The sequence below is a fragment of the Massilia sp. MS-15 genome (genome assembly GCF_020176695.1).
Lineage (GTDB): Bacteria > Pseudomonadota > Gammaproteobacteria > Burkholderiales > Burkholderiaceae_D > Telluria > Telluria hydrophila.
In genome coordinates this window covers 1-49,634 of the sequence record NZ_JAIWIA010000019.1, presented here as the reverse complement: position 1 = coordinate 49,634, position 49,634 = coordinate 1, and the positions used below count along the sequence as shown (strand labels likewise).

The following is a 49,634-nucleotide window of genomic DNA, read 5'->3' as shown; positions in this document are numbered from 1 at the left end:
TGGCTACGCAGCACGTCCTTGGCCGTCATCTCGATCACTATCCCATCCTCCCCTGGAACGCATCCTAGGGGACATCTCTACTTAGCGGAGAGGGGACATTACTACTTAGCGCTAACATCCCCAGGGATTGATATTGATGAATCTCAATAGTTCGGGCATAATATGCGCACCCGGGAGGTTAGCTCAGGGGTAGAGCACTGCATTCACACTGCAGGGGTCGCAAGTTCGAAACTTGCACTTCCCACCAGAACAGGAAAAGCCCGCAGCGCAAACCGCTGCGGGCTTTTTGCATGGCGCCTACAGGCCGTTCATGCGGACGCCCTGGCCGCCTGGCCTTCTCCCGCGCGCAGCCAGCCGAACAGCACCGCCATCATGAAGGGGCCCACGAACAGTCCGATCACGCCCAGGGTCGATACCCCGCCCAGCAGGCCGAACAGCACTGCGAGGAAGGGCAGGTTGACCCGGTGCCCGATCAGCTTCGGACGGATGAACTTGTCCACCATGAACAGTTCCACTGCGCCCCAGGTGAACAGGCCGAGCGCGGCGCCCGGATTGCCCTGGCCGAGCAGCAGCAGCGAGACCATGGTGAACGACAGAGGGGCGCCGCCCGGGATCAGGGCCAGGTAGCCGGTGAGCACGCCCAGCAGGGCGGGCGCCGGCGCGCCCGCGATGTAGTAGGCCACGCCCAGCACCACGCCCTCGAGCAGTGCGACCGAGCACAGGCCGAGTGCGGTGCCGCGCACCGACAGGGGCAGGATGTTGCGCAGTTTGCCGTAGTGGTCCGGCAGCACCCGGCTGCCGGCCCCGTCCACGTAGCGCACCACGGCCGGGCCGTGCAGGTACAGTACGAACAGGGTCAGCAGGGTCAGGAACAGGTACAGGGCATTGGCCAGGATCGCCGAGCCCCAGAAGCGCGCGGCACCACCCAGTTTCGGCGCGACGTCGCCCAGCGTGGTCTGGATCAGGGCATTCAGGCCGCCGGGCACGGCCAGGTGCGTGTTCCACCAGGCGATGGCGCGCTCCGCCACCACCGGCAGACGCCCCAGCCATTCGGGGGCGGGCAGGCCAACTTCATTGAGTTCGGCGAGCAGGCGCTGCAGGCCGACCAGTTCATTGCTGAGCGCCTTCACCAGCAGCAGCGACGGGCCGAAGAAGCCGATCACCAGCACCGCCAGCAGCAGGCTGGCGCTTGCCAGGCGCGGCAGGCCGCGCGCCTGCAGGCGCTGGTGCAGCGGCCAGGTGATGACCGCCAGCAGGCCGGCCCAGGCCAGCGATCCGAGGAAATGCTGCAGCAGGAGCAGCAGCGCGATGGCGAACAGTACTGGTAAAACGAGGGAGGTATAGCGCATCCTGGTCCGATCCTTGCGTGCTCAGGCGTCGCGGAGGGCGTCGTTGCGCGTCTCGCAAGGAACAGGGTTGCCGGACGGCGGCAGGATGGCAGCAGGGGTGCCCGGGAGGCGGGCCGCTTCGGTCGCGCCGAGGAGAAGGATGCGTGTCATGGTTCCGGTATGCCTTGGTCGATGGCCGCGGCGCGGCCAGCGGGCCGCGTCTGCGCGGGTAACAGGATAAGGCATCCGATGCACGTCGGAAAAGCGCAGAAATCAGAAACATTACTTCCTTAAAATGGAAGTGATGCCAAGGCCGCCCGGACCGGACCGTTCCGGACAGGGCATGCCGGGTGTTCAGCCGTGCAGGTCCTCGTCGTTGAGGCGGCCGTTTACGTACAGGCGCAGCAGGATCGCCACCGGCGGCGGGATCATGACGCCGGTCTCGAAGCGGCTGCCACTGGACTGGGTCACGCCGAAGCGGCTCCAGAATTTTTCCTGGCTCTCGCGCTTGCGGATGCGCAGGCGGCGCAGCTCGTGCGGCGCGGCCGGCCACGGGGCGTTCTGCGGCAGTGACTCCGCACCCAACTGCATACCCACGCTGTCGATACCGAATTCCTCATCCATCATTTTGCCAGCCATCGCTTGTTCCTTCCGTTCGCCCATGTCATTGCCCGCTTGCCGTCCGCCGGACTGCACCAAAGACTTGATCGTATCGGAAAGAATTGCGCCAAGGCTCACGAAAAATCACGGCAACACATTTTCTGACAATAGGTCCTATGAGATAGGACACGACAAAAGATGGCAGGCCCGGATCGCCATCCGGGCCGCAAACTCGGGTATCATTCGACCGTTTCTTTTCTACATCATCTTCCCTTCCTGGACTACTCCCGCCTGCGATGACCATTGCCACCGATCCCGGCTGCGCGCTCAGCGCGCGCGCCCTGCACCTCGTCGGCTGCGGCCTGGTCGTCCTCGACGCGGCGCATGAAATCGTGCTCTGGAACGGCTGGATGGTGCCGCGCTCCGGCCATGCCTTTGCGCGCGTGCGCGGCCGCTCGCTGTTCGAGGTGTTTCCGGAACTGCGCGGCACGAAAGTGGAGGCGGCGGTACTGGCGGTGCTGTCCGGCGGAGCGCCGGTCGCGATCGCGGCGGCGGCCGGCCGTGCCCCCTTCCCCTTGCGCCAGGCCGGCAGTTTCGACGGGGCGCGCCTCGAGCAGGCGGTGAACGTGACGCCGTTTTGCGAAGGGGGAGAGCGCTTCTGCCTGGTCGAGATCCGTGATGTCAGTAGTAACATGGACCGCGAGCGGCGCCTGCTCGACCATGCCGAATCGCTGCGCGCCCGGTCGTATGTCGACGGCCTGACCGGCATTGCCAACCGGCGCCACTTCGATGTCACGCTAGAGCGCGAGCTGCGGCGCGCCCGGCGCGGCGGCACGTCCTTGTCGCTGTTGCTGATGGACATCGATTCCTTCAAGGCCTACAACGACCACTTCGGGCACCAGGAAGGCGATGCCTGCCTGGGGGCGGTGGCCAGGGCCCTGGACGCAATGTGCAAGCGTCCCGCCGACCTGGCGGCGCGCTACGGCGGCGAGGAGTTCGCGGCGATCCTGCCCGACACCACGCTGGAGCAGGCCTGCGCCCACGCCGAGGCGATCCGTTGCCACGTGGCGGGGCTTCGGCTGCCGCATGCACCCGGCGCCGCGCATCCCCACGTCACCCTCAGCATCGGCGTCGCCGCCTGCGTGCAGGGGTGGACGGACACGCCGGCGTCCCTGCTGGAAGCGGCCGACCGGGCGCTGTACGCTGCCAAGCGCGGCGGCCGCGACCGGGTGGTCGCCTGTGCCGACCCTGTGGCGGGATAAGCCGCGGCTGCGTTGGCTATCCTCCAGTAAAATTCCATCAAAGAATCGACGATGGCTCCGGGGCGGGGACGGTGTCCGGCTTCCCGAGCCGCCTCGTGTACACTCGAAGCACCACGGCAGCGGCTACTGGCGCGCCGCGGAGATGGAGGACTTCCAGGACCATGCTGATCGGCCATCATGAACCCACGCTGGTGCTGCTCTCGATCCTGGCGGCGATCTTCGCGTCGTACACGGCGCTGAGCCTGGCGGTCCGGGTCAAGGAGTCGTCCGGCCATGCGCCGCACGCGTGGACCGCCGGCGGCGCCTTTGCCATGGGCAGCGGCATCTGGGCCATGCACTTCATCGGCATGCTGGCGTTCCGGCTGCCGATGCCGCTTGCCTACGATCCCTGGATTACCCTGGTGTCCTGGCTGCTGCCGGTCATCGTGTCCGGCCTGGCCCTGTGGCAGCTGCGCCACCGCCAGCTGACCGGGCGCCACCTGGCCTGGGGCGCCTGCCTGATGGGCTTGGGGATCAACGCGATGCACTACACCGGCATGGCCGGCATGCGCATGGACCCGGCCATCCGCTACGATCCGTGGCTGTTCCTGGCATCGGTGGCGATCGCCATCGGCGCCTCGGCCGGTGCGCTGTGGATCGGCTTCCGGCTGCATGACGGGATCCGCCATCCGCGCCTGCTGAAGCTGGGCGCGGCGGTGGTGATGGGCGGGGCGATCGCCGGCATGCACTACACCGGCATGGCAGCCGCCCGGTTCGATGCCGCCAGCGTGTGCCGCGCGGCCGACGGCGGCGTCAACCAGGACCACCTGGCGCTGCTGGTGGCGGTGGCGGCGTTCGCGGTGCTCAGCATCGCGCTGCTGGCGGCGGTGTTCGACACGCGGCTGGCGGCACGCAACCGGACCCTGGCCGCCTCGCTCGAGACGGCGGCCGAGCGCCAGCAGCTGTTCCTGCGCGAGCAGCGTGCGCGGGTCGAGGCCGAACAGCTGAGCCAGGCCAAGGACGAATTCCTGGCTACCCTGTCGCACGAATTGCGCACGCCCCTGAATGCGATGCTCGGCTGGTCGCAGTTGCTGCTGCAGGGTGCGCGCGACGAAGCGATGCTGCGGCGCGGCCTGGAGACCATCGAGCGCAATGCGCGCGCCCAGTCGCAACTGATTGAAGACATGCTCGACATGAGCCGCCTGATCGCCGGCAAGGTCCGGATCGAGGCCAGGCCGGTGTCTCCCGCCGAATTCGTCAATGCCGCGCTCGAGACGGCGCGTCCGGCCGCGCTTGCCAAGCAGATCGAACTGGTAGCCGAGGTCGACTATGATGCCAGCCCGGTGCGCGGCGACCCGGCCCGCATGCAGCAAGTGATCAGCAACCTGCTGTCGAACGCGATCAAGTTCACCGACCCGGGCGGGCGGGTGGCGGTCAGCCTGCGCCGCGAAGGCGAGGGCGTGGTGATCGACGTCGCCGACACCGGGGGCGGCATCGACGCCGCTTTCCTTCCGCATGTATTCGACCGCTTCCGCCAGGCCGATTCCTCGTCCGCGCGCCGCCACGGCGGCCTCGGACTGGGACTGGCGATCGCGCGCCAGCTGGTCGAGCTGCAGGGTGGGACCATCACGGTGGCCAGTCCCGGTCCCGGGCGCGGCGCCACCTTTACCCTGCACCTGCCGGTGGCGCGCGGCGCCGGCGAGCGCGCGCCGGCGACAGGCACGCCAGGTGCCGGGCCAGCGGCCGGGCAGGCACCTCCGACCGCCTGCGCCAGCCTGGCCGGCCGCTGCGTACTGGTGGTGGATGACGAGCCGGATTCGCTGGAACTGGTGCAGCTGGTGCTGGCCGGAACCGGGGCGCGGCTGGTGACGGCGACCAGCGCGCCCGAGGCGCTGCGCATGCTCGAACTGCACCGGCCCGATCTCCTGGTCAGCGACATCGGCATGCCGCTGATGGACGGCTTCGAACTGATCGGCCGCGTGCGCGGCTTGCCCGACCAGGCGCTGGCGAAGCTGCCTGCGATCGCATTGAGCGCGTTCTCGCGCCGTGAAGACCAGCTACGTGCGCTGGAGGCGGGTTTCGACGAATACATGGCCAAGCCGCTGCACCCGGCCCTGCTGCTGGAGGCCGTGCTGGCAATGGCGGCGCGCGCCGCGCCGGAGACTGCCCGTGCCTGACAGGGGGAGCGGCCCTGGCGACGGGTGAGGGCGTGCCTGCCGCTTACCGGGCCGGCTGCCAGTGCATGTCGGGCAGCACCAGTTGCAGCCGGAGCTCGCGCTCGCCAGCGGCGCCGCAGGAAGCGTCGGCCTGCGGGCCTTCGAGGCCTTCGACGATGAAGCCGCGGTTGCGGCCCGCTTCCTTGCCCTTGTAGAGGGCGCGGTCGGCCAGCGCGATCGCCTGTTCCCAGCCGAAGGCCGGGCCCGCGCCGAACGGCAGCGAGACCGCGCCGGCGGTGGCGCTCACGGCCAGCGCGGTACCGTCCTCCAGGACCACCGGGGCGGCCGCGATCGCGTTCAGGATGCGCTGCACCAGCAGCGGACGCTGGGCCTGGTTCACACCCTGCGAGTACACCAGGAATTCCTCCCCGCCCCAGCGCAGCACCATGTCCGAGCCGCGCACCACGTCGTTCAGGCGGCGGCCGACCTCGACCAGCACGGTGTCGCCGGCCGCATGGCCGTAGCGGTCGTTGATGCGTTTGAAGTGGTCGATGTCGAGCAGGGTGAAACAGTCGGCCGCGACGCCAGCCACGCCAGCGGCGCCGGCCGCCGGCTGCTCGCGCATCCGCTCGACGAACGAGCGGCGGTTGAACAGCCCGGTGAGCGGATCGTGGGCCGAGCGGTGCGCCAGTTCGGCGTTCAGTTCGGCGAGGCGGCGTCCGGTGGCCTGCGACTTCCGGTACAGCATGTAGACGAAGCCGCACAGCACCAGCGCCAGCAGCGCCCCGAGCGAGGCCAGGGCGGTGCGCAGGTTACGGTTGCGCAGCTCGGCATCCTTGACCGCGTTTTCCTGGCGCAGGCGCTCGATCTGGGCGCCGCGCTGCTTGGCGTTGAACTGTTCCTGCAGCGCGGCGAAGGCCTTGTTGCGGCGTTCGACCGACAGTGTTTCCTGGATCTTCTCGCGCTCGCGCACCGTCTGCAGTGCCTGGCGGTGCAGGCCGGCGCGTTCCAGCGCCTCGCTCTTCTCGGCCAGGATGTTCGATACCGCCAGCATGGCACCGGCCTTGCGCAGTTCTTCGGTGGTGCGGTCGATGTATACCGTGCCCTCGGCCATGCGGCCCTGGCCGAACAGCGCGAAACCGAGATTCGCGTTCACCATCTGGATGATGCTCTGGTCCTTGACTTCCTCGGATGGGGCGAGGGCGGCGCGGGCGGCCCGCTCCGCCTCGACAAAGCGCTGCGCCCTGAGCCAGGCATCGGACACGTTGCCCAGCACGTTCGCCTCGATCCAGCGCAGCTCGTGGCGGCGCGCCAGGGCCAGCGCGCGGTTGAACGCGGCGTGCGCCTGCGCCAGCTGGTTCAGGGACACGTAGGCGCGTCCGTCCATGAAATGCATGAGCGCCTCGACCCTTGGCGGGATCGCATTCTGTCCCGCGCGCGCCTCGCGGTAGGTGCGCGTGGTCTCGAGCGCCTTGGCCGAGTTGTCGCTGTTGACATACAGGCGCGCAAGCGCCAGCCGCACGTCCGCTTCGCGCGGACTCCACAGCGCCGCATTGCGCTGGACCAGTTCGAGCGCGCGCAGGTAGTGCCCCAGTGCCCGGTCGTGCTGGCCGGTGGTGTTGTAGATCGCGCCGTAGGCGACTTCCGCATTGGCCTCGAATTCCGGCTTGCCCAGCTCGCGGTATTGGCTATTGAGCGACTCCAGCAGGGCCATGGCCGCGGCCGGGTCGTTGTCGTTGAGGCGCTTGTGCACCCGGCCGAGACTGGCCAGCGCCACCTGCAGCGGGTCGCGCGCGGCGCTGGCCAGCTTGATCAGGCGCTCGTCGACCGCATACGCCTCGCCGAGCTGGCCGGCATCGCTGTGGATGCGGCGCAGCAGGCGCAGGAACTGCAGCTGCACGGCATAGGGCGCACTGCCGGTAAAACGCGGCGCCTCCTGCAGCAGCAGGGCGCGCGCTTGCGGGTTGCTGCGCTCTGCGAGGCGAGTCAGCTCGCGCAGTCGCAGGTCGGCTCCCAGCACGGCGTCGCCGGCACCGACCGCGCACGGCGCCATGCCCGCGCAGACCAGCGCCAGCAGCATGGCCGGCAGAGGCGAGCGCGCGCCGCGCCTGGCCTGTCGGGACAACAGTATGCTCGTCATCGTGCTCGGTCTGCCGCAAGGGATCGGGTGCGCGGCGAGAGGCCGGGCGGCTCGCTGCCGCTGGATGCGGCAACCAGAGGATTATGTTCTGTTGATTTGTGGAAATCAAGCGCTGCTTGTGACCAAAAGTGTTTACACAACGCTTGTCTTTTTATTGTTGAAATACGGGGAATGGACCGAGATTCATCATTTGCTTTGATTCAGACAACAATCTAGTGATAATGTCGTGCCTGCAATAGAACGCCGGGTCGGCATACGGCCTTGTGGCAGCATGTCCATGCTCCCTGGTGGCACCAAGCCGCGCCCCAAGACGCGGAACACAACTAATTATCGATTGGAGAACACGTAGTGAGTCTTTTCAGAACCAAGAATCTCGACATGATGGTGGCGTCGGCCCAAAAGCCGGGCGGCCTGAAGAAAGTGCTCGGTCCATTCGACCTTGTGCTGATGGGCATCGGTGCCATTGTCGGCACCGGCATCTTCGTCCTGACCGGTACCGGCGCCGTCACCGCGGGACCTGCCCTCACGCTCTCCTTCATCATCGCCGCCGTCGCCTGCGGCTTCGCCGCGCTGTGCTACGCCGAATTCGCCTCGAGCGTGCCGGTGGCCGGCTCGATCTACACGTACAGCTACTTCACCCTCGGGGAACTGGTGGCCTGGATGATCGGCTGGGACCTGCTGCTCGAATACGGCCTGGCTACCTCGGCGGTCGCGGTGGGCTGGTCGGGATATTTCCAGTCCCTGCTCAAGGGCATCGGGGTCGTCCTGCCGGAAGCGCTGCGCGCGGCGCCCGGTGCGCAGCCGGGCGTGGATACCCTGTTCAACCTCCCGGCCTTCCTGATCATGATGTGCCTGACCTTCCTGCTGTCGCTCGGCGTGCGCGAATCGGCGCGCCTGAACAACATCATGGTGATCATCAAGACCGGCGTCGTGATCCTGTTCATCGTCGTCGGCGTCAACTACGTCAAGCCCGACAACTGGCAGCCCTTCATGCCCTTCGGTGCCGGCAGCGTCCTGAGCGCCGCCGCGCTGGTGTTCTTCGCCTTCATCGGTTTCGACGCCGTGACCTCGGCGGCCGAGGAAGTCAAGAATCCGGCGCGTGATCTGCCGATCGGCATCATCGGTTCGCTGGCGGTGTGCACCGTGCTGTACGTGGCCGTCGCGGCGATCATGACCGGCATCGTGCCCTTCATGCAGTTCGAAGGCGTCGACCATCCGGTCTCGCTGGCACTGCAGGTGGCGGGCCAGGACTGGGTCGCCGGCTTCGTCGACCTGGCCGCGATCCTGGGCATGAGCACGGTGATCCTGGTGATGGCCTACGGCCAGACCCGCATCCTGTTCGCGATGTCGCGCGACGGCCTGCTGCCCGCGAGGCTGTCGGTCGTGCACCCGAAATACGGCACCCCGTACTTCGCCACCTGGCTGGTCGGCATCATCTTCGGCCTGATCGCCGCCGTCGTGCCGCTCGGCGTGCTCGCCGAACTGGTCAACATCGGTACCCTGGCCGCGTTCTCGCTGGTGTCGGTGGCCGTGATCATCCTGCGCAAGAAGCGTCCGGACCTGCCCCGTGCCTTCCGCTGCCCCGGCGTGCCGGTGGTGCCGGGCCTGGCCATCGTCTTCTGCCTGGTCCTGATGTCCTTCCTGAGTTGGCATACCTGGGTCGCCTTCGGTATCTGGATCGTGATTGGACTTGCCGTGTACTTCCTGTACGCGCGCCAGCGTTCGCTGCTGAACACGCAGTAAGCGGCCGCGCCGCGCCAGGCCGAACGCCCGGCCACCGCAAGGTGGGCGGGCGTTTTCATTTGGCGCTGTCTCCGTTACCTGTTGATGGCTCCGATCGCGATCCGCAGCCATTGTTCGGCAGTCGTGATGCGTTCGCAATCGAGCGCCCAGCGCCAGCCCAGGTAGTTGGGCAGGTAGCGCGAGGCCACGCCGCGGAAGTGGCTGAGCCACTGCCGCAGGCGCGCGTGATAGGCGTTGACGTTCTGGACGTGGATGGCGCCGGCAGCCCGGCGACGGACCCGTATGCCGGCCTGCAGGTTGACCGCCTCATGTGCAATGCGGTGCTTGCGGGCGAACTCGCGATAGGCGGCGTGGGAATCGCTCACCAGCAGCACCTGGCGGTCGAGCCTGGGCAGCAGATGGCGCTCCAGCTGCCCGGCTGTTAAGGATCCACGGCCTACGACCGCATCGATCGTCTGTCCGCTACGGTCGCGCGCCACCAGGATGCAGTCGAGCTCGCCTGAAATCCCGCGCTTGCGGGACCGGCCACCGCGCTTGCGTGCCGGTCTGTCCAGCTTGCGCGAACCCTTTTGCGATTCGAGTATGAACATCTCGTCCGCTTCGGCGATGCCGCTCAAGGTCTTGGGACGATCGTGCCTGGCCTGGTCGAGAAAGCGGTGGCGCCACCGGAAGGCCGTGTTGCGGTGTACGCCGACCTCCCCGGCTGCCTTGCGCACCGACTTCGATGCGAGCATCGTGTCCAGGTAATCGAGCCACTTTTCCCGTAGCCGCAGGTGCGCCAGGGGTGTGCCGCTCAGGTCGTTATAGGTGCGGCCGCACGCACGGCAGCGGTAGCGTTGCAGACCGTTGGCCTGGCCATGCCGGTAGTAGCGTTCGCAAGCGCAGGCAGGACAGCGGCGCTTGCCTTCCTTGACCTGGGCAATGAGGGCGATGATGCGGTCGAGTCCGGCAGCCGGGTGCAGGGCCGAGAGCGTTTGTAGGCGCTGCGGCATGTTCAGCGCGGGCAGCTGGGCGAACCACTTCCTGAAGCGGGGAGCGCGCATGATCGGTTCCTGTCGAGGGAGACAGGTGTTCGACCGTCGAACTGCTCGGCAGTTCGGTCCTCATCCATAGGTCCGGTGGACTGCGCCTTTCATTTGGTCCCGTCTCCGCCGCTGCCTGGCGCAAGGTCCCTCCGGCACGCCGTGTTAAGCTTGGGCACGCGCGCCACCCATTCCGGGCAGCGGCTTCGAGGAGACTTTCCATGAGCGCCATCGTGCTCGGCAAGGGCGACGCCCTCCTGATCGTGGACCTGCAGAACGACTTCCTTCCCGGCGGCGCGCTGGCGGTGCCGCATGGGGACCGGGTGCTGGCACCGGTCAACGCGCTGGTCGCGCTGTACCATGGACGCGGCCTGCCGATCTACGCCTCGCGCGACTGGCATCCGGAAAACCACTGTTCGTTCTCGGCCCAGGGCGGTCCCTGGCCGCCGCACTGCGTGGCGGCCACCGAAGGCGCGCTGTTCAGCGAGGCGCTGCAGCTGCCGGAGGAGGCGATCGTCGTTTCCAAGGCGCTCAGCGCGCAAGAGGATGCCTACTCGGCCTTCAACGGCACTGGCCTGGCGCGCAGCATGCTGGCCGATGGCGTGACCAGGCTGGCGGTGTGCGGCCTGGCCACCGACTACTGCGTGCTGAACACGGTGCTGGACGCGATCGAGGCCGGGTTCGAGGTGCTGCTGGCGCTCGAGGGCATGCGCGCGGTCGAGGTCCATCCGGGCGACGGCGAGCGCGCCCTGGTGCGCATGCTGGGCAAGGGTGCGGTGCCGGTGGTCCTGTCGAATGGCCAGCTGGTGGCCGATCCGGCACTCGGCGCGCGCCTGTAGGCAGGGGCGGCGCCCAGCCTGCCTGGACGGACAGCCGGATATTGACCATCCGGCAAGATTTTTGCCGCGCTGCTTTTGTAATTTTGTAATCCCTTTCTTACACACTCACAGCGCACCTACCGATTCTCCCGGGAAGCTCCGGTCAGGATAATCTCGATATTGTCCTAGCAGACCAACACGACTACCCGAGACCGATGAATTCGATGCTGTTAGCAGAGGACGCCACACTCGCCGCGAGCGCGGCGGCACGCGCACCCGCACAACCGTTCCGCGCACGATCCCTGTATTTCGCACTGTACGAGAACGCAGCTGCCCACGCGGACGAAGCCCAGGCCTACATCAGCGCCCAGATCGCCCGGGTCGCGGCCTTGCCCGCCGACCTGCCGCCCACGCTGGCCGAGCTGCCCGACTGGGTCCAGCAGCGCACCGACGCCGTCGGCGCCCAGTACCGCGACTACCTGGCGGCGCGCAAGGCCGGCGCCCCGCGCCGCTATTTTTCCTGCCGCGCGCATGCCCTGTATTTCATCAAGGCCGTGGCCCCGACCAAGCTGGTCGACGGCGCCTGGCTGTACGGGCTGCTGAAGCACTGGGACAACCCGGCCTATCACGCGCTGATCAAGACCTATCTCGAAGAGCTGGGCGAAGGCGTGCCGGACAAGAACCACGTCACCATCTACGGCAAGCTGCTTGCGACCCACGGCTGCGAGGGATGGGAAGCACTGGACGACGAGCATTTCGTACAGGGTGCGATCCAGCTCGCGCTCGGCCACAACACCGAACGCTTCCTTCCCGAGGTCATCGGCTACAACCTGGGCTACGAGCAGCTGCCGCTGCACCTCTTGATCACCTCCTACGAGTTGAACGAGTTCGGGATCGATCCTTATTACTTCACGCTCCACGTCACGGTCGATAACGCCGCCAGCGGGCATGCGCGCAAGGCGGTGCAGGCCCTGGCCGGCCTGATGCCGCGCGTGGGCGACCGTGACGCCTTCTACCGCCGCGTGCTGGACGGCTACCGCCTGAACGACATCGGGGCCAGCACCACCTCGTGCATCGCCGAGTTCGACCTGCAGGACGAACTGGTGCGCATCCTTGCCACCAAGAGCGTGGTCGGCAAGAACATGCACTCGGATTACTGCCGGGTGGCGGGACGCTCGGTGAACGACTGGCTGGCCGATCCGGCCCGCATCCCGGACTTCCCGGCGGCGCTGGAACAGGCCGGCTGGATCAAGCGCGGCGAAGCGGTGGAGCACAGCCGCTTCTGGCGCCTGGTGCATGGCGAGAAGGCCGAGATGTTCGGCGTGTTCAGCGCCTACGAGCTTCAGGTGCTGCGCGACTGGATCACGGCCGCGCCGGACGGCAGCCGCGCCGAGGGGCCGCGCATGCTGACCTGGCGCGCGCGCCAGCGCACCCTGGACAACCTGGGCGAGCAGCAGGACCGCGGCGCCCAGTTCCCGGAGCGCGGCCTGATCCGCCGCCATCCGCGCCTGGAAGCGCCGGACAACGAGTTGCGACTACTGGAGGAACAGGTGGCCGCCGCGCCGGGCAAGCAGCAGGCCATGGCGCTGCTGGGTGAGCTGATGTCGCCCGCGGCGCACCACGGTGCGGCCGGCCTGATGGCCACCCGGATGTACACGCGCCTGTTCGACGCCTGAGCATCGCCTGGCAAGATCGTTATTCCGCATGCCGGGCTCGTGCCCGGCATGCCCACAACCACGACAAGGATCTATTCGTGCAAATCCTGGAACAACGCTTCCTGCGCGGACCGAATGTCCACGCCGATTCCCCCTGCCTGCTGAGCGTGGTCGACCTGCAGGACCTGTACGGCATCTCCTCGAAAGACATCCCTGGCTTCAATGACGCGCTGCTGGCCGCCCTGCCGACGCTGGCCGGCGGCCCGCCGACCGGCCAGCGTGGCGGCTTCGCGCAGCGCCTGCGCGAAGGCACCTATCTCGGCCGCGTGATCGAACAGGTCACGCTCGACCTCCAGACCCAGGCCGCATCCGGCGCCACGGCGCCCCCCGTCTACGGGCGCACGCGCCCGGTCGTCGGCCAACCCGGCCGGTTCCGCATCGTCTGCGCCTACCAGGTCGAAAAGCTGGTGCAGCCGGCGTTCGAACTGGCGCTCGACCTGGTCACGGCCCTCGGCCGCGGCGAAGGCTTTGACCTGGCACCACGCCTGGACGAACTGCGCCGCATCGCGGTCCGCCACGCGATCGGCACCAGCACCGCGGCGGTGCTCGCGGCCGCGCACGAGCGCGGCATCCCGACCATCCGGATCACCGAGGACGCCAACCTGTTCCTGCTGGGCTGGGGCGCGAAGCAGAAGCGCCTGCAGGCCACCACCACCGGCGACACCAGCTTCATCGCGGTCAAGATCGCCAGCGACAAGCAGCTCACCAAGACCCTGCTCAGGGAAGCGGGGGTCCCGGTGCCCGAAGGCGCGGTGGTGAGCACGGTGGACGAAGCCCAGCGCGTGGCGGCGCGCATGAAGGCGCCGGTCACCCTCAAGCCGCTCGACGGCAACCAGGGCAAGGGCGTCACGGTCGACTGCCGCGACGGCGAGCAGGTGGCGCGCGCCTTCGCCTTCGCGCGCGAGTACGGCCGGCGCATCATCGTCGAGCGCCATGTCGAAGGGCGCGACTACCGCGTCCTGGTCGCCGGCGGCCGGGTCGCCGCGGCCGCGATGCGGCGCCCGGCGCACGTGGTGGGCGACGGCATCGCGAGCATCCGCGAACTGGTCGAGCGCGAGAATGCCGATCCGGCGCGCGGCGCCGGCCACGCCACGATCCTGACCACGATCGCCCTCGACGACCATGCGGCCGACATGCTGCGCAAGCAGGGCTTCGACTTCGACAGCGTGCTGCCGACCGGCGTGGTGGCGGAACTGCGCGGCAACGCCAACCTCTCCACCGGCGGCACCGCGGAGGATGTCACGGAGCTGCTGCCGGAGTCCACGCGCCTGCTGTGCGTGCGCGCGGCCGCCAAGATCGGGCTCGATGTGGCCGGTGTCGACATCGTCTGCCGCGACATCGCACTGCCGCTTGACGCCCAGCGCGGCGCGGTCATCGAAGTGAATGCCGCGCCCGGCATCCGCATGCACCAGTACCCGAGCAGCGGCGCGCGGCGCGACGCCGGCGACGCCATCGTGCAGGGCCTGATGGGCGACTCGGACGGGCGCATTCCCACCATCGCCATCACCGGCACCAACGGCAAGACCACCACCACGCTCCTGATCGGGCACGCGGTACGCATGGCCGGCAAGGTGGCTGGCGTGACCACCACCGAGGGCGTCTTCATCGACGGCAAGCAGGTCGCCAAGGGCGACTGCACCGGCTACTGGTCGGCACGCAGCGTGCTGGCGTCGCCCGAGGTCGAGGTGGCGGTGCTGGAAACGGCGCGCGGCGGTATCCTCAAGCGCGGCCTGGCCTTCGACCGCTGCGACGTGAGCGTGGTGACCAACATTGCCGCCGACCACCTCGGGCTGGACGGGGTCGACACGGTGGAAGACCTGGCGCAGGTGAAGGCGGTGGTGGCCAGCGCCGCGTCGCGCGCGGTGGTGCTCAACGCCGAGGACCCGCTGTGCGTGGCGATGGCCCGGCGCGCCAAGCCGGAAGCGGAGATCGTGTATTTTTCGATGGACGCGGAGAATCCGGTGCTGCTGCAGCACCTGGAGGACGGCGGACGCGGCGTCTACCTGCAGGACAACGCGCTGGTTGTGGCCGACGGTACCCTGCACCAGCAACTACTGCGGGTGGAGAGCATGCCGGTGGCCTTCGGCGGTCGGGCGCGCTTCAACATCGCCAACAGCCTGGCGGCGGCGGCAGCCCTGATGGCATCCGGTTTTTCCAACCTGCAGACCGCTACCGGGCTGTCGACCTTCGTCTCGAATGGCCGTACCAATCCGCTGCGCACCAACGTGTTCGACATCCGCGGCGTGACCGTGATCGTCGACTATGCGCACAATCCCGCAGCCTACCGCGCGATGGCCGAGATGGCGCGCGCACTGCTGCCAGGCCAGCTGGTGGGCATCGTCACCGCGCCCGGCGACCGGCGCGACCAGGACCTGCGCGAAGTCGGCCGCGTGTGCGGCGAGCGCTTCGACGAGCTGGTCGTGTACGAGTCGCAAAGCCGCGGGCGCGCAGTGGGCGAGGCGGTCGACCTGATCCTGGACGGCGCGCGCGAAGCGGCCGGGCTGAGCGACACCCTGCACCGGGTAATCGAGGTGGGCGCGGCGATCCGCCACGGACTGGCGCTGTGCCAGCCGGGCGACGTGCTGGTGTTCGCCTGCGGCTCGTCGCTGCAGGTGTTCGTCGATGCGCTGCGGGTGAGCGATCCGGACAGCGCGGACCTGGTGGCGGCCCAGGTCTGATCAGAAGAAGAAGTTCAGCGCCAGCGTCCACATGTCGGGCTTGGCGCCGGACGGCTTGTCCTTGCCATAGCGCTCGTATTCGGCGCTGATAGCGGTATTCGGCGTGATCGAGTACTGCAGGCCGAAGGCGCCATAGGCGCCGGTGTCGGTCTTCCTGCCAAGCGGCGCCGGCTGGGAGGGCAGGGCGACCGGGCGGCGCACCTGGGCCACCCCCACCTTGCCGTACAGTGCCAGCTTGTCGGTCAGCGGCAGCACCGGCTTGACCGCGATGTACATGCCATAGCCTTTCTTCAGGTCGACCGCGCCGCCCTCGAGTGCAAGCGACTTGCTGATGTGGTAACCGGCGAACACCTTGGGACTCGCCCTGGTTGCCGCACCCACGTAATCCACGCCTGTCACGGCGGCGCCTGCATAAGCCGGGGTCGCTGGACGCGCCGGTTCGGCGGCCTGCGCCGCGCCGGCGAGCGCGATTCCCATCATTCCCGCGGCGACGGTGGCCAAGACTTTGTACATAGTGCTCCTTCCGAATGGATGCCGGTCCACTGTCCGTCGGGAGCGGGCCGGGCTACGGATGAGCAAGGTAACAGGGGCGCGCCGACATGAAAATAGCAATTTGTAACGAAATGCAAAAGTCTGGCGTATACATGGCCAGCTCATCATCCGTTTAAGGATCACTTAAGAGAAGGGCGACGAAAAACGCCCCGCACGGCGTTGTTGACATGAAGCGCCGGTGGAGTCAGATTGCTTCCGCTGCGATACGGCGCGCCAGCTCCGGCTTGTCCGGCCGAATCGCGTCAAGCAGTTCCGACAGCGCGGTACCGCAGCCGAACACCAGTACGTCACCCGGCTGGCACAGCGACAGGCCGTGCCGGATCGCCTGGTGCGACGCCAGCACCACCGTCAGCGAGTCTTCGGCCAGCTTGCCCAGCCTTGCGCCGCGCACCAGCAGCGCGGCGGTCTCGCCATCGGCGCGGCCACGGTTCTCGGTCTCGAACACCACCAGGTCGTCGAAACCGGCGGCACAGGTGCGGCCGATGTCGATCAGGTCGGCATCGCGGCGGTCGCCGGGCGCCGCCACCACGCCTACCAGGCGCCCTGCCGTCATCGCGCGCGCGCTCTCGGCCAGCGCCGCGTAGGCCGCGCAGTTATGGGCGTAATCGACGATGACGGTCACGCCGTCGACGTCGAACAGGTTCGATCGCATCGGATTGTGCTTGGCGTCGGAAACGAAGCCACGCAGGCCGTCCGCGATCTCGGCATTGCTGAAGCCGTGGGCGGTGAGGGCGGCGGCGGCGGCCAGTGCATTGGCGATGTTGTAGCGCGCCGCCCCGCCCAGCGCCACCGGCATCTGGCGGGCATCGAGCAGCGCTTCGTGGCGGCTGCCGTCCGCCAGCACCACGCTGAGGTCCTGCAGGTAGAGCGCGCGGCCGCCGTTTTCCACGTGGCGCAGCAGTACCGGATTGTCCGGGTCGAGCGAGAAGTAGATCGCCTCCACACCGTCGCGCAGGCCATCGGCCATCGCCACGCAATAGTCGTCCTCGGCATTGAGCACCACCGCGCGCGTGGCGCGCTGGGCGACTACCGCCTTGACCCGGGCCAGGTCGTCGAGGGTCTCGACGCCATCCAGGCCGAGGTGGTCGCTTGAGACGTTCAACACCACCGCGACATCCACGCGGTCGTAGGCCAGGCCGCGCTTGAGGATACCGCCGCGCGCCGTTTCCAGCACCGCGAAATCGACGCCTGGGTCGGCCAGCACGCTGCGCGCCGAATGGTAGCCGGTGCAGTCGCCTTTCATGGTGCCCACGCCGTCCACGTACACACCCTCGGTGGTGGTCACCCCGGTACGCAGGCCGGCCAGGCGCACCGCGTGCGCGATCAGCAGCGAGGTGGTGGTCTTGCCGTTGGTGCCGGTCACCGCCACGGTCGGGATACGGCCGTCGCATTCGCCGAACAGGGCCTCCACGATCGCCGCGCCGGCGTCGCGCGGCGTGCCGCGGCTCGGATACTGGTGCATGCGGATGCCGGGCGCCGCGTTGACCTCGATGATGCCGCCGCGCTGGGCGCGCAGCGGCTGGCCGATGTCCTGGCAGACGATGTCGATCCCGGCCACGTCCAGGCCGATGGTGCGGGCGGCACGGATGCAGATGTCGCGCGTTTCCTCGGGCAGCAGGTCGGTCACGTCCTCGGCGGTGCCGCCGGTGGACAGGTTGGCGTTGCCGCGCAGGTCGGCCGTGACACCGGCGGCCAGCACCGTGTCGAACGTGTAGCCCTGCCTGGCCAGGGTTTCCTCGGCCAGCGCATCGAGCGGTATCTTGGTCAGGATATTGGTGTGGCCTTCGCCGCGTGCCGGGTTACGGTTCTCGATCTCGACCAGCGCGCGGATGCTCGCGTGGCCGTCGCCGGTGACATGCGGTGGACGGCGCCAGGAGGCGGCCGCCACCTTCCTGCCGGTAACCAGGACGCGGTAGTCGCGGCCCTCGATGTGCTGCTCCACGATCACGTGGCGCCCGTACTTGCGCGCATGGGCGAAGGCGCGCGCCACCTGTTCTTGCGTGACGCAGTTGGTGGTCACGCCCTTGCCCTGGTTGCCGTCGAGCGGCTTGAGGGTGACCGCCGCGCCGAGCCGGCGCGCGACCCGCTGCGCTTCCTCTTCGGAGCTCACGGTGGCGCCGCCTGGAACCGGCACGCCGGCCTGTTCGAGCAGCGCCTTGGTCAGCTGCTTGTCGCTGGCAATGCCGACCGCGATCGAATTGGTGGCGCCGGTGATGGTGGCCTGCAGGCGTTTCTGGCGGCTGCCCCAGCCGAGCTGGAACAGGTTGGCATGTGCGGTCAGGCGCAGCGCGGGAATGCCGCGCCTTTGCGCGGCCTGCACCACGGCGCCGGTGCTGGTGCCGATGGCATGGTCCTCGGCCGTTTCGCGCAGGGCGGCGACGGCTGCCTGCAGGTCGAAGGGACGGTCATGCGCGACCGCCTCGACCAGCTCGAGCGCGACCCGTAGCGCGACCTCGGCCACCTGCTCGGTCGCGTAGCCGCACACCACGCGGCGCGCGCGTGGCCTGCCCGCAAGCGCCAGGGTGGCGCCATAGTGGCCCGGGGCGCCGGCCAGGCGCTGCAGTTCCATCAACACCGGCTCGACCGCCTCCACCAGCAGCGCGTCGTCGGCCAGGCGCACCGCAGCGTCCGCCGGCAGCTCGGGCAGCAGGGCGAACAGGCGGGCGGCAAAGCCTGCCGGGGCGGTTTGCCTGCCCTGGGCGCTATCTTCGACGACAGTCATCAGGCAGGGGCTGGCGGCGTACAGGTTGGGGCCGCGCAGCAGGCGTTTTTCCTTGATTTTCATGAAATCGGGTTCCGTTTCGTTACGTTTACCAAAAAATCGAGCAGCGGCGGCGGCAGGCCCTTGCCCGGCGCGTCGTCGCTGGAGGGCAGGCGGTAGCTGCTGCCGGCCGGGAGCAGGTGCAGGCGCACGTCGATCAGTTCCGGGGTGTCGCGGTCCTTGATGAAGGCCACGTTGGTGAGCATGCCGCGTCCGTCGACGATGGTGACGGCGCCCTGGCCCAGCACTTCGATGCCGCTGCCGATCTCGACCACCAGTGCGGTGTCCTCGTCGATGCCGATCCCTTGCAGGTAGGGGTTCTGGGCCACCACGCTCAGTAGGCGCGACAGGCGCTGGCGCTCCGAGAAGTGCTGGTCCACCACTACCCGGTGCAGGAAGCCCAGGCCCGCGCCCAGGCTGACCGAGCCTTTCTCGGGCAGGATCTCGGTGCGGCCCTGGGCCAGCATGTGGCCCGACATGGCCGAGGCGCCGGCGCTGGTGCCGCCGATGGTGGCGCCGCGCTCCTTCAGGGCCACGTGCATGGCGGTGTCGAGCGCACTGCCGCCAATCAGGGCCAGCAGGCGCTTCTGGTCGCCGCCGGTCATGAAGATGCCGGTGGCGGCGTCGACCTGGCGGACGAATTCCTCGCTGTTGGCGTCCTGGCGGCTGGTGACCTCCAGGTGGCTGCGCCGTTCGACGCCGAGCGTGCCGAAGGCTTCGTCGTAGATGCCCCACATCTCGTCGGCGATGGTGCTGGCGGCGGTGATCACGACGATGTTGGCGTCGGGGCCGCCGGCCAGCTCGACGAAGCGCTTCAGGATTTCCATCTCGCGCGTACGGTCCTCGTGGCCGCCGATGATCACCAGGTGGCCGTCCCTGCGCTGTACGGGCCGGCGCTCCTGCTGCCGCTGCTGTTCTTCGCTCATCGTTGGGTCATCCTTGCCTGCGGCATGCCGTGGTAGCACAGGGCGCCGGCCTCGGTGCGGCTGACCGCGATCAGGCCGACGTTTACTTCGCGCTCGAACAGGTCGAGTCCGCGCCTGAGCGCCGCTTCGAGCGGCATGCCGTCCTCGATCCAGCCATAGACGGTGCGCGCCAGCAGGTGGCGCATGATGTGTTCGCCGATGCCGGAAGCGGCTACCGCACCGTGCGGGCCGGCGTAGAAGCCGCAGCCGATGATCGGGCTGTCGCCCACCCGGCCCAGCAGGCTGGGAGCCGAGCCTCCGGTGGAACAGGCCACCGCGAAATGGCCGTCCGGACCGCGCACCACGGCACCGACGGTGTCGCAGGCGCTCGACTTGGGCAGCTGCAGCGGGGTCTTGTAGTTCCAGAAGCGGTCGAACAGGCGGTTGTCGATGCCGGGCATCAAGGGCACCGAACCGGCCAGCTCCTTCATCAGGGTGCGGTGTTCGGCGCGCTGGTGCTCCGAGATCGGTGCGCTGCCGGGCATGCCGAGCGAACGCGCGAAGCGCTGCGCACCTTCGCCGGCCAGCATCACGTGCGGGGTGTCAGCGATGGCGCGCGCCAGTTTCACCGGATTCTTCACGTCGCGCACGCAGGCCACGGCGCCGAGGCGGCCGCGGGTATCCATGATCGAGGCGTCCATCTCGATGGTGGCACCGTCCAGGCCCAGCGCCGAGCCGCTGCCGGCATTGAAGCGGCCGTCGTCCTCGAGGGTGGCGACGGCGATGATGGCGGCATCCAGCGCGTCGCCGTTGACTTCCAGCTGGGCCAGGGCGCGGCGCGCGGCCAGCACGCAGCCGTCCTCGTGCTCCAGCGGCGCGCCGGCGCCGCCGTGCACGACGACGGCGCCGGCCTGTGGGGAATGGCTCATGTGATCCTTGTTCCTTGTTGTAGGTGGTGATGCTGCGTTGTCACACAGTCAATCCCAGCATTATCCCGGCCGCCGCAGGCGCACCATATCGGTAGCGTTGCCGTGCTTGTGTAAGAAGTTGCTTACAGGGGCCTTGCCAGGGCCGGGTAGAGGAGGGAGGCGCCGCGCAGGGCCGCGCGCAGCGAGCGCGCCAGTTCCAGCCGCGCCGAGGGTGTCAGATAACGCCCAATCTCGGCGCGCTGGCCGCGCGCCTCGATGACCACCAGGCTGCGCAGGCCTGCGGCCAGTTCGACACGCGCGTGTGCCGGGTCGAGGCGCACCACGAAGCAGCGGGTGCCGTCCGCGTGCTCGACCAGCAGGCCTCCGGCGTCGAGCACGATGCGTTCGTGGTCGAGGGCGTGGCGGCTGTAGTGGAACAGGGCGGTGCCCACCGCCGCGGTTTCCAGCAGCGCAAAAGCCAGCACCATCCAGGCGCCACGCAGCAGGAAGACCAGCGCGATGCCGAGCGTGGCGCCGCACAGCAGCGCGTACACCAGCAGCGCCTGGCGCGGCGTGAGCGAGCAGTTGCGCCTGAACAGCCATTCGGCGGGGAGAGGAGCAGGGCCTGCCATGGTCGACACGGTGTCAATACGAGGATGTGCCAGTTTGCCACAGCCGGTCAAAAGCCGACGCGCGGACGGACGCGGCGGTGGCGGATCTGTTACCATACCGCCCCTCTCTTTCTTAAGCATCCTATGGCGCTCGCTTGCGGCCTCGATTTCGGCACTTCCAATTCCACCGTCGGCTGGCTGTCCGGCAGCGCCTCCCAGGCCGGCGCGCACGCCCTGCTGGCCCTGGAGGACGGCAAGGCGACCTTGCCTTCGGTGGTGTTCTACAACGCCGATGACGAGCAGGTACGCTATGGCCGCGCCGCCCTGGCCGACTACCTGGAAGGCTACGAGGGCCGCTTGATGCGTTCCCTGAAAAGCCTGCTTGGTACCAGCCTGATCGACGGCCAGACCGAGGTCGCCGGCCGCGCGCTGCCTTTCAGGGCGCTGCTCGGGCAGTTCATCGGCGAGCTGCGCCGCCGCGCCGAGCGGCAGGCGGGGCGCGAGTTCACCAGCGCCGTGTTCGGACGTCCGGTGTTCTTCGTCGACGACGACCCGGAAGCCGACCGCCGCGCCCAGGACACGCTCGAGGAAGTGGCACGCCAGGCCGGCTTTCGCGAGATCGCCTTCCAGTACGAACCGATCGCCGCCGCCTTCGACTACGAGTCGCGCATCGAGCGCGAGGAACTGGTCCTGGTCGCCGACATCGGTGGCGGCACCTCGGATTTTTCGCTGGTGCGCCTGGGCCCGGGACGCGGCGCGCGACCGGACCGGCGCGACGACATCCTTGCCAATGGCGGGGTGCACATCGGCGGCACCGACTTCGACAAGTACCTGAGCCTGGCCAGCGCGATGCCGCTGCTGGGCTATGGCAGCAGGATGCTGTCCGGCGCCGCGATCCCGTCGGGCTTCTATTTCAATCTCGCGACCTGGCATACGATCAACCAGGCCTACACCCGCAAGAGCATCGCCCAGCTGGCCGACCTGGTGCGCGATGCGGCCGAGCCGGCCCGGCTGCAGCGCCTGCAGCGCCTGATCGACGAGCGCGCCGGCCACTGGCTGGCGATCCAGGTCGAAGCGGCCAAGATCGGGCTGTCGGCCAGCCCGGCCGTGTGCCTGGAACTCGGGCGCCTGGCGCCGCCGGCCGCGCTGGAACTCACGCGCGCCGGCTTCGACGAGGCGACCGGCCAGCTGGTCGACAGCGTGGCCGCCACCGTGCTCGCGCTGCTGGCCCAGGCCGGCGTCGACGCCGATGCGGTGGACACGGTATTCTTCACTGGTGGGTCGAGCGGCATCGCGGCCCTGCGCGCACGCATTGCGGACCTGGTCCCACAGGCGCGCAAGGTCGAGGGCGACCTGTTCGGCAGCATCGGCTCCGGCCTGGCGCTGGACGCGCTGCGCAAGTTCGGCTGACCCTTTCACCCCACAGGAAACCGGCATGAGTACCTATGAACGCCCGATCGTGATGCTCGACTTCGAGACCACCGGCCTGTCGCCCGAGATGGGCGACCGTATCACCGAGGTGGCGGCGCTGCGCATCGTCGGCGGAGAAATCCGCGAGCGCTACGTCTCGCTGGTGAACTGCGGCGTGCGCATCCCATCCTTCATTACCCAGCTTACCGGCATCACCCAGGACATGGTGGACACGGCGCCGCCCAGCCAGAAGGTGGTGGCCGAGCTGCTCGACTTCATCGGCACCGACATGCTGTCGGCCCACAATGCGAGCTTCGATGAGAAGTTCCTGAAGGCCGAGGGATGGCGCATCGGCCGTCCCACCGCGCACTGCGGACTGGTCTGCTCGCTGAAGCTGGCGCGCCGCCTGTACCCGGGCCTGCCCAGCTACAAGCTGGGTAACCTGTCGAGCCGGCTCGGGATCGCCTTCCGCGGCACCGCCCACCGCGCCGAGGCCGATGCGGAAGTGGCGGCCGAGGTGCTGCTGCATGCGGCGCGCCACCTGGGCAGCACCCACGGGCTGCGCCGGGTGGCGCCCGACCTGCTGGTGTCGCTCAACAAGCTGGCCGCGGCCAAGGTACCGGTCTTCCTCGACAAGTATGCGAGCCTGGCGCGCGAGCAGGCCGCAGCCGGCTGAGCCGGCCGCCCACGATTGCGGGGGCGCAAACCCCCGGCATTCGACCTCCTTAAAATTTTAACAATTTGATCGTTGCCGTGGGCGGCAAGGGGGAGGGATGCAACGCCACAACGCTGCCCGCGAGCGGGCCGAAGTCTTTGCCTGGTTTCGCCAGGCCGCCGAGCGCGGCGATCCCTATGCCCAGTTCAACCTGGCCCTGCTGTACCAGAAGGGCGAGGGCGTCGCGCGCGACGAGCGGCTTGCCTTCGACTGGATGATCCGTGCCGCGCGCCAGGGACTGGCGGCGGCCCAGAACCATCTCGGCGCGATGTATGGCAAGGGCCACGGTACCGCGCGCAATCCGCGGCTGGCGGCGCGCTGGTTTGCCCGCGCCGCGGGCCAGGGCGACGCGGCCGCCCAGCAGAACCTCGGCCAGCTCTACCGCAAGGGACGCGGCCTGCCCCAATCCGACCCGCTGGCCTTCGGCTGGTTCTACCGCGCCGCCGAGCAGGGCCTGGCCAGCGCCCAGAACCTGGTGGGCGAATCCTACCTGCTGGGGCAGGGCACGGCACCCAGCCATCCGCTTGCCATGGCCTGGTTCCGCAAGGCCGCGCGCCAGGGCCATGCCCCGGCCCAGCTCAACCTGGCCCTGATGTACCACCGGGGCGACGGCGTCGACGCAGACGACGTCCAGGCCCTGTGCTGGTTCCGCCAGGCCGCCGCCCAGGGCAGCCCGGTGGCCCAGCGTGCGCTGGGTCTGGCCTATGCCCACGGCCGCGGCGTGGCGCGCGACCCGGCGCGCGCCGTGGCCTGGCTCGAGCGCGCCGCCGCGGCCGGCGACGGCGAAGCCAGGTGCGCGCTCGACAGCCTGCGCACTGCCAGGCGGCGCGGCGCCTAGGCGCGCATGGTTCCGCCGTGCCGTATTGACGCCCCTCTCCGCATTTGCGAGCCCGGCAATTCGCGCTATGATTGCCGTCGGCATATGCCGACCCATGAAAAACTCGCGAGAACAACATGACCCTGAGACACGCAACGCTCGTCGCCCTGCTGGCCGCGGCCTTCGGCGCCAACAGCGCCCTGGCGCAAAGCTGCCCCGCCAACGGCCCGTCCCTGACCTACCCGGTTTCGAAGAAGGTCGAGCAGCAAGACAACTACCATGGCACCACGGTGGCCGACCCGTACCGCTGGCTCGAGGATGCGAACAGCGCCGAGACCAAGCAGTGGGTGAGCGCCCAGAACGGCGTGACCCAGGCCTACCTGGCCCAGATCCCGCAGCGCGCCGCGATCCGCGAGCGCCTGACCAAGCTCTGGAACTACGAGCGCTACAGCGTGCCGGGCAAGGAAGGCGGCCGCTACTTCTACACCCGCAACGACGGCCTGCAGAACCAGTCGGTCCTGTACACGCTGAAGAATCTGAACGAGCAGCCGCGCGTCCTGCTCGACCCGAACACCATGTCCAGCGACGGCACCGTGGCCCTGGCCGGCATGGAAGTCAGCCCGGACGGCAAGCTGCTGGCCTACAGCACCGCCGCCTCGGGCTCGGACTGGAACGAGATCCGCGTGCGCGACATCGACACCGGCAAGGACCTGGAAGACCACGTCAAGTGGGTGAAATTCTCCAGCACCGCCTGGACCAAGGACGGCAAGGGCTTCTTCTACAGCCGCTACGACGAGCCGAAGGAAAGCACCAAGCTGGCCGACGTCAACTACTTCCAGAAGCTGTACTACCACCGCCTGGGCACCCCGCAAAGCGCCGACACCCTGGTGTACGACCGTCCGGACCAGAAGGAATGGGGTTTTGGTGGCCAGACCACGGACGACGGCCGCTACCTGGTCATTACGACCACCAAGGGCACCGCGCCGAAGTACCGCGTGTCCTACAAGGACCTGTCGAAGCCGGATGCGAAGGTGGTCGACCTGGTCGACAACTTCGACGCCGGCTACACCTTCATCGACAACATCGGCTCGACCTTCTATTTCAGCACCGACCGCAAGGCCCCGCGCAAGCGCATCATCGCGATCGACCTGGCCAAGCCGCAGGAAAGCAACTGGAAGGAAATCGTCGCCGAGAGCGCCGACACCCTGGCCGGCGCCGACATCATCAACAACCAGCTGGTCCTGAAATACATGAAGGATGCCCAGAGCCTGGTGCGCGTGCACGACCTGAAGGGCAAGCTGGTACGCGAGATCAAGCTGCCGGGCATCGGCTCGGTGGGCGGCCTGTCCGGCAAGCGCGGCGAGAGCGAGACCTTCTATTCGTTCACCGGCTTCACCACCCCGACCACGATCTACCGCCTGAACCTGAAGACCGGCCAGAGCACCGTGTTCCGCCAGCCGAAGGTCGACTTCAACCCGGCCGACTATGAAACCCGCCAGCAGTTCTACACCAGCAAGGACGGCACCAGGGTGCCGATGTTCATCGTCTCGAAGAAGGGCCTGAAGCTGGACGGCTCGAACCCGACCTACCTGTACGGCTACGGCGGCTTCAACATCTCGATGACCCCGGGCTTCTCGCCGGCCAACCTGGCCTGGATGGAGATGGGCGGCGTCTACGTGGTGGCCAACCTGCGCGGCGGCGGTGAATACGGCGAAGCCTGGCACCAGGCCGGTACCAAGCTGCAAAAGCAGAACGTGTTCGACGACTTCATCGGCGCGGCCGAGTGGCTGGTGGCGAACAAGGTCACCTCGCCGTCCAAGCTGGCGATCGGCGGCGGCTCGAACGGCGGCCTGCTGGTGGGCGCGGCCATGACCCAGCGTCCGGAGCTGTTCGGCGCTGCGCTGCCGGCGGTGGGCGTGCTGGACATGCTGCGCTTCCACAAGTTCACCATCGGCTGGGCCTGGACCTCGGACTACGGCTCGTCGGAGAACCCGGATGAGTTCAAGGCCCTGCACAAGTACTCGCCGCTGCACAACCTGAAAGCCGGCACCTGCTACCCGGCCACGATGGTGACCACCGCCGACCATGACGACCGCGTGGTCCCGGCGCACAGCTTCAAGTACGCGGCCGCCGCCCAGGCGGCGCAGGCCGGCAGCGCGCCGATCCTGATCCGCATCGAGACCAAGGCCGGCCACGGCGCGGGCAAGCCGACCACCAAGCAGATCGAAGAGGTCGCGGACCGCTGGGGCTTCCTGGCACGTGAGCTGAAGATGGGCGAGGCGGCGTCGGCGACGGCGGTTGGCGGCAGCAACTAAACCAACGCTGCGACATGAAAAACGGCCACTCATGCGGGTGGCCGTTTTTGTTGGGGGCGCCGCCGCCCAGCCTACCTCTGCACGACTACCAGCAAGGCCTTAGCCTCCGCCTTGCCCGCATTCCTGATCACGTGCGCATGGTCGGCCGGATAGCGCGCCGTGACGCCATGCCTGATCTTCTTCTTCTCCGCCCCCACTTCGAGCTCGATCGTGCCGCTGATGACGGTCAGGTGCTCCTTGGTGCCGGGGTCGTGCGCCTGCGAGGCCATTTCGCCGCCGGGCGCCAGGGTCAGCTCATACCATTCATACTTGCCTGCCAGGTCCATCGGGCCCAGGATGCGTAGCGTGTAGCCGGCATGGGCGCCGGGCAGGGTAGGGGTCTCGTGGGCGTCCACCACGCGTATCAGGTCCACGGTCCGCACCTCGGACGACAGCAGCTCGCCGATCTCCACCCCAAGCGCGTTGGCAAGGCGCCAGGTGATGGCGATGGTGGGATTGGCCTTCTCGCGTTCGATCTGGGACAGCATCGACTTCGACACCCCCGCGATGCGCGACAGGTCTTCGAGGGTCAGGCCGCGCGCCAGGCGCAGGCGCTGTAGCGTGGCGCCAACTTCGGGCGGGGCATTATTTGTTAAAGTCTTCGTCATTGCCTGATCGTGTGCTTTCAGCTCGGCTTGCCAAGTTCATTAGCTGGGGGTAAGATTCAATATATTGAATTTTTGTTCGACATACAGAACTCGGTTCCATGAACCGAACAGGTCCAACGATACGACATTCGCCAAGCACCGGTCAAGCCGGGGCTGGCCAACCGACTACCAGGAGTGGGAACAATGAGCGACGGAGCATTTTATAGCGGCCTGCAGGCGAAACTCGAGACGCTGCGCAACGATGGCCTGTTCAAGCCGGAGCGCGTGATCGCTTCGCGCCAGGGCGCGGAAGTGGTATCCCAGGACGGCCGCACGCTCATCAATATGTGCGCCAACAACTACCTGGGCCTGTCCGGCGACGAGCAGACCTCCCGGGCCGCCAGCGCGGCGCTGGAAAAGTACGGCTACGGCCTGTCCTCGGTGCGCTTCATCTGCGGCACCCAGACCGTGCACAAGGAGCTGGAACGCAAGCTCTCGGAATTCCTCGGCACCGAAGACACCATCCTGTACGCGGCGGCTTTCGACGCCAACGGCGGCGTGTTCGAGCCGCTGTTCGACGAAAACGACGCGATCATCTCCGACGCCCTGAACCACGCGTCGATCATCGACGGCGTGCGCCTGTGCAAGGCGGCGCGCTACCGCTACGCCAACAACGACATGGCCGACCTGGAACAGCAGCTGATCGCCGCCACCGAAGCGGGCAAGCGCCACAAGATCATCGTCACCGACGGCGTGTTCTCGATGGACGGCACCATCGCCCAGCTGGACAAGATCGTCGCGCTGGCCGAGAAATACGGCGCCCTGACCATGATCGACGAATCGCACGCCTCCGGCTTCATGGGTAGAACCGGGCGCGGCACCCACGAGCACTGCGGCGTCATCGGCAAGATCGACATCATCACCGGCACCCTGGGCAAGGCCCTGGGCGGCGCGATGGGCGGCTTCACCTCGGGCCGCAAGGAGGTCATCGAGACCTTGCGCCAGAAGTCGCGTCCCTACCTGTTCTCGAACACCCTGGCGCCGATGATCGCCGGCGCTAGTCTAGCGGTGCTGGACCGGATCTCGAAGTCGACCGAGCTGCGCGACCGCCTGATGGCGAACGCCGCCTACTTCCGCCAGGAGATCGAGCGCATCGGCTTCACCATCAAGCCGGGCACGCACCCGGTGGTGCCGGTGATGCTGTTCGACGCGCCGGTCGCCCAGAGATTCGCGGCCCGCATGTTCGAACTGGGCGTGCTGCTGTCGGGCTTCTTCTATCCGGTGGTGCCGATGGGCCAGGCGCGGGTGCGCGTGCAGCTCTCGGCCGCCCATACCCGCGAGCAGCTCGACACCGTGCTGGCCGCCTTCGAGCAGGCCGGCCGCGAACTGGGCATCCTCAAGAACGCACAATAAGAACAACACAAAGAACAACAAGAGAACACGATCGGAATACATATGGAACGCATCCTCATCATCGGCGCCAACGGCCAGATCGGCAGCGAACTCGTCACCGCCCTGGCCGGGCAGCACGGCGCGGACAATGTCATCGCCTCTGACATCGGCAGCAAGAACCTCTACGGCGCGGCGCGCTACACCCAGCTCGACGTGCTGGACCGCGAACGCCTGGCTTCCCTGATCGACAGCGAAGGCATCACCCAGGTCTACCAGCTGGCGGCGCTGCTGTCGGCCACCGGCGAAAAGGCGCCGCTGAAGGCCTGGACCCTGAACATGGACGGCCTGCTCAACATCCTGGAAGTGGCGCGCGAGCGTGGCGAGGCTGGCAAGCCCTTGAAGGTCTTCTGGCCCTCGTCGATCGCGGCCTTCGGCCCGAACACCCCGGCCGAGAACACGGCGCAGTACACGGTCATGGACCCGACCACGATCTACGGCATCAGCAAGCTGGCCGGCGAGCGCCTGTGCGAGTACTATCACGGCAAGTATGGCGTGGACGTGCGCTCGATCCGCTATCCGGGTATCATCAGCTACAAGTCGCCGCCGGGCGGCGGCACCACCGACTACGCGATCGCGATCTTCCACAGCGCCCTGAAGGGCGAGACCTATGAATGCTTCCTGGGTCCGGAGACGACGCTGCCGATGATCTACATGCCGGACGCGATCCGGGCCACCATCGAACTGATGGACGCCCCGGCCGAGAAAGTGCTGATCCGTTCCTCGTACAACGTGGCCGGCGTGTCCTTCAACCCGCGCGAACTGGCGGCCGCCATCAAGTCAGCCCTGCCGGCCTTCGAGATCGCCTACAAGCCGGACAGCCGCCAGCAGATCGCCGACACCTGGCCGAAGAGCCTGGACGACAGCCGCGCCGCGGCCGACTGGGGCTGGAAGGCGCGCATCGGTGTCGAGGAGATGGTCGAAAGCATGCTGAAGAACATCGACGTCGGCGTGGCCGCCTAGCGCTGCGCCTGTTGCACCCATGCCGCGGCCCCTGGTCGCGGCCCCGGCAATTACCATAACGATAAAAAACTGAAGAGTCGAGACAACGATGGACATGAGTGTGTTTGATCTGTTCAAGATCGGAATCGGGCCGTCGAGCTCCCACACGGTGGGCCCGATGGTGGCGGCGCGCCGCTTCCTCCTGGAGTGCGGTTCGCTCGAGCAGGCGGTGGGCGTCGAAGCCCACCTGTACGGTTCGCTGGCCCTGACCGGGGTCGGCCACGCCACCGACAAGGCCGTGATCCTGGGCCTGATGGGCGAGACCCCGCAGGGCATCGACCCCGACACCGTCGAGGACCGCCTGGCCGAAGCCGAGATGGACGGCGTCCTGAAGCTGCTGGGCGAAAAGGAGGTACCGTTCCGCTACGCCAGCGGCCTGGTATGGCACAAGCAGTCGACCCTGCCGGAGCACCCGAACGGCATGAAGTTCGTGCTCCAGCTGAAGGACGGCAGCATCATCGAGCGCATCTATTATTCGGTTGGCGGCGGCTTCATCACCGCGGCCGGCGAGAGCCAGCGCAGCGCCGACGGCTGCGGCGCGCAGGTGCCGTTCCCGTTTTGCACCATGAACGAGCTGCTGGCGCTGGGACGCGAACACGGACTGTCGATTCCGCACATGCTGCGCGCGAACGAGCTGGCGCGCATGAGCGAGGCGGAGCTGGACGCGGGCCTGGACCGCATCTGGGAAACCATGCGCGACTGTATCGCGCATGGCCTGGTGACCGAGGGCCAGCTGCCGGGGGGACTGAACGTCAAGCGCCGCGCGGCCCGGCTGTGGAAGGCGGCGCACTGCGACGCCGGCAACCGCCGCAACGAACTGCCGCATGACGCGACCCACCACGTGACCCTGTACGCGATGGCCGTGAACGAGGAAAACGCGGCCGGCGGCCGGGTCGTGACGGCGCCGACCAATGGCGCGGCCGGCATCATCCCGGCGGTGCTGCGCTATTACGCCGAAGACTGCCGCCCCAGCGATCCGGTACGCGGCATCCGCGATTTCCTCTTGAGCTCCGCCGCGATCGGCATGCTGTGCAAGATGAACGCCTCGATCTCGGGCGCCGAAGTCGGCTGCCAGGGCGAAGTCGGGGTGGCCTGCGCGATGGCGGCCGCCGGCCTGGTGGCGGCGCTGGGCGGCTCCAACGAACGCATCGAAAACGCCGCCGAGATCGGCATCGAGCATCACCTGGGCATGACCTGCGACCCGATCGGCGGCCTGGTGCAGATTCCCTGTATCGAGCGCAACGGCATGGGCGCGATCAAGGCCATCACCGCGGCCTCGCTGGCCCTGAAGGGCGACGGGACCCACTTCGTCAGCCTGGACAACGTGATCGAGACCATGCGCCAGACCGGGGCCGACATGCAGGTGAAGTACAAGGAAACCTCGCTGGGCGGCCTGGCCGTGCACGTCGTCACGGTGAACCACGCGGCCTGCTGAACCAGACAAGCTTGCGCCATCGGCGGGGCGGCGGGCCGGGCGCAGTGCGCACCGGCCCGTTTTTTTGCAGCACAGCATAGGATTCCATTCGGACGCTATAATAAAAGTTCAACCTTGGCCCGAACCGGATCTCCTACCGTATGCATTACGTCTCCACCCGCGCGACCAGCGCGTCCGCAGCACGCAATCCCCAGCGCTTTTCCGACATCCTGCTCGCGGGCCTCGCCCCGGACGGCGGCCTGTACCTCCCCGAGACCTATCCGCAAGTCTCGGGCGCGGAGCTGGACGCGTGGCGCCAGCTGTCCTATGCCGACCTGGCCTACGAAATCCTGCGCAAGTTTGCCACCGACATTCCCGACGCGGACCTGCGCGCCCTGACCGCGAAGACCTACACCCCCGAGGTCTACCGCAACGCGCGCGCCGACGAATCGGCGCAGGACATCACGCCGCTGCGCGTGCTGGAGGACGGAGCAGGGGGCAAGCTGGTCCTGCAGGCGCTGTCGAACGGCCCGACCCTGGCCTTCAAGGACATGGCCATGCAATTGCTGGGCAACCTGTTCGAGTACACGCTGGCGAAGAACGACGAGGAGCTGAACATCTTTGGCGCCACCTCCGGCGACACCGGGAGCGCGGCCGAGTACGCGATGCGCGGCAAGCGCGGCGTGCGCGTGTTCATGCTGTCGCCGCACGCCAAGATGAGCGCCTTCCAGACCGCCCAGATGTTCAGCCTGCAGGATCCGAACATCTTCAACATCGCGATCGAAGGTGTGTTCGACGACTGCCAGGACCTGGTCAAGGCCGTGTCGAACGACCTGGCGTTCAAGGCGCGCCACAAGATCGGTACCGTCAACTCGATCAACTGGGCGCGCGTGGTGGCCCAGGTGGTCTACTACTTCCGCGGCTATCTTGCCGCCACTAGTGACAACGCGCAGAAGGTGTCGTTCACCGTTCCGTCCGGGAATTTCGGCAACATCTGCGCCGGCCACATCGCGCGCATGATGGGCCTGCCGATCGACCGGCTGGTCGCCGCCACCAACGAGAACGACGTGCTCGACGAATTCTTCCGCACCGGTGTCTACCGCGTGCGCAAGCCGGCCGAAACCTACCATACCAGCAGCCCGTCGATGGACATCTCGAAGGCGTCCAACTTCGAACGCTTCGTCTACGAACTGGTGGGGCGCGATGCCGCGCGCACCCATGCGCTGTTCCGCAAGGTCGAGACCGACGGCGGCTTCGACCTGTCGGGCGCGCCGGGCAGCGACGGCGACGAGTGGAAGCTGGTGGAGCGCTACGGCTTCGCCTCCGGCCGCTCGACCCATGCCGACCGCCTCGCCACCATTCGCGACGTGGCGGACGACGTCGGCATCACGATCGACACCCATACCGCCGACGGCGTGAAGGTCGCGCGCGAGCACATGCGCCCGGGCGTGACCATGATCGTGCTGGAGACGGCGCTGGCGGCCAAGTTCAACAAGACCATACTGGAAGCGCTGGGCAGCGACGCGGCGCGTCCGCCCGGTTTCGAAGGCATCGAGGCGCTGCCGCAGCGCTTTACCGTCATGCGTCCCGAGGTCGAGGCCGTGAAGGCCTTCATCGCCGCGCATACGGGGCTGTGATGAAGACCCCAATGCTCTCCGTGCGCGAGGCCCTGGGCCGGCTGCTGGACGCCGCGCGTGCGGTCGAAGGCAGCGAAACCGTGCCGACCCTGGAGGCCAATGGCCGCGTGCTGGCCGAAGACCAGCACGCCATGATCGACGTGCCGTCGGCCGACAATACCCAGATGGACGGCTACGCGGTGCGCGCCAGCGACTGCGCGGGCGGCAGTGCGACCCTGCGCGTGGCCCAGCGCATCGCGGCCGGCAGCGTCGGCGTCCCGCTCGAAGCCGGGACCGCGGCGCGCATCTTCACCGGCGCGCTCATTCCGCCCGGGGCCGACGCGGTGGTGATGCAGGAACAGTGCGAAGCGGTGGGCGACAGCGTCACCGTGCGCCATGCGCCGCGGCCGGGCGAGTGGATCCGCCGCAGCGGCGAGGACGTGGCCGCCGGCGCCGTGATCCTGCCGGCCGGTACCCGGCTGCGCAGCCAGGAACTCGGTCTGGCCGCATCGACCGGGCTGGCGCGGCTGCCTGTGCGGCGCCGCGTGCGGGTCGCGGTGTTCTTCACCGGCGACGAACTGGCGATGCCGGGCGAGCCGCTGCGGCCTGGCGCGATCTACAATTCGAACCGCTTCACGCTGCGCGGGCTGCTGGAGAACTTCGGCTGCGAATTCACCGACTTCGGCATCGTGCCCGACTCGCTCGAGGCCACCCGCGCGACCTTGCGCCAGGCCGCCCTCGAGCACGACCTGATCATCACGTCGGGCGGCGTGTCGGTGGGGGAGGAAGACCACGTCAAGCCGGCGGTGGAGGCCGAAGGGCGCCTCGACCTGTGGCAGATCGCGGTCAAGCCGGGCAAGCCGCTGGCCTTTGGCGCGGTGGGGCGGGCCGATGGCGCCGCTTGCGCCCACTTCATCGGCCTGCCGGGCAATCCGGTGTCCAGCTTCATCACCTTCCTGCTGTTCGTGCGGCCTTTCCTGCTGCGCCTGCAGGGCGTGACCGGGCCGGTGGAGCCGGCCGGCTATCTGCTGCGCGCCGATTTCGCCTTGCCCAGGCCCGACCGCCGCAACGAATTCCTGCGCGTGCGCATGAACGCCGCCGGTGGCCTCGACCTGTTCCCGAACCAGGGTTCGGGCGTGCTCACCTCGACCGTGTGGGGCGACGGGCTGGTCGACAATCCGCCCGGCCAGGCGATCGCCGAGGGCGACCTGGTGCGCTTCATTCCCTTCGCCGAACTGCAGCACTAGGATGCCCATGAAAGTCAGCCTGCGATATTTCGCCTCGGTGCGCGAGCGTCTCGGCGCCAGCGAGGAAAGCCTGGAACTGCCGGAAGGCGTGACGACGGTGGGTGCGGTACGCGCGCTGCTGGTCGCGCGCGGCGGCGCCTGGGCCGACGCGCTTGGCCAGGAGCGTGCGCTGCGCATGGCCTGCAACCAGGTGATGTGCGGTCCCGAAGTGGTGCTCGGCGATGGATCCGAAGTGGCGTTCTTTCCGCCGGTGACGGGCGGGTAGGGTGGTCGGCAAGGCCGACTACCCTGGGGCATGCCCCGCTCAGATCATCGCGATCGACTGCTCCGCCAGCTCCAGCAGCTTCGCGCAGCCTGCACTGCGCTCGCCGAACTCGCGCCAGGCATTGGTGCGCGCCACCGCCTGCCACTTGCGCAAGGCCTCGGCGTTCATGTCCACGATCTGGGCGCCGCTCTTGGCGTAGACCGCGGCCACCGCCGCGTCGTCGGCGCGCGCCGCCTTGCGCGCGAAGCCTTCCAGCTCGGCGCCGACCGCCATCACGGCCGCCTGCTGCGGCTTGGACAAACGTTCGAACACGGTACGCGACATCATCAAGGGTTCGAACATGAACCAGTAGGCGCCGCCGCGCGCGGTGGTCAGGGCGCGGCTCGATTCGTGCAGGCGGAACGAGATCAGCGAGGTCGAGGAAGTCAGGGCCGCGTCCAGCGCGCCACTGCGCATCGCGGACTGGATCTCGTTGGACGGCATGTTGACCACCGTGGCGCCGGCGTCGAGCAGCAGGCGGTCCATCTCGCGCGAGCCGCCGCGCACCTTGAGGCCGGCCACGTCTTCCGGATGGAGGATCGGCTTGCCGCGCGAGGCCACTCCGCCTGCCTGCCAGATCCAGCTCACCACCACCAGGCCCTGCTCGTGCAGGATGCGGGTCAGTTCGCGGCCGACCGGCGCATCCTTCCACGCATGGCCCTGCTCATAGGAAGTGACCAGGCCGGGCATCAGGCCGATATTCGCTTCCGGCGCCTCGGCACCGGCATACGAGAGCGGGACCAGGGCCATGTCCAGGCCGCCATTGCGCAACGCGGCAAACTGGGCGTTTGGGGCCATCAGGCTGGCGCCGGGATAAATCGAGAATTTCAGTCCGCCGCGGGTGCGGCGCTCGACGTCGGCCGCGAACATGCGGCACAAACGGTCGCGGAAGTCGCCTTCGGCGATGCTGCCGCCGGGGAACTGGTGCGAGATCTTCAGGTTGGCTGGCTGCGCCCATGCGGACTGCATCCAGAGTGGCGTTGACGCGATTGCGCCGAGCACCGTTCTACGGGACATTGCTGCCCTTGTCATTACCGACATACACATCCTCCAAGATGTTGAAACGGACTGCCAGACGAGTCGTGGCGGCCTCGTCGAGCGGGCGCCATCGTTCGTTGTAGCGGATACAAGAATATTCTCGCCAGATCTATTGTCAAGAAGAATCTTATAGCTCTGGCAAATCCTTGCGCCTGCGCCGTGAGAACGCAGTGCAGCAATCCTGCCCCGCTCAAGGGGGCGCCGTCTTGATCCAGCCGGGAGGATGCGGGTTCAGGGTTTTCGGGCGCAGCCAGGGCCTTCGGCGGCGCGGTAATAGCGCGAGCCGATGAAGATGGCGGCGGCCAGCACCGCCCAGGCCAGCGATTCGCGCCACACCGTCTCGAGGGCGGCGCCGCGCAGGAACACGTCGATCACCAGCAGCAGGGCGAACATCGAGCCGGCGGCCAGCAGGTATTGGCCGCTCCAGTAGATCAGTCTTTGCATGGCGCTTTCCCTTCAAAGGCGTGCGAGGAAGCGGCGAATGGCGGCTGCCACCGCTTCGGGCTGGTCGATCATGGCGAAATGGCGCGCCTTGTCGATGATCTCGACGTCCAGGCGCGGGGTGCCGTCCATCAGGTCCCGATAATACGCCTGTTTCTCGGCCGCGCTGATGTTGTTCATGAGCGGCGCGTCGGGCGCGTAATAGGGCACCAGGAGCAGCATGGGCGCGCTGATGCGGCCCAGGCCCGGGCGCAGGTCGCGCGCCAGCAACGCACCCATGTAGTCCGCCACCGCCCGCGGGTCGCTGCGCGCGCTCAGCCTGGCGGCATCGTCGGCCTTGCCCATGTCGACCATGCCGATCGCGCGCATGTACTGCAGCTGCTGGGCCGCGAAGGCCGGCCCGGCCAGCGTCGCCATCCGCTGGCGCGTCTGCTGCGCGAGCTGGGCGCGCTGTTCGGGCGCCAACTGCTCGGTGCGCGGGAACACCGGCAGGCCGTCGATCGCGACCACGCCGCCGACCAGCTGCGGTGCTTCCTGGGCCAGGGCCAGGGCCAGCGTGGCGCCAAGGCTGTGGCCGACCACCACCGGTTTCGCCAGCTTGCGGCTGGCGATCAGCTCGGCCAGCGCGGCGCGGCTGGCGTCGAAGGGGTCGCCGTCCACCGCAGGGCGGCCGTCGAAGCCGGGCAGGGTGACCACATACACGGAATGGGTTGGCGCGAAATCGCGCACGGTCTGGCCCCAGGCCCAGCTGCCACTGGACAGGCCCGGCACCAGGACCAGGGCGCGTGGTCCGTTGCCGTGCTGCTCGACCAGCATGCCCTTGAGCTCGAAGCGTTCGACCGCCACCGGCTGTGAGGCAAGGAAGCGGTTGGGCTGTTCGGGCGCCGGCTGCGCGAGGGCAGGGCTGGCGGCAAAGCCAAGGGCGGCGAGGCTGGCGGCGCATATTGCCGCATACAGTGACTGGATACTCATGCTTGCTCCTGGTCCGGGTTGAAGATCGCTTCGATGGGCAATTTGAAGAGCCGGGAAATGGCGAAGGCGAGCGGCAGGCTGGGGTCGTAGCGCCCGGTCTCGATCGCGTTCACGCTCTGGCGCGAGACGTCGAGCATGTCGGCCAGCTCCGCCTGGCTCCAGCCGCGCTCCGCGCGCAGGGCTCGGAGGTGGTTGTTCATCGCTCCAGCCAGCGCCGCAAGACGCAGATGATGCCGGTCGAGCCGCACAGCACGCACCAGACTGTAAACATCGACAGGCGCGGGTAGCCTGCGGTTTCGAGGAAGCCGTAGGTGAAGCTCAGGCCGGCCGTGATGCCGGCGCCCAGTGCCAGCGACTCGAGCAGGAAGCGCCGGATATATTCGTCGACGCGGGCAAAGTGGCGGGCGATGGCCCACAGCGCCAGCGCGAAGCCGATCATCGGTGTCAGCAAGACCAGCGTACGCAGCAATCCGTCTTCCAGCGGCCGGCCCCAGCGGATCGCGGCCACCAGCAGCACCATGTACAGCAGCAGCGATCCCGTCATCTCGCGCAGGTAGGCTTTTCCAACCCGTTTCTCGTGCATGACATCCTCCGTTTAGTAAAGTATGCTTGACATCGTAGTCAAGGGAATCCGGAATGTCAAGCTTGCTTTACATCGTGGCGCTGCCTGCCGCCGTCCTTGTTATGCGCGCCGTAATCTCGACTACAATGCCGCTCCCATGCTTCGAATAGCGTCCCGATGAACCAGCATTCCAGCCATACCCAACGTGTCGCCGTGATCGGCGGCGGTCCCGCCGGCCTGATGGCGGCCGAAGTCCTGGCGGCCGGTGGTGCGCAGGTGGATGTCTACGACGCCATGGCATCGAGTGGGCGCAAGTTCCTGCTGGCCGGAAAGGGCGGCATGAACATCACCCATTCCGAAGACCTGTCCGCTTTCCGCAGCCGCTACCGGGAGCGCGAACCACAGGTGGCGCGCTGGCTGGCGGACTTCGACCCGCAGGCGGTGCGCGCCTGGATCCATGGCCTCGGCATCGCTACCTTCGTCGGCAGCTCCGGCCGCGTGTTCCCGACCGACATGAAGGCGGCGCCCCTGCTGCGCGCCTGGCTGCACCGGCTGCGCGAAGCGGGTGTGCGTTTCCACATGCGCCATCGCTGGCTCGGCTGGCAGGATGATTGCTTGCGTTTCGCCACCCCCGAGGGCGAGCTGCTGGTGGCGGCCGGCGCCACCGTGCTGGCCCTGGGCGGTGGCAGCTGGGCGCGGCTCGGCTCGGATGGCGCCTGGACCGGCATCCTGGCGGAGCGCGGGGTGCAGGTGGCGCCCTTGCGGCCCGCCAATTGCGGCTTCGAGCTGGACTGGAGCGCGCACTTCCGCGAACGCCATGCCGGCGCACCCTTGAGCACGGTGGCGATCGCCTGGCAGGATCCCGACGGCGCCCTGCAGCGCCGCCAGGGCCAGTTCGTGGTCACCGAAACCGGCATCGAAGGCAGCCTGGTGTACGCCCTGTCGGCGCCGCTGCGCGAGCAGATCGCGCGCACGGGCAGCGCCACCATCTGGCTCGACCTGCTGCCCGACCTCGATGCGGTGCGGGTGGCGACCGAGGTCGCGCGCCCGCGCGGCTCGCGCTCGCTGTCCAGCCACCTGGGGGGGCGGCTCGGTATCAAGGGTGTGAAGGCCGGCCTGCTGCACGAGTGCCTGTCGAAGGAAGACTATGCCGACCCGGCACGGCTGGCGGCGGCCCTGAAGGCCCTGCCCCTGGTCTTGCGCCGCACCCGGCCGCTGGACGAGGCGATCAGCAGCGCCGGCGGCGTGTGCTTCGAAGCGCTGGCGCAGGACGGCGCCATGCTGCGGGCGCTGCCCGGGGTGTTCGTGGCTGGGGAAATGCTGGACTGGGAAGCGCCGACCGGCGGCTACCTGCTGACCGCCTGCTTCGGCAGCGGGCGCGCCGCCGGGCGCGCCGCGCTGGACTGGCTCAGTCGGAGAAACTGACCGCGCCGCTGCCGGTGCGGCTCACGCTGCGCTCGGCCGGGTTGCCGGTGACGTCGATGTCGCCGCTGCCGGAAATCGAGGCGACCACGCTCTGGCGCGCATGCACCGTGCTGTGTCCCGAGCCGGTCTGGCTCACATGGACCTGTTCGGCGCGCAGGTGGCGCGCATCGAGCTCGCCGGAGCCGCTGGCGCTGGCATGCAGTTCGCGGGCGCTGCCGACCACGGTGAAATGGCCCGAACCGGTGAGGGCGGCGTCGAGGCGTTCGATACCGGCGCCCGCGTTCAGGTCGAGTTCACCGTTGCCGCTCAGGGCCGCATCGACTTCGCGGAAGCGCCCGTTGAAGCGCAGGCTGCCGCCGCCTTCCATGCGCACCTCGATCCGCTCGCCGGAGAAGCCGTTGACCGTGCTGTCGCCGCGCCCGTCCACGGTAATCGCCTCGAGGGCGGGCAGCACCAGTTCCACCTGCAGCGGGCGGCGGTGGCCCAGCACCATGCCGCGGATGCCGATGTGCAGCACTTCGCCCTCCTTGCTGACGTCGACGTTGTCGAGCAGGCGCGCTTCGCCGCGTACCTTCAGCGAAGGCGTGGCGCCGTAGCGCAGGGTGAGGTCGATCGGGCCATCCAGCTCGACCGCGTTCACGCCTTCCGGCACGGTGCGCATCTCGCTCTCGATCTGTCGTCCCTCGGCCGCGGAAGCCACCCCGTTGGTGCGCAGCATCGCGTAGCTCAGGCCGATGAGCACGAAGGCCAGCAGCAGCAGGCTGAACCCGACTTTCAGGAGTGCGCGCATGCTCATGCTCCCCTCAGCAGTGACAGGTTCATCTTCAGGTAGCGCTTCAGGCCGATGAAGGTATAGCGGGTGATCACGAGGGAGAGCAGGAACAGCAGGATCCCGCCGACCACCATCCCGAACCCGACGAAGGTCTGGGTGGCGCGTGATTCGCCGTCCATGTCGGTGCTGATCTGGATGCCGGCGTCGGCCACCTTCTCGGCGCGCCGGATCACGACGCTCGAGCCCGAGCCTGCGCGCGAGCCGGCCTCCGCCTCATCCTGGTCCGGGGCCGGGTCGGGATCCTCGTCGCCATCGATCTGGATGCCCTGCTGGCCGATCGAGACGCGGGTGCGCACGGTGCCGGTGGTTTCGCGCCGTTCGCCGTTTTCCAGGATTTCGATCCGGTGCAGCGGATTGTTCAGCACCAGCTCGCTGGCGCCGGCCAGGCCGCTGGCCGTGATCGCGATGCCTGAGACATAGAAGCCGAGGGCGCTGGCGTAGAGCGCGACCAGCAGCGCACCGAATACGGCGGCCGGAATCACCATGAACAGGTTGAACACCAGCAGGCCGGCGCCAGCCACGATCACGCGCAGCGCGTTGGCGGGCGACTTCTTCGCGGCGAAGGCCTCCATGTGGGTATTGGCGCGCAAGGTCACCGCGACCTTGCGCGGATCGCCCAGCTCCTCGGCGATGCTGTCTTCGCTGCGCCCAAGCGCGGCGCCGTCGACGAAACGCTGCTCGTACCAGGCCAGGGTCTTGGCCTGTGTTTCCGGCGGCAGGCCCGCCATGGCCCGCTTGAGCGCGTCGAGATATTCCAGTTTGCCCATGTGCTGAAGTTTCCCAGTCAGTGATGTGCCAGGACCGGGATGGTGCCGATCGCCTGCGCGGTTTGCGGCCCCGAGCCGCCGATGAGTTCCGGATGCACCAGGATGGCGGTGCTGATGGCCACCAGGAGCACCAGGGCCAGGGTGCGCAAACCGAGCTGGATGTTGTTCATGATGTTCGATCCGTAAGGGTTGGGCCCCGGTTCACGGGGCGTGCTTCGATGCTGTCACCTTACGGATCCCGGCGCGGCCGCGCCATCGGTGTGCGACAAACTGCGCTTTTCCAGGGCCAGGGTGCGGTAGGCGCCGATGACTGTCGCCGCCGCGGCGCCGCTGCGCACGGCCGTCTCCAGCGTGGCGGGATAGTCGCTGGCGGTATAGTCACCGGCCAGCGCCAGGCCAGGCAGCGCCGTCTCGACGCCCGGCCGGTCCAGGCCCGGGGTGCAGGCAAAGGTGGCGCGCTTCTCGGTAATCACGCGGCTCCAGCGCGGCGCGGCGAGCGCCGGGCGTGCCAGATCCTGCGCCAGCTGTGCGGCGATGGCCGCGGCCAGCGCGTCCTGGTCGAGCCGGGCGGCCTCGCCCGCGGCACTGACCACCACCGCCAGCAACCCGGGCTGGGCGGCGTCGAGCTGGCCGCGGTCGAACACGAACTGGCCCCAGCGGCCGGCTGGCGCATCGTCCAGTAGCGCGTAGAAGGGCAGGTCGAGGCGCAGCGTGGTGTCGTACTGCAGGTAGCAGGTGGCGATCGGCTCGTAGTCCAGGGCCCCGAGCCGCGCCGCCAGCGCCGGTTCGACGGGGGCCAGCAGGGTTGCCGACACACTGGCCGGTGTCGCCAGCACCACGGCGTCGAAGCCGGCTTCCTGTCCGCCCAGCAGGGCGCGCCAGCTGCCGCCGGGCTGCGCCGGTGGCGTCAGCGCACCGACCCGGCAGCCGGTCAGGACCGTGGCGCCGCGCCCTTCGAGATAGCGCGCCGCCGCCTGCGGGAACAGGGCGCCCATGTCCAGGCGCGGCAGCAGCATGTCGGAGGCCGCGCGGCGCCATGCGCCCAGGCTGTCGCGCAGCACGGCCAGGAACACCTGGCTCGATGCGCGCTCGGGCGGCGTGTTCAGGGCCGCGATGCACAGCGGGTGCCACAGCAGGCGTTTCACACGCGGGGTCTGGTCGAAACGGTCGAGCAGTTCCTCGACCGGGCAATCGTGGTACAGCACCCAGCCCATGCGGCGCGCGGTGCTGGCGAAGCGCGCCAGCGCCAGCTTGTCGGCGCGCGCCAGGCCGCGGGCGCGCAGCAGGGCGCCCGCCAGGTGCCAGGGCGCGGGCCAGCGTGGCGCCACGAAATCCATGCCGCCGCTGCCGTCCGGCGGCGCGTCCGGATAACGCATCTGCAGCGGCAGGCGCAGCAGGGCCTGGGCCGGGTCGACGCCGACCTGGCGTAGCATGCGCAGGGTTTCGCCATAGGCGCCCAGCAGGATGTGCTGGCCGTTGTCGAGGAGCGTGTCTCCCGCCACGCCGCCGGCCTGCAGCGCGCGCGCGCGTCCGCCCAGGCTGCGCGCGCTTTCGGCCAGCGTGACGCTGGCGCCGCCATGCCGGGCGGCCAGTTCGACGGCGGCGGCACAGCCGGCCCAGCCGCCGCCCGCCACCAGCACCCGCCAGCCGCCCTCAGGTGCGGACATAGGTCTTCCACGCCAGCCACAGCTTGCGCAGGGGCGTGAGCGAGATGCGCTGGTTCAGCACATGGAAGCCGTCGCGTGCGATCTCGTCCAGCAGGGTGCGATAGATCGCGGCCATCATCAGGCCCGGGCGCTGGGCGCGCCGGTCTTCCTTCGGCAGCAGCGCCAGCGCCTCGTCGTAGATGCGCTGGGCGCGCTCGTTCTGGAAGCGCATCAGGGCCTCGAACTTTTCGCTGTGGCGGAAGTTGAGGATGTCGGCGGCGGTCACGTTGAAGCGCTGCAGTTCGTTCACCGGCAGGTAGATGCGGCCCTTGCGCGCGTCGTCGCCGACGTCGCGGATGATGTTGGTCAGCTGGAAGGCCAGGCCGAGCTTCTCGGCATAGGCCAGTGTCTGCGGGTTGGTATGGCCGAAGATGCTGGCCGACAGGATGCCGACCACGCCGGCCACACGCCAGCAGTAGCGCTCCAGGTTCGGGAAGTCGAGATAGCGGCTCTGGTCGAGGTCCATCTCCATGCCGTCGATGATGGCCTGCAGGTGCTGCTGTTCCAGCCCGTAGGGAGCGATGTGCGGCTGCAGGGCCTGGGTCACCGGATGGGTGGGCGTGCCGGTGTACATGGTCGAGACTTCGGTGCGCCACCAGGCCAGCTTGATGCGCGCCACCGAGGCGTCCGAGGTCTCGTCGACCGTGTCGTCCACCTCGCGGCAGAAGGCATACAGGGCCGTGATCGCGCGCCGGCGCTCGGGCGGCAGGAACAGGAAGCTGTAATAGAAGCTGGAGCCGCTCTGGACCGTCTTTTGCTGGCAGTATTCGTCGGGAGACATGTAATCTTTATTATTGCTGAGGCGAATCCGCTATCTTAGCCGATACGGGTGGCGCCAGGTAGAGACGAAGCCTGGATGAGAGCGCCTACATGCGCAGCGCGCGCCAGCCCACCACGAGCCAGTCGGCGGCGGCCAGGGTGGGGCGGCGCCGGAACACGTCGTACTCGGCGCGTTCGATGGCTTCCAGGATGCGCAGCCCTCCCTGCACCATCAGCCGCAGTTCCCAGCCAATGCGGCCCGGCAGGCGCAGCGCCAGCGGCGTACCGCTGAGCATCAGGGCGCGCGCGCGCTCGACCTCGAAGCGCATCAGCGCGCGCCAGGCCGGCGTGGCCGGTCCGGCCGCCAGTTCGTCCTCGCCGATGCCATGGCGCGCCAGGTCTTCCAGCGGCAGGTAGATGCGCCCCTTGGCCAGGTCGATCGCCACGTCCTGCCAGAAGTTGATGAGCTGCAGGGCGGTGCAGATCGCATCCGCATCGCGCAGGTTGCGCTCCTCGGTGGCGCCGTACAGGGCCAGCATCAGGCGCCCGACCGGATTGGCGGAGCGCCGGCAGTAGTCGAGCAGGGTGGCATAGTCGGGATAGCGGCTGGTGGCGACGTCCTGGCGAAAGGCCGACAGCAGGTCGTGCATGGGTCCCAGCGGCAGCCGGTAGGCCCGCACCACGCCGGCCAGGCGCGCGAACAGCGGGTCGCCCGGCGTGGCGCCGGCCGCGATGGCGTCCAGTTCGCGTCCGTAGCGGTCCAGTTCGGCCAGGCGTTCCGGTGCGCTGGCATCGCCCTCGTCGGCGATGTCGTCGGCGCTGCGCGCGAACGCATAGATGGCCTCGACCGCCGGCACCAGGCGCCGCGGCAGCAGGAAGGAGGCGACCGGGAAGTTCTCGTAATGCTCGACGGGCATATTTGACTGTTGACTCTAATCTCGGATTGCTGACGATTTCGCTGATTATAATTGCTCAACTACATATGCCAAGTTTCTGATTGGCAAAATCTATGACAGAGGAAGCCATGTCCGCTCGACCCTTCTCGTTCTCTTCCCGCCGCCCCGGGGTTCATTCGCTGACCCTGCTGCCCCTGCTGCCAATGGTGCTGGCCCTGCTGTCCGGCTGCGGCGAACGCGCGCCCCAGCCGCAGGAGGTGCGCCCGGTGCGCGCGATCAAGCTGGCCGCGGGCGGCGCCGCGGAGCGCGTCGAGTTCTCGGGCGACGTGCGGCCGCGCTACGAGTCGCGCCTGGGCTTCCGGGTCGGCGGCAAGATCATCGAGCGCAAGGTGGAGGTGGGCAGCGTGGTGCGCATGGGCCAGGTGCTGGTGCGGCTCGACCCGCAGGACCTGCGCCTGGCCGAAACCGAGGCGCGCGCCAGCCTGCGCGCCGCCGAGACGGAGCGCGACCTGGCGCGCGCCGACTACCAGCGCCACCAGCAGCTGCGCGCCCAGAATTTCGTCAGCCAGGCCGTGCTCGACGCCAAACGGGCGGCCCTGGGTGCGGCCCAGGCCCGGGTCGAGGCGGCGCGCGCCGGCCTGCGCGGCCAGTCGAACCAGGCCGGCTACGCCAGCCTGGCCTCGGACACCGACGGCGTGGTGACCGCGGTCGACGCCGAAGTTGGCCAGGTGGTCGCGGCCGGGACGCCGGTGGTGCGGGTGGCCCGCACCGATGAAAAGGAGGTCGTGATCGGCATTCCGGAAGACCGGGTCGATGCGCTGCGCCAGGCCGGCGCGGTGGAGGTGCGCCTGTGGGCCCGTCCCGGGGCGGCCCTGGCCGGCACGATCCGCGAAGTGGCGCCGGTGGCCGATCCGGCCACCCGTACCTATGCCGTCAAGGTGGCGCTGCCCCCCGGCGCCGACGTGCGCCTGGGGATGAGCGCGACCGTGGCGATCGCGGCGCCGGCCGCGCGGCCCGACGCGCTGCGGGTGCCGCTCAGCGCCCTGGTGCAGGACAAGGGCGCCACCAGCGTCTGGGTGGTGGAAGGCAAGGACGGCGGCGTGCGCACGGTGCAGCTGCGCCCGGTGCAGGTGGCGGGCCAGGCCGGCAACGACATCCTGCTGCAGGGTGGCGTGCAGGCCGGGCAGACCGTGGTGACGGCCGGCGTGCACCTGCTCCAGCCGGGCCAGAAGGTGCGCATCCTGAGCGCCGACGTGGCGCGCCGCGCCGATACCGAGGCCGAAGCCGCCGGAGTTGGCCAATGAGGGGCTTCAACCTGTCGCGCTGGGCGCTGGAACACATTCCGCTGACCCGCTACCTGATCGCCGCCCTGCTGATCGGCGGCATCCTGAGCTACCAGCAGCTGGGCCAGGACGAAGACCCGCCCTTCACCTTCCGCGCGATGGTGGTGAGCGCCGCCTGGCCAGGCGCGACCGCGATCCAGATGGCCGAACAGGTGGCCGACCCGCTCGAGCGCAAGCTGCAGGAAACGCCCTACATCGACCGCATCCGCAGCTTTTCCAAGCCGGGCGAGACCACCATCGTCATCGAGCTGCGCGAATCGACGCCCCCGGGCGAGACGGCGCCGGCCTGGTACCAGGTTCGCAAGAAGATCGGCGACATGGCCGGCACCCTGCCGCAGGGCGTGCGCGGCCCCTTCTTCAACGACGAATTCGGCGATACCTACGGCTCGATCTTCGCCCTGTCCGGCGATGGCTTCACGCCGGCCGAAATGCGCGACTACGCCGATTTCGTGCGCCAGCAGCTGCTGGCGGTGCCGCTCGTGTCCAAGGTCGAACAGTTCGGGGTACAGGAAGAAAAGCTCTACATCGAGTTCTCCAGCAAGCAGTTCGCCCAGCTCGGGATTCCCTTCGAACAGATCGTCAACCAGATCGCGACCCAGAACGAGGTCGAGTCCAGCGGCCTGCTGGTGACGCCGCTGGAATACCTGCGGGTGCGGGTCAGCGGCGCGCTGAAATCGGCCGGGCAGCTCGAAAACCTGCAGCTGCGCGCCGGCTCGACCACCTTCCGCCTGGGCGACTTCGCGACGGTTACGCGCGGCTACCAGGACCCGCCGCGCGACAAGATGCGCTTCAACGGCAAGGAAGTGATCGGCCTGGGCGTGTCGATGGAGAAGGGCGGCAACATCATCAAGCTGGGCAAGGGCCTGGACAAGACGGTGGCGCGCATCCGCGCCCAGCTCCCGGTCGGCATCGAGCTGGAACGCGTGGCCGACCAGCCGCGCGCGGTCACCGCCTCGGTCGACGAATTCATCAAGGTGCTGATCGAAGCGGTGGTGATCGTGCTGGCCGTGTCCTTCGTCGCGCTTGGGCTGCACACCAAGCCCAGGCTGCGCATCGACGTCCGCCCCGGCCTGGTGGTGGCCCTGACCATCCCGCTGGTGCTGGCGATCACCTTCCTGTGCATGCGCCTGCTCGATATTTCGCTGCACAAGATCTCGCTGGGCGCCCTGATCATTGCGCTCGGCCTGCTGGTGGACGACGCCATCATCGCGGTCGAGATGATGGTGCGCAAGATGGAGGAGGGCCTGTCGCGCTTCGAGGCGGCCACCTTCGCCTACACCTCGACCGCGATGCCGATGCTGACCGGGACCCTGATCACGGCTGCCGGCTTCCTGCCGATTGGCCTGGCCAAGTCGGCGGCCGGCGAATACACCTTCACCATGTTCTCGGTGAACGCGCTGGCGCTCCTGATCTCCTGGGTGGCGGCGGTGGTGTTCACCCCCTACATCGGCTACGTGCTGCTGCGGGTCAAGCCGCACGGGCAGGGCGAATCCTCGCACGACGTGTTCGACTCTCCGGGCTACGAGCGCTTCCGGCGCGTGGTGCGCTGGTGCGTCGAGTGGCGCAAGACCACCATCGCGCTCAGCCTGGCCGTGTTCGGGCTGGGCGTATTCGGCTTCAACTTCATCGAAAAACAGTTCTTCCCGGATTCCAGCCGCCCCGAGCTGATGGTGGAGCTGTGGTCGCCCGAGGGCACCAGCTTCGCGGCCAACGAAGCGGTCGTGAAGCGCTTCGAAGGCTTCCTGCAGCGCCAGCCAGGCGTGCAGAGCGTGACCAGCTATGTGGGCACCGGCAGTCCACGCTTCTACCTTCCGCTGGAGCAGATCTTCCCCCAGTCGAACGTGTCGCAGCTGGTGGTACTCCCGCGCGATGCCGAGGCGCGCGACGCCCTGCGCGACAGGATCGAGGAAGTGTTCCGCAACGACTTCCCGGAAGTGCGCGGGCGCGTGAAGCTGCTGCCGAACGGCCCGCCGGTGGCCTATCCGGTGCAGTTCCAGGTGCTCGGGCCCGACATCGGCGTGGTGCGCCGGGTGGCGGACGAGGTCAAGGGCATCATGCGCGCCAACCCGAACACGGTGGGCGTGAACGACAACTGGAACGAATCGGTGAAGGTGTTGCGCCTCGACCTCGACCAGGACAAGCTGCGCGCGCTGGGCGTGACCTCGCAGGCGGCGCGGCGCGTGATCCACACGACGCTGAGCGGAACGCCGGTTGGCCAGTTCCGCGAGACCAACCGCCTGATCGACATCGTGGTGCGCCAGCCGCTGGCCGAGCGCGACACCATCTCGCGCCTGTCGGAAGCGCTGGTGCCGACCGCTTCCGGCGCCGCGGTGCCGGTCGGGCAGGTGGCGCGCATCGCCTTCGTGTGGGAGCCGGGCGTGGTCTGGCGCGAGGGCCGCGCCTGGGCGATCATGGTGCAGTCGGACGTGGTCGCCGGCATCCAGGGGCCGACCGTGACCGGCCAGGTGGATGCCCGGCTGGGCGCCCTGCGCGCGCGCCTGCCGGCCGGCTACGAAGTCACCGTGGAGGGCGCCGCGGCCGACAGCTCGGACGCCGAAGCCTCGATCATGGCCAACGTGCCGCTGGTGCTGTTCATCGTGTTCACGCTCCTGATGCTGCAGCTGCACAGCTTCTCGCGCTCGCTGCTGGTTTTCCTGACCGGCCCGCTCGGGATCGCCGGCGCGGCGATGGCCCTGCTGGTGTTCGGCCGTCCGTTCGGCTTCGTCGCCAACCTCGGCGTGATTGCCCTGTTCGGCATGATCATCCGCAACTCCGTGATCCTGGTCGACCAGATCGAGGGGGATATCGCGAACGGCGTCCCGGCCTGGGATGCGATCGTCGAGGCGGCCGTACGCCGCTGCCGGCCGATCCTCCTGACCGCCGCGGCCGCGGCCCTGGCCATGATTCCGCTATCGCGCTCCGTGTTCTGGGGTCCGATGGCCGTTGCCATCATGGGTGGCCTGCTGGTGGCGACCGCCTTGACGCTGCTGTTCCTGCCGGCGCTGTATGCCGCCTGGTTCCGCGTCAGAAAACCGTCGTCCTGAACCGCTGTCCGTCGCGTGGGCGGGTCTACCGCCCACGCGTTCAACCCGCGCATGCCCCATGGCTGAGCGATCGATCTGCCTTATATGGATGAGCAAGCCCCTCCGCACGGCAAGCAAAAAACCGCCCAATAGTGTCAGAAAATCCAGTAAAATAATCGTTTGAAGTTGTAGCCCCTAAACAGAGGAGTGCAGGGCGGCCGGTTTCACTGTCGGGCGCCCTTTGTTTTTGAGGCAAAAATGCAATTCTTCCGCGAGGATGGCGAAATTGGTAGACGCACCAGGTTTAGGTCCTGACGCCAGCAATGGTGTGGGGGTTCGAGTCCCCCTCCTCGCACCATGAATAATTATTTTTTTGGACGATTTTTATAATGGCAACTGCAGTCGAAACCCTGGGTAAACTCGAGCGTCGCTTGACGATCACTTTTCCGGTAGCTGACGTTCGTACGGAGGTCGAAAAGCGCCTCAAGAAGCAGGCCAAGACGGCAAAGGCCCCGGGCTTCCGTCCAGGCAAGGTGCCGATCAAGATGGTCGCTGCCCAATACGGCTACCAGATCGAATCCGACGTGCTGAACGACAAGGTCGGCCGCGCGTTCAACGACGCCGCCAACGAGAACCAGCTGCGCGTTGCCGGCTTCCCGAAAATCGAACCGAAAGAAGACGCCCCGGAAGGCATGCTGGCGTTCGACGCGACCTTCGAAGTCTACCCGGACGTCGTGGTCGGCGACCTGGCCGCGATGGAAGTCGAAACCGTGTCGGCCGACGTGACCGATGCCGAGATCGACAAGACCATCGACATCCTGCGCAAGCAGCGCGTGCACTACCACACCAAGGGTGAGGCAGGCGAGCACGGCGACGGCGGCGAGCCGGTCGCCGCCAACGGCGACCGCGTGACCGTCGACTTCGTCGGCAAGATCGACGGCGAGGAATTCGCTGGCGGCAAGGCCGAGAACTACGCCTTCGTGCTGGGCGAAGGCCGCATGCTGCCGGAATTCGAAGCCGCCACCATTGGCCTGAAAGTGGGCGAGAGCAAGACCTTCCCGCTGGCCTTCCCGGAGGATTACCACGGCAAGGACGTGGCCGGCAAGACCGCCGAATTCACCATCACCCTGAACAAGCTCGAGTGGGCCCACATGCCGGAAGTCGACGCCGAATTCGCGCGTTCGCTGGGCATCGAAGACGGCTCGGTCGAGAAGATGCGCGAAGACATCAAGACCAACCTGGAGCGTGAAGTCAACGCCCGCATCAAGGCCCGCAACAAGGAAGCCGTGATGGACGCCCTGGTCAAGGCCACCGACATGGACGTGCCGAAGGCCATGATCCAGCAGGATTCGGAGCGCCTGGCCGAGATGACCCGCCAGGACATGATGCAGCGTGGCATGGACGTGAAGGCGATGCCTTTCCCGGCCGAGATGTTCGCCGACAAGGCCGAGCGCCGCGTGCGCCTGGGCCTGATCCTGTCGCAGCTGGTCGCCGACAACAGCCTGAACGCCACCCAGGAACAGGTCAAGGCCCAGATCGAAGACTTCGCGCAGAGCTACGAAGATCCGAAGGAAGTCCTGAAGTACTACTACAGCGACCGCCGCCGCCTGGCCGAAGTCGAAGCCCTTGTATTGGAAGAAAACGTCGTCAACTATGTGCTCGGCAAGGCGAAGGTCAGCAGCAAGGCGATCGCTTTCGATGAACTGATGGGCGGCAATCCGCAGGGCTAAGATTTGCTGGTCTGCGAGGACAGCGGGCTTGTATCGTAGGGTGGGCG

43 protein-coding genes and 2 tRNA genes are annotated in these 49,634 nt (G+C 68.1%); 23 read left to right on the top strand and 22 right to left on the bottom strand.

The genetic code is table 11. The features are described 5' to 3' along the window. The first annotated feature begins 172 nt into the window (after positions 1 to 172). Positions 173 to 247, top strand: a tRNA-Val gene (locus tag LCI23_RS08795). Between the two features lie 61 nt (positions 248 to 308). Here the strand turns inward: LCI23_RS08795 and LCI23_RS08790 are convergent. From LCI23_RS08790 to LCI23_RS08785, 3 genes are all read right to left on the bottom strand, one after another. Next, positions 309 to 1,349, bottom strand: a complete 1,041-nt coding sequence (locus LCI23_RS08790) for an AI-2E family transporter (protein ID WP_224946081.1) — start codon at positions 1,347 to 1,349, stop codon at positions 309 to 311. Between the two features lie 21 nt (positions 1,350 to 1,370). Then, the gene (locus LCI23_RS20585) at positions 1,371 to 1,499 is read right to left on the bottom strand and encodes a hypothetical protein (protein ID WP_268824710.1); all 129 of its coding nucleotides are present in this window, start codon (positions 1,497 to 1,499) and stop codon (positions 1,371 to 1,373) included. Between the two features lie 183 nt (positions 1,500 to 1,682). Further along, positions 1,683 to 1,967 (bottom strand): helix-turn-helix domain-containing protein, encoded by a 285-nt coding sequence (locus LCI23_RS08785; protein ID WP_374041160.1) that lies wholly within the window; start codon positions 1,965 to 1,967, stop codon positions 1,683 to 1,685. A gap of 257 nt (positions 1,968 to 2,224) precedes the next feature. Between LCI23_RS08785 and LCI23_RS08780 the strand changes: the two genes are divergently transcribed. Together LCI23_RS08780 and LCI23_RS08775 are read left to right on the top strand one after the other, a co-directional pair. Continuing rightward, the gene (locus LCI23_RS08780) at positions 2,225 to 3,190 is read left to right on the top strand and encodes a diguanylate cyclase domain-containing protein (RefSeq protein ID WP_224946080.1); all 966 of its coding nucleotides are present in this window, start codon (positions 2,225 to 2,227) and stop codon (positions 3,188 to 3,190) included. 161 nt (positions 3,191 to 3,351) lie between these two features. Next, on the top strand, positions 3,352 to 5,346 hold the full coding sequence (locus LCI23_RS08775; protein ID WP_224946079.1) for an MHYT domain-containing protein: 1,995 nt from the start codon (positions 3,352 to 3,354) through the stop codon (positions 5,344 to 5,346). A 43-nt stretch (positions 5,347 to 5,389) separates the two neighbouring features. Here LCI23_RS08775 and LCI23_RS08770 read toward each other — a convergent pair whose 3' ends face one another. Further along, positions 5,390 to 7,465 (bottom strand): tetratricopeptide repeat-containing diguanylate cyclase, encoded by a 2,076-nt coding sequence (locus tag LCI23_RS08770; RefSeq protein WP_224946078.1) that lies wholly within the window; start codon positions 7,463 to 7,465, stop codon positions 5,390 to 5,392. On the opposite strand from LCI23_RS08770, the gene LCI23_RS08765 reads away from it, so the two are divergent. Further along, positions 7,455 to 7,664, top strand: coding sequence for a hypothetical protein (locus tag LCI23_RS08765; RefSeq protein ID WP_224946077.1), 210 nt, complete (start codon positions 7,455 to 7,457; stop codon positions 7,662 to 7,664). The genes LCI23_RS08770 and LCI23_RS08765 overlap by 11 nt on opposite strands. A 149-nt stretch (positions 7,665 to 7,813) precedes the next feature. Beyond that, entirely contained in the window at positions 7,814 to 9,208 is a 1,395-nt protein-coding gene (locus tag LCI23_RS08760) for an amino acid permease (protein ID WP_374041159.1), read from the top strand. A 74-nt stretch (positions 9,209 to 9,282) separates the two neighbouring features. On the opposite strand, the gene LCI23_RS08755 is transcribed toward LCI23_RS08760, so the two are convergent. Continuing rightward, positions 9,283 to 10,251, bottom strand: coding sequence for an IS1595 family transposase (locus LCI23_RS08755; protein WP_374041158.1), 969 nt, complete (start codon positions 10,249 to 10,251; stop codon positions 9,283 to 9,285). Positions 10,252 to 10,451: 200 nt separating this feature from the next. On the opposite strand from LCI23_RS08755, the gene LCI23_RS08750 reads away from it, so the two are divergent. From LCI23_RS08750 to cphA (LCI23_RS08740), 3 genes are all read left to right on the top strand, one after another. Continuing rightward, complete coding sequence (locus LCI23_RS08750) at positions 10,452 to 11,069, top strand: isochorismatase family protein (protein ID WP_224946076.1); 618 nt, start codon at positions 10,452 to 10,454, stop codon at positions 11,067 to 11,069. A gap of 194 nt (positions 11,070 to 11,263) precedes the next feature. After that, positions 11,264 to 12,724, top strand: a complete 1,461-nt coding sequence (locus LCI23_RS08745) for an iron-containing redox enzyme family protein (protein WP_224946075.1) — start codon at positions 11,264 to 11,266, stop codon at positions 12,722 to 12,724. Positions 12,725 to 12,801: 77 nt separating this feature from the next. Next, a complete protein-coding gene (gene cphA / locus LCI23_RS08740; RefSeq protein WP_224946074.1) occupies positions 12,802 to 15,441 on the top strand; it encodes a cyanophycin synthetase in 2,640 nt (879 codons plus the stop codon). Here the strand turns inward: cphA (LCI23_RS08740) and LCI23_RS08735 are convergent, their stop codons facing one another. The 5 genes from LCI23_RS08735 to LCI23_RS08715 all read right to left on the bottom strand — a co-directional run bounded on the left by LCI23_RS08735 (position 15,442) and on the right by LCI23_RS08715 (position 21,199). Further along, on the bottom strand, positions 15,442 to 15,954 hold the full coding sequence (locus LCI23_RS08735) for an outer membrane beta-barrel protein (RefSeq protein ID WP_224946073.1): 513 nt from the start codon (positions 15,952 to 15,954) through the stop codon (positions 15,442 to 15,444). 223 nt (positions 15,955 to 16,177) lie between these two features. After that, a complete protein-coding gene (gene cphA, locus LCI23_RS08730) occupies positions 16,178 to 18,778 on the bottom strand; it encodes a cyanophycin synthetase (RefSeq protein WP_224946072.1) in 2,601 nt (866 codons plus the stop codon). Continuing rightward, positions 18,775 to 19,680 (bottom strand): cyanophycinase, encoded by a 906-nt coding sequence (locus tag LCI23_RS08725; RefSeq protein ID WP_224946071.1) that lies wholly within the window; start codon positions 19,678 to 19,680, stop codon positions 18,775 to 18,777. The genes cphA (LCI23_RS08730) and LCI23_RS08725 overlap by 4 nt, the downstream gene beginning before the upstream one ends. After that, on the bottom strand, positions 19,677 to 20,588 hold the full coding sequence (locus LCI23_RS08720) for an isoaspartyl peptidase/L-asparaginase (RefSeq protein WP_224946070.1): 912 nt from the start codon (positions 20,586 to 20,588) through the stop codon (positions 19,677 to 19,679). The genes LCI23_RS08725 and LCI23_RS08720 overlap by 4 nt, the downstream gene beginning before the upstream one ends. A 122-nt stretch (positions 20,589 to 20,710) precedes the next feature. Beyond that, complete coding sequence (locus LCI23_RS08715) at positions 20,711 to 21,199, bottom strand: DUF2244 domain-containing protein (RefSeq protein WP_224946082.1); 489 nt, start codon at positions 21,197 to 21,199, stop codon at positions 20,711 to 20,713. 123 nt (positions 21,200 to 21,322) lie between these two features. Between LCI23_RS08715 and LCI23_RS08710 the strand changes: the two genes are divergently transcribed. From LCI23_RS08710 to LCI23_RS08695, 4 genes are all read left to right on the top strand, one after another. After that, a complete protein-coding gene (locus tag LCI23_RS08710; RefSeq protein ID WP_224946069.1) occupies positions 21,323 to 22,588 on the top strand; it encodes an Hsp70 family protein in 1,266 nt (421 codons plus the stop codon). 25 nt (positions 22,589 to 22,613) lie between these two features. Continuing rightward, on the top strand, positions 22,614 to 23,264 hold the full coding sequence (locus LCI23_RS08705) for a PolC-type DNA polymerase III (RefSeq protein ID WP_224946068.1): 651 nt from the start codon (positions 22,614 to 22,616) through the stop codon (positions 23,262 to 23,264). A 97-nt stretch (positions 23,265 to 23,361) separates the two neighbouring features. After that, complete coding sequence (locus LCI23_RS08700; RefSeq protein ID WP_224946067.1) at positions 23,362 to 24,141, top strand: tetratricopeptide repeat protein; 780 nt, start codon at positions 23,362 to 23,364, stop codon at positions 24,139 to 24,141. 116 nt (positions 24,142 to 24,257) lie between these two features. Further along, positions 24,258 to 26,435, top strand: coding sequence for a prolyl oligopeptidase family protein (locus LCI23_RS08695; protein ID WP_224946066.1), 2,178 nt, complete (start codon positions 24,258 to 24,260; stop codon positions 26,433 to 26,435). Between the two features lie 71 nt (positions 26,436 to 26,506). Here the strand turns inward: LCI23_RS08695 and LCI23_RS08690 are convergent, their stop codons facing one another. Further along, positions 26,507 to 27,082, bottom strand: coding sequence for a helix-turn-helix domain-containing protein (locus LCI23_RS08690; protein WP_224946065.1), 576 nt, complete (start codon positions 27,080 to 27,082; stop codon positions 26,507 to 26,509). 183 nt (positions 27,083 to 27,265) lie between these two features. Between LCI23_RS08690 and kbl the strand changes: the two genes are divergently transcribed. The 6 genes from kbl (at position 27,266) to moaD (ending at position 34,054) form a co-directional block, all read left to right on the top strand. Next, positions 27,266 to 28,474, top strand: coding sequence for a glycine C-acetyltransferase (gene kbl / locus LCI23_RS08685; protein ID WP_224946064.1), 1,209 nt, complete (start codon positions 27,266 to 27,268; stop codon positions 28,472 to 28,474). Positions 28,475 to 28,516: 42 nt separating this feature from the next. After that, the gene (locus LCI23_RS08680; protein ID WP_224946063.1) at positions 28,517 to 29,473 is read left to right on the top strand and encodes an NAD-dependent epimerase/dehydratase family protein; all 957 of its coding nucleotides are present in this window, start codon (positions 28,517 to 28,519) and stop codon (positions 29,471 to 29,473) included. 88 nt (positions 29,474 to 29,561) lie between these two features. Next, positions 29,562 to 30,947, top strand: a complete 1,386-nt coding sequence (locus LCI23_RS08675; protein WP_224946062.1) for an L-serine ammonia-lyase — start codon at positions 29,562 to 29,564, stop codon at positions 30,945 to 30,947. Positions 30,948 to 31,087: 140 nt separating this feature from the next. Then, positions 31,088 to 32,563 carry a threonine synthase gene (gene thrC / locus LCI23_RS08670; protein WP_224946061.1) on the top strand — a complete coding sequence of 492 codons (1,476 nt, stop codon included), beginning with the start codon at positions 31,088 to 31,090 and terminating at the stop codon, positions 32,561 to 32,563. Between the two features lie 11 nt (positions 32,564 to 32,574). Further along, complete coding sequence (gene glp, locus LCI23_RS08665; RefSeq protein ID WP_374041161.1) at positions 32,575 to 33,789, top strand: gephyrin-like molybdotransferase Glp; 1,215 nt, start codon at positions 32,575 to 32,577, stop codon at positions 33,787 to 33,789. Positions 33,790 to 33,796: 7 nt separating this feature from the next. Further along, complete coding sequence (moaD, locus tag LCI23_RS08660; protein WP_224946059.1) at positions 33,797 to 34,054, top strand: molybdopterin converting factor subunit 1; 258 nt, start codon at positions 33,797 to 33,799, stop codon at positions 34,052 to 34,054. Between the two features lie 39 nt (positions 34,055 to 34,093). Here moaD and dctP read toward each other — a convergent pair whose 3' ends face one another. From dctP to LCI23_RS08635, 5 genes are all read right to left on the bottom strand, one after another. Further along, complete coding sequence (gene dctP, locus LCI23_RS08655) at positions 34,094 to 35,062, bottom strand: TRAP transporter substrate-binding protein DctP (RefSeq protein WP_224946058.1); 969 nt, start codon at positions 35,060 to 35,062, stop codon at positions 34,094 to 34,096. A gap of 300 nt (positions 35,063 to 35,362) precedes the next feature. Continuing rightward, entirely contained in the window at positions 35,363 to 35,575 is a 213-nt protein-coding gene (locus LCI23_RS08650) for a hypothetical protein (protein WP_224946057.1), read from the bottom strand. A gap of 12 nt (positions 35,576 to 35,587) precedes the next feature. Beyond that, entirely contained in the window at positions 35,588 to 36,544 is a 957-nt protein-coding gene (locus LCI23_RS08645) for an alpha/beta fold hydrolase (RefSeq protein ID WP_224946056.1), read from the bottom strand. Then, positions 36,541 to 36,744: a helix-turn-helix transcriptional regulator gene (locus LCI23_RS08640; RefSeq protein WP_224946055.1), complete on the bottom strand. Its 204-nt coding sequence runs from the start codon at positions 36,742 to 36,744 to the stop codon at positions 36,541 to 36,543. The genes LCI23_RS08645 and LCI23_RS08640 overlap by 4 nt, the downstream gene beginning before the upstream one ends. Continuing rightward, a complete protein-coding gene (locus tag LCI23_RS08635) occupies positions 36,741 to 37,127 on the bottom strand; it encodes a hypothetical protein (protein WP_224946054.1) in 387 nt (128 codons plus the stop codon). The genes LCI23_RS08640 and LCI23_RS08635 overlap by 4 nt, the downstream gene beginning before the upstream one ends. 156 nt (positions 37,128 to 37,283) lie before the next feature. Between LCI23_RS08635 and LCI23_RS08630 the strand changes: the two genes are divergently transcribed. Further along, positions 37,284 to 38,531 (top strand): TIGR03862 family flavoprotein, encoded by a 1,248-nt coding sequence (locus tag LCI23_RS08630; RefSeq protein ID WP_224946053.1) that lies wholly within the window; start codon positions 37,284 to 37,286, stop codon positions 38,529 to 38,531. Here LCI23_RS08630 and LCI23_RS08625 read toward each other — a convergent pair. From LCI23_RS08625 to hpnC, 6 genes are all read right to left on the bottom strand, one after another. Then, on the bottom strand, positions 38,515 to 39,321 hold the full coding sequence (locus tag LCI23_RS08625; RefSeq protein ID WP_224946052.1) for a head GIN domain-containing protein: 807 nt from the start codon (positions 39,319 to 39,321) through the stop codon (positions 38,515 to 38,517). The two genes, LCI23_RS08630 and LCI23_RS08625, sit on opposite strands and share 17 nt — an antisense overlap. Positions 39,322 to 39,323: 2 nt before the next feature. Continuing rightward, the gene (locus LCI23_RS08620) at positions 39,324 to 40,130 is read right to left on the bottom strand and encodes a DUF1700 domain-containing protein (RefSeq protein ID WP_224946051.1); all 807 of its coding nucleotides are present in this window, start codon (positions 40,128 to 40,130) and stop codon (positions 39,324 to 39,326) included. A gap of 17 nt (positions 40,131 to 40,147) precedes the next feature. Continuing rightward, complete coding sequence (locus tag LCI23_RS08615; protein ID WP_224946050.1) at positions 40,148 to 40,300, bottom strand: hypothetical protein; 153 nt, start codon at positions 40,298 to 40,300, stop codon at positions 40,148 to 40,150. A gap of 54 nt (positions 40,301 to 40,354) precedes the next feature. Beyond that, a complete protein-coding gene (gene hpnE, locus LCI23_RS08610; RefSeq protein WP_224946049.1) occupies positions 40,355 to 41,797 on the bottom strand; it encodes a hydroxysqualene dehydroxylase HpnE in 1,443 nt (480 codons plus the stop codon). Further along, a complete protein-coding gene (gene hpnD, locus LCI23_RS08605; RefSeq protein WP_224946048.1) occupies positions 41,784 to 42,617 on the bottom strand; it encodes a presqualene diphosphate synthase HpnD in 834 nt (277 codons plus the stop codon). The genes hpnE and hpnD overlap by 14 nt, the downstream gene beginning before the upstream one ends. Positions 42,618 to 42,702: 85 nt before the next feature. Beyond that, positions 42,703 to 43,512: a squalene synthase HpnC gene (hpnC, locus tag LCI23_RS08600; protein WP_224946047.1), complete on the bottom strand. Its 810-nt coding sequence runs from the start codon at positions 43,510 to 43,512 to the stop codon at positions 42,703 to 42,705. A 107-nt stretch (positions 43,513 to 43,619) separates the two neighbouring features. Here hpnC and LCI23_RS08595 point away from each other — a divergent pair, with 107 nt between their 5' ends. The 4 genes from LCI23_RS08595 (at position 43,620) to tig (ending at position 49,587) form a co-directional block, all read left to right on the top strand. Continuing rightward, positions 43,620 to 44,795, top strand: coding sequence for an efflux RND transporter periplasmic adaptor subunit (locus LCI23_RS08595; RefSeq protein ID WP_224946046.1), 1,176 nt, complete (start codon positions 43,620 to 43,622; stop codon positions 44,793 to 44,795). After that, on the top strand, positions 44,792 to 47,878 hold the full coding sequence (locus LCI23_RS08590) for an efflux RND transporter permease subunit (RefSeq protein WP_224946045.1): 3,087 nt from the start codon (positions 44,792 to 44,794) through the stop codon (positions 47,876 to 47,878). Before LCI23_RS08595 ends, LCI23_RS08590 begins: the two co-directional genes overlap by 4 nt. A gap of 250 nt (positions 47,879 to 48,128) precedes the next feature. Continuing rightward, positions 48,129 to 48,215 (top strand) — tRNA-Leu (locus LCI23_RS08585). A gap of 31 nt (positions 48,216 to 48,246) precedes the next feature. After that, on the top strand, positions 48,247 to 49,587 hold the full coding sequence (gene tig, locus LCI23_RS08580; RefSeq protein ID WP_224946044.1) for a trigger factor: 1,341 nt from the start codon (positions 48,247 to 48,249) through the stop codon (positions 49,585 to 49,587). Positions 49,588 to 49,634: the final 47 nt, after the last annotated feature.

Coding starts and splice junctions, on each gene's coding strand:
- LCI23_RS08790 (WP_224946081.1), bottom strand. CDS start 1,349: ATGCGCTATACCTCCCTCGTTTTACCAGTACTGTTCGCCATCGCGCTG.
- LCI23_RS20585 (WP_268824710.1), bottom strand. CDS start 1,499: ATGACACGCATCCTTCTCCTCGGCGCGACCGAAGCGGCCCGCCTCCCG.
- LCI23_RS08785 (WP_374041160.1), bottom strand. CDS start 1,967: ATGGCTGGCAAAATGATGGATGAGGAATTCGGTATCGACAGCGTGGGT.
- LCI23_RS08780 (WP_224946080.1), top strand. CDS start 2,225: ATGACCATTGCCACCGATCCCGGCTGCGCGCTCAGCGCGCGCGCCCTG.
- LCI23_RS08775 (WP_224946079.1), top strand. CDS start 3,352: ATGCTGATCGGCCATCATGAACCCACGCTGGTGCTGCTCTCGATCCTG.
- LCI23_RS08765 (WP_224946077.1), top strand. CDS start 7,455: ATGCTCGTCATCGTGCTCGGTCTGCCGCAAGGGATCGGGTGCGCGGCG.
- LCI23_RS08770 (WP_224946078.1), bottom strand. CDS start 7,465: ATGACGAGCATACTGTTGTCCCGACAGGCCAGGCGCGGCGCGCGCTCG.
- LCI23_RS08755 (WP_374041158.1), bottom strand. CDS start 10,251: ATGCGCGCTCCCCGCTTCAGGAAGTGGTTCGCCCAGCTGCCCGCGCTG.
- LCI23_RS08750 (WP_224946076.1), top strand. CDS start 10,452: ATGAGCGCCATCGTGCTCGGCAAGGGCGACGCCCTCCTGATCGTGGAC.
- LCI23_RS08745 (WP_224946075.1), top strand. CDS start 11,264: ATGAATTCGATGCTGTTAGCAGAGGACGCCACACTCGCCGCGAGCGCG.
- LCI23_RS08735 (WP_224946073.1), bottom strand. CDS start 15,954: ATGTACAAAGTCTTGGCCACCGTCGCCGCGGGAATGATGGGAATCGCG.
- cphA (WP_224946072.1), bottom strand. CDS start 18,778: ATGAAAATCAAGGAAAAACGCCTGCTGCGCGGCCCCAACCTGTACGCC.
- LCI23_RS08725 (WP_224946071.1), bottom strand. CDS start 19,680: ATGAGCGAAGAACAGCAGCGGCAGCAGGAGCGCCGGCCCGTACAGCGC.
- LCI23_RS08720 (WP_224946070.1), bottom strand. CDS start 20,588: ATGAGCCATTCCCCACAGGCCGGCGCCGTCGTCGTGCACGGCGGCGCC.
- LCI23_RS08715 (WP_224946082.1), bottom strand. CDS start 21,199: ATGGCAGGCCCTGCTCCTCTCCCCGCCGAATGGCTGTTCAGGCGCAAC.
- LCI23_RS08710 (WP_224946069.1), top strand. CDS start 21,323: ATGGCGCTCGCTTGCGGCCTCGATTTCGGCACTTCCAATTCCACCGTC.
- LCI23_RS08705 (WP_224946068.1), top strand. CDS start 22,614: ATGAGTACCTATGAACGCCCGATCGTGATGCTCGACTTCGAGACCACC.
- LCI23_RS08700 (WP_224946067.1), top strand. CDS start 23,362: ATGCAACGCCACAACGCTGCCCGCGAGCGGGCCGAAGTCTTTGCCTGG.
- LCI23_RS08695 (WP_224946066.1), top strand. CDS start 24,258: ATGACCCTGAGACACGCAACGCTCGTCGCCCTGCTGGCCGCGGCCTTC.
- LCI23_RS08690 (WP_224946065.1), bottom strand. CDS start 27,082: ATGACGAAGACTTTAACAAATAATGCCCCGCCCGAAGTTGGCGCCACG.
- kbl (WP_224946064.1), top strand. CDS start 27,266: ATGAGCGACGGAGCATTTTATAGCGGCCTGCAGGCGAAACTCGAGACG.
- LCI23_RS08680 (WP_224946063.1), top strand. CDS start 28,517: ATGGAACGCATCCTCATCATCGGCGCCAACGGCCAGATCGGCAGCGAA.
- LCI23_RS08675 (WP_224946062.1), top strand. CDS start 29,562: ATGGACATGAGTGTGTTTGATCTGTTCAAGATCGGAATCGGGCCGTCG.
- thrC (WP_224946061.1), top strand. CDS start 31,088: ATGCATTACGTCTCCACCCGCGCGACCAGCGCGTCCGCAGCACGCAAT.
- glp (WP_374041161.1), top strand. CDS start 32,575: ATGCTCTCCGTGCGCGAGGCCCTGGGCCGGCTGCTGGACGCCGCGCGT.
- moaD (WP_224946059.1), top strand. CDS start 33,797: ATGAAAGTCAGCCTGCGATATTTCGCCTCGGTGCGCGAGCGTCTCGGC.
- dctP (WP_224946058.1), bottom strand. CDS start 35,062: ATGCAGTCCGCATGGGCGCAGCCAGCCAACCTGAAGATCTCGCACCAG.
- LCI23_RS08650 (WP_224946057.1), bottom strand. CDS start 35,575: ATGCAAAGACTGATCTACTGGAGCGGCCAATACCTGCTGGCCGCCGGC.
- LCI23_RS08645 (WP_224946056.1), bottom strand. CDS start 36,544: ATGAGTATCCAGTCACTGTATGCGGCAATATGCGCCGCCAGCCTCGCC.
- LCI23_RS08640 (WP_224946055.1), bottom strand. CDS start 36,744: ATGAACAACCACCTCCGAGCCCTGCGCGCGGAGCGCGGCTGGAGCCAG.
- LCI23_RS08635 (WP_224946054.1), bottom strand. CDS start 37,127: ATGCACGAGAAACGGGTTGGAAAAGCCTACCTGCGCGAGATGACGGGA.
- LCI23_RS08630 (WP_224946053.1), top strand. CDS start 37,284: ATGAACCAGCATTCCAGCCATACCCAACGTGTCGCCGTGATCGGCGGC.
- LCI23_RS08625 (WP_224946052.1), bottom strand. CDS start 39,321: ATGCGCGCACTCCTGAAAGTCGGGTTCAGCCTGCTGCTGCTGGCCTTC.
- LCI23_RS08620 (WP_224946051.1), bottom strand. CDS start 40,130: ATGGGCAAACTGGAATATCTCGACGCGCTCAAGCGGGCCATGGCGGGC.
- LCI23_RS08615 (WP_224946050.1), bottom strand. CDS start 40,300: ATGAACAACATCCAGCTCGGTTTGCGCACCCTGGCCCTGGTGCTCCTG.
- hpnE (WP_224946049.1), bottom strand. CDS start 41,797: ATGTCCGCACCTGAGGGCGGCTGGCGGGTGCTGGTGGCGGGCGGCGGC.
- hpnD (WP_224946048.1), bottom strand. CDS start 42,617: ATGTCTCCCGACGAATACTGCCAGCAAAAGACGGTCCAGAGCGGCTCC.
- hpnC (WP_224946047.1), bottom strand. CDS start 43,512: ATGCCCGTCGAGCATTACGAGAACTTCCCGGTCGCCTCCTTCCTGCTG.
- LCI23_RS08595 (WP_224946046.1), top strand. CDS start 43,620: ATGTCCGCTCGACCCTTCTCGTTCTCTTCCCGCCGCCCCGGGGTTCAT.
- LCI23_RS08590 (WP_224946045.1), top strand. CDS start 44,792: ATGAGGGGCTTCAACCTGTCGCGCTGGGCGCTGGAACACATTCCGCTG.
- tig (WP_224946044.1), top strand. CDS start 48,247: ATGGCAACTGCAGTCGAAACCCTGGGTAAACTCGAGCGTCGCTTGACG.